Here is a 53,705-nt window from a genome sequence, read left to right as displayed (position 1 = left end):
GTAAATCCATTGCAGATTTATATAGAAATAGCGGCATACATCTGGGTTTTAGGCATAATAGCATTGCTTGTTTATAGCTTTGTATCTATTTTTATGTTAAAAAGACAGCTTAAAAGTGCACAATTAATAGAGCAGAATATCTACGAAGCTAAGAATTTGAAAACACCATTCGTTCTTGGGTTTATAAAACCAAAGATATATTTACCGGTTGGGCTTAACGCTACTGAAAGAAGCTATATTTTGCTACATGAACAGACCCATATCCACCGAAAAGACCACATTATTAAGGTGTTAGCTTTTCTAACATTGTCTGTACACTGGTTCAATCCCCTTGTATGGATTGCGTTTATGTTAATGAGTAAGGATATGGAACTATCTTGTGACGAAAGAGTTCTGAAACAGATGAATAATGAAGATATTAAAAAGACATATGCTAATTCGTTATTGTCGCTTGCTACCGGAAAACATATTATAAGCGGCAGTCCCCTTGCTTTTGGAGAGGGGAATGTAAGAGGGAGGATTAAAAACGTGTTGAACTATAAAAGACCAAGGTTTTGGGTAGTGTTTGCTTCGATCATTGTTCTAATAGTTTCTGGCATTACATTGATATCAAATCCAGCGGATAGTGAACAGGATTTATCGATGCTTAACATACAAAATCTTGTAAACATAACATACCAAAAGAATGAACTATTTGTTTCCCGTGCACCGGAAAGGGATGAAGGCTTTAATATCTCAGCACGGGCTATAGCGGAGTTTCTGGATGGTGTTAGATGGACTGAAAAGAAAATGGACTCACCACTGGAGCTTTCAGCTACTATACAAATAGAATGGAATGAGGATCAGGAACTACGGTTTTACGAATCAGAACCCCTTCTTGCGATGGTTCGCATGAATGAACAGTGGAGATATTACACAATAGGCCAAAACGACTATGAAACAATGCTTTCTATTATTGAAACCGCATCCAGTCCTTCGGGCACAACGGATGTGGCGTATCATACCGAGTATGATAGGGTAAGGATTGAGTTTTTATCCGACATGATGGGTTTTAAGTCAGCAAACCAGTTTGAAACAACCCATTCCCAAATAGTTGCATACATCGATTCAACCCTCAGAACCAGCCTAACACCTGTGCAGGAGGATGACTTAGAGAACAATCATACAAATCAGTATTCGATAAAATTGTCTAATGATATTGGCGGATATAGCTGCAAGCTTTACTACGATACCCTGTATAATAAAGCCTATATTGTAAAGATGGCGGACTTTATGAGTCAGGGACAGATTTTGCACGTTATATTGATTCATTTTTTTATATAGATGACGCCGATGTGGTGGCTCTGTTTCAGACGTATGGATGGACGCTGGATTACCAAATTAGCGCTATGAATAACAAACTTAACAACATCAATGTCTTAACTGGTTTTAATCCAAATGCATATTATTTTGCGTATAATAATGAGTTGTCAAAGGATGTAGGTTTGGATATGAGCGGATATTCCAATAGTGCCAACATTGACGTTAAAATTTATAGAATCCATGAGAGTATGCCTCAGGTGTTTTATCCAATACAGGATTCCAGAGGAATTGTTGTAAAGAAAGATGACAAAGTAATTGGCGCCTTCATTAGTGCTGGTCGTCATAGTGCTTTTAACGCTTGTAGTCTAAGAGGGAATAGTTTTGAAAAAGTGACAGGCAAAACAATTTACGGATGGCTTAATGGTATGGTCAGAGCGGATAATATCGAAGAAAGACTCTCCAAATTAGAGCCGGAACAGGTAATCCAGGAATATTTCACAGCACTGGATAATAAAGATGCAAAGTTAGCTGGATACTGTATTTCGAAAAAAGCTCTACTTGGGAATTTAACATTAAACATTCAGAACGAAGAATTATTTAACGAGGGGATTTGGTTACCGTTAACCGATAGTGGTATTGGAGCAAGATCAAGTCTTGAGAATCTAAAATCCACAAAACTATTGAATACCGAACTGATTGATGAACCCGATAAAAACACTAAAATCTTTAGAGTGACAGTGAATCTTCAATACAAAAAGGAGTTCACCATCGGTAGCGGAGAGCAGTTTTGGGATTGCCGTATGGTTTATGAGACTCCTCAGACGGGATGGAAAATAGAGGGCTTTGGACATTAGAGGTTATTGCTCTATGCAACAGTGTTAAGGATAATTTATAATCAAAGGTTTTCAAAATTTCGGTGGCAAGAACCGATTGCTGGAAACCTTATTTTTATCCTTCAAAAGTATCACTTTATCTGTGAATCGATTACTCATTAATTGTTGCATGAGAGGCATCAATTTCTCCATGGGCATATTCTTTCCACTGTCATACCAATGCTTAACTACCGATATGGTGGCACCAGTAAAAAACTCAAGGGCATAATCAAGCTCCAATTCATCAATCACATCACCTTTATTAAGCAAATCCTTCATAGATTCTTTCATCATGTCCTTAAATAAATTTTTCATCCTCACTGTAAACGCAGGATCTCCCTTTTCACTAAGTAGCACCGAAAAATACTCACTGTTCTTTTCATATATTGTTATTAAATCACCCATAAAATCTGGTGATGGTGACTGCACTTGGCCTGTAGGTGGAATATGCTCCATCCCAGGCATTACATCTTCTTCAATCTGATTCAGCACATCATATACATCAATAAAATATACATAAAAGGTTGACCGGTTAAATCCAGCTTTCATCGTAATATCTTTTACCGTAATTTTCTCAATCTTTTTCTCTTTGTATAGCTCCCAAAAAGCATCTTTAATAATCTGCTTGGTACGTTCTGTTGTTTCCGGTTGTTTTTTATTCATAATAATCCTTTCATTAATCCAACACATTCATGAACATTGTTGATTGAATGTCTAGGAACTCTCATTTATACTTTTATCATACAACAAATTGTCGGATTAATCAAACATCAAAAAATAACGAAGGAGACTATACCATGATTACTATTTTATGCGCAGGTTCAAGAGGAGATTTCCAACCATATATTGCACTAGCCCAGCAACTAATAAAACAGGGAAAAAACGTCAGAATAGCGGGACCTGATAACTTTAAAGGCTTCATTGAAGGCTACAACATTAACTTCTATCCAATAAACGTGAATATGGATGAGTTAGACATTGACCCCAAACTACTTGAAGATGCAGGCTCATCAGATAATCCACTAAAAATGCTGCTCACCTTTAACAAAATGAAACGCTATGGCCTATACACCAACACAGGCTACTACAAGGCATGTAAAGACAGTGAACTTATCATTTATCACCCAGGTTGTACCATCGGGTATTTTGCAGCGCAGCAACTTAACATACCAGCAGTCCTTGCTTCGCCATTCCCAATACACAGAACCAATGAATATCTATCTGTTGTGATGTACGGTAAATCAAAACCAAGCACCTTTAAGAAAAAATTAAGCTACAAGCTAATCCAAGGTATGTTATGGATGGCTGGAAAGAACTCAGTAAAGACATTCTGGAAAAAAGAATTCGGACAGTTACCTAAAAACTTTGGAGCTCCATATGAATTGCATAATAATCCAAAAAATCCAGCCATCATTTCATGTAGTAACCAAATTTTCAACCGACCATCTGACTGGAATCCTCATATACACCAAAAAGGATATTGGTTCGTAGAAGAAGCCCATGATTACACTCCGGATCAGACATTAGTCGATTTTCTTAATACAGGAGAAAAACCGATTTACATTGGATTTGGATCTATGTCCATGATAAAAAAACATAAGACCTTAAAAGAGACTATCATAGAGGGTATTAAAAAAAGTGGTAGGCGTGCTGTTATTCTAGGCTTCGGACATCCAGATAACTTACCGGACAATATTTACGCCTTAGATAGCGTTCCACATACATGGTTATTCAAACATGTATCAGCTGTATGTCACCACGGTGGAGCAGGAACCTCTGCTGCAGGCTTTAGCGCCGGAGTTCCAAGCATCATTGTACCTTTCTCCAATGACCAGTTTGCTTGGGCACACCGCTCCTATGATCTTGGCATCGGTGTTAAACCAATATATATCAATGACTTAAATTCAGATAACCTGAGCCAAACAATTATTGATGCACACGAACCAACACTCATTGCAAAAGCCAAATCTGTAGGTAGTGCCATCCAATTAGAAAACGGTGCAAAAGAATGCGCAGACATTATCGTCCACCTATTAGAAAACTAATATTTACCTATTTATACTTAACAAGGAGATTCCTAATGACGAAAACAGTAAAAAGCTCAAATAAATCATGGAAGAAAACTTTCTTTCAAATATATATTGGTCAAACTTTTTCACTATTAAGCTCAAGTGTTGTCCAGTTCTCTATAATCTGGTGGATTACCATAACAACTGGTTCACCGATAGCCATCACCATTGCAAGTGTTGTTGGCTTACTACCACAGGCGATTCTTGGATTGTTTGCTGGAGTATGGATTGACCGTTACAACCGAAAACTCATTATGATTACAGCAGATATTCTTGTTGCCACTTCAAGTTTAGCCTTATTTATTCTATTTATACTCGGTTACGAATCCATTATCATTGTGTATGTTACTCTGTTTTTAAGAGCTATTGGTGAAACGTTCCACAAGCCTGCATTACAAGCTATCATTCCAAGCTTAGTGCCTAAAGCAGAACTAACAAAAGCTGGGGGTATGGGACAGATGGTTAACTCTGCCACCAACATTCTTGGTCCCATGTTAGGTGCTCTTATTATGAGTATTACCACCCTACCTTTTGCCATGTTATTAGATGTTATTGGTGCATTCATGGCTGTGCTCACTTTAGCTGGTATATCTGTTCCTACAAGCAAATCAAAGTCAGAACACCCACCTATCCTCAAAGATATTAAAGAAGGGTTTCAAGCCTTTAGATCAAATAAGGTCCTAATACGCCTCGCACTGCCAATGCTTATTACAACCATTATATTTGTTCCTATCGGAACATTTTTTCCAATAATGGTTCAATCCTTTTTTAACGGAACCGCTTGGCATAACGGATTGGTTCAAACACTATTTGGAGTGGGTATGTTAATATCTGCTATGATTATTGGCATAACTGGTGGTTTAAAGAAACAATTTCTTATGATTGGTTTAAGCTCCTCCATCCTTGGTCTATGTGCCTTTATTATAGGCTTTTTAACAAGTAACTTATTTTTTGTGTTTTGTATTGTAATCTTTATCATTGGTTGTATGGGTATGGGCTTTAGCATCCCCTTCACGGCCTACGTACAAAAATCAATCGACGATAAGCACCTTGGTAAAGTACTTTCTCTCATCACAAGTGTTATGAGTTTTGCTGCTCCTGTAAGTATGTTTATCGCAGGTCCAGTATCTGAAATAATCGGTATTGATAATTGGATGAAAATTGCAGGGATCACCATGATTATCTGTGGCTTAATCAGCTACCTATTAGCAAAACCGTACGAAAAAAAGGAGACTACCCATGAAAAACAAGCCTATTAAACTTGTAATAATTACAATAGCATTACTCATCTCACCACTAATCATAGCTTCCATCTTTGGTGGACTTTATGTTCTGGTATTGTTGTTCATCGGACAATCCTTAAACGAAAGTTTCGAGTCATTGTTAACCCTCATAGAAATGGTAAAACCATATATTCATTTTTTGACTGTGATTCCAATTATAATATTATTTTTAGTCAAACTCCTTAGAAAAAAGCTCCTAAAACAGTGAGCTCTAAATATGCTGTATGCAAATATCAGGCTACTGAAGGGGAAGAAGGAGCAGTTGCACTGTACAGGGATCTTTCATGGAATATGGGTAAAAACATAAAAGCAGAAGAAATGGTTGCGATAGAACATTATGAAATGCTTTATATTGGACTTTATAGTTTGTACCGTGTTAAAATATTATTAAATATTCTACTGAAAGTCAGCCAGAAAAAAGTAATAAAGATGGAACACAGAGAACACAAGGGGACGGTTCCTGTGTGTTACACATACTGTCATTTCATTGGGGAATGTAGTGGTATTGATTAGGGCAACAATAAAGATGATGGTTCAAGGCACACAGATAAGGTGGATGATATGTCTTTCCAAAAGATGATGATACTGAAGAGTTACCCTTTTAGAAGAAGTGAGGTGCTATAGATGAATATAAATAATTTTGAGTCCCAAATAAACAAGACAATTTTAGAAGAGGATATGACTATTACATTGAAGGAAATATCGTTGAAACATATAATCAGGGAGATAATGAATATGTTTTTCAAGTTCAAGGAAGTGAAGATTACGAGGTTGTAGTAAATATAGATGACAATGGAGAAATATTGTATTCTGAGTGTGATTGTCCTTATGATTTTGGCCCTATATGCAAGCATCAAGTGGCAGCTTATTTTGAGCTATTTGTGATCTTGAATAGTAAGGATAGCGGAACAAGTGGGAAAAAAGATGTAGTAAAGCAGCCAGAGATAAAAGAAGTTTTAAACAATCTTTCTAAAGAAGAACTGATCAGAATAATAATAGACATAGCTAAAAAGGATATAACTTTAAAGAATAGCCTCATTGTTAAATATTCAAATGCTGATGATGGGCAGGAACTTGAAAAATGTAAAAAGCTTATAGATTCTATCGTGAGGAAATATACAGGTAGAGAAGGCTTTATTACATACAGACAAAACTCTGCTTTTGTCAGTGAGATGGAAGATTTATTAGATAAAGTAAGAGACACCGATGATATACTATTAGCTTTAGATATCGCATTTTTACTGCTGCAGGAGGCGGTTGAAGCTTTTCAATATGCAGATGATTCTAATGGAAATATAGGCTTTTTAGTAACAGAAACCATAGAACTGATAGGAGAAATTGTAACTGATAGTGCTGATCTATATATTGATTTAAGAGAAAAGATATTTAATAAGCTGGTGCTACAAAGCGATAACAAGGTTTTTGATGGATGGGAAGATTATAGAATTGATATCCTCAGACTATGTGCAGAATTTGCTGATGTAGAAGAGTTAAGGAATAAGCTAAGAATGAAAATAGAATATTCGGTGAATACAAACCTCGGTGATGAGTATAAAAGATACAGCAATGAAAGAATGCTCAAAATATTATTTGAGTTGATAGCAGAGTATGGAACTCAAGAAGAAGCTGAAGAATTTATAAAAGCTAATCTCAACTTTACATCTTTTAGAGAACTACTTATAGATAAATACATGAAAGATAAGAACTACCATAAAGTTATAGAATTAGCTCTTGCGGGGGAAAAGAAAGATAAACAATCTGCAGGATTAGTATCAAAATGGAAAAAAATAAGATATGAAGCCTATAAGGAACTTTGCCAAAAAGAAGAGCAGGAGAAATTAGGAAAAGAGCTTTTATTTGATGGAAATTTTGAATATTATAGGGAATTGAAAGAATTAGTAACCGGGCATAAGTTAGTATTTTATAATAACATAAAGCAAGAGCTGAAAAAGGATAAGGGTTGGCATGGTAGGAATATGTATCTTAAACTCATAGTAGAAGAAAATGATTTAGATGAGTTAATGGAGTTTGTAAGGGAAAACCCAAGAATCATAGAAGAATATGCTGGGATGCTAGAGAATAAGTTTAAGGACGAGGTTATTGAGATTTATAAAAAATACATTAAAGCAGCAGCAAATTCTTCATCTAATAGAAGGGCCTATCAAGGTGTATGCGGAATACTTAAGAGATTTAAAAAGATAGCCGGAAAGAAAAATCAGGAAGATGTAATTAATGAGCTAATTTGCTTATATAGAAAAAGACCAGCCTTTGTGGATGAATTGACAAAGTTAAATAAATAATATATAAGACTAGTTAAAGTGGGATCAGACTTTGGAAATTTTAATTGATAAGAATATGAGTTAGTTAGTATTTTGGATGCTATTAATATTTTACTAGCTGCACTTACTAAATGGAGATTGCTGCAGAGATTTTGAGTACGAGATACTATTAAGGGGTTAGAGATGGAAAAGGATGCAACGATTCTAATTGTAGATGATGAACTGAAAGTAATAAATGCCCAAAGGCGTATATTTGATAGAAATAAATATGAAGTGTTAAGCACAACAACACCGGAGAAGGCATTGGATATAATGGCCCATCATATAATAGACATTATTATTTGTGATCATAATATGCCTAATATGTCAGGAATTGATGTATTTAAAATTGCCAAGAAAAATACTCCTGATACCATTAGAATTTTAATAACCGGCTATACAGACACTAACATTGCCATTTCTGCAATAAATGAAGGCAGTATTTATTACTACTTTTCTAAACCATGGAAAAATCAAGAGGTCATTGAGGTAGTTGAAAAAGCCCTAGCAAGCAAACGAGAACAGGAAAAAAAAGCTTCACTATATGAAATTATAAATGACAGCAGAGATCATATCGTTGAGGTGTCTAACCGATTAAAATCCTTTGAACAAATCCTGGAGTCCCCCATGTCTGCTAAAAAAGAGGCATCAAAAGCCAAAGCTATTAGAAAATATCCGGTTCGAGACGATGAAAACATTATACTGATTGATCCTTCGGAGATCATTTATTTGATGGCAATGGAGGGAGATGTTTTTGTTATAACAGAAATGGGAAAATACAAAAGTACTGATTCATTAAACTCATGGGAAAATAATTTGGATAAAGATCATTTCTTTCGATGCCACAGAGGTTATATTGTAAATATCGAGAGGGTAGAAAAAATAGTGCCATGGTTTAACTCTGCTTATAACCTTAAGTTAAAGGAAGGAAAAGAAAGTATACCAGTCAGCAGAGGTGCTATGAAGAGGTTAAAAAAATTACTAAGGTTTTGATTGTGAATAGGGGTGAGTATGTATGCAAAGCCATAGATCTAATGAGGAGATGAAAACGTCAAAGTCTCACCTAAAATGGCCATTAAATTTAGAAAAACTACTGGATAAAAACCAATTGAAGACATTTTCTAAGCTATTTCAAAACACAAATGATTTTATCTTTTTCTCTATCATGGGGGATGAAGGTCTTCCTGGTTCAGTCATTGAAGTAAACGATACTACTTGTAGTAAGCTTGGCTATACACGGGAAGAATTTCTTGCACTTCCTCCTGAAAAATTAGGAAGTCATATGGATAACAGCAGTGCAGAAAAAGTAAAAAATCAATTGCTTCAAGAAGAGCCTGTATTCTTTGAAATGATTTTCTTTGCCAAATCTGGAATGCCAATACCCGTTGAAGTCAATGCAAGCATTTTTATATTAGAGGGACAAAACCTTGTATTATCTGTTGCAAGGGACATTACAGAGTGTAAAAAAATTGAAAAAAAGCTGATGGAAAATAACAAGGAATTAACGAAGGCGATGGACGAATTAAAACATACCCAACAGCAGCTTCTACAGCAAGAGAAGCTGGCGGCAATTGGACAGCTGGCTGCGGGGGTGGCCCATGAAGTTAATAATCCTTTAGGGTATATATACAGTAACTTTGAAACCTCAAGAAATTATTTTGATAGCTATAAGAAAGTCCTTGATGCCTATAGAAGCTGTATAAGTAGCTTTCATCATGCCCCAAGAGAAAAATTAAAAACAGAAATTGATCAAATTAAAAACTTGGAGGAAAAAATAGATCTGGACTTTATTGGTAGGGATCTTGAAGAGCTATTTGAGGATATTGAGGACGGATTAGAAAGAATTAGCGAAATTGTAATGAGTCTAAAAACTTTTTCAAGGGTTGATCAAAATACCCGACTAGAAGCATATAGCTTAAATGAAGGAATAAAAAATGTATTGCTGGTGGCTAGAAATGAAATCAAACATCATGCCCGGGTTGTAGAAGTTTTGAGTGATATTCCAGTAATCCAAGTATTAGGAAACCAAATTAACCAGGTATTGCTTAACGTGACTCTAAATGCCTTATACGCAATAAAAGAAAAAAAATCTGATGCTTTAGGTTTGATAACTGTCAGCAGTAGATGGTCAAAGGAATATATTATCTGCCAAATAGAAGATAATGGGATAGGCATAGAAGATGTATACAAAAATAGAATTTTTGATCCTTTTTTTACAACTAAACCCACAGGACAGGGGACTGGACTAGGGCTTAGTATTGCATATGATATTATTGTCAACAAGAATGGCGGTGAGATCATAGTTGATAGTACCCCTGGTGTGGGCACAAAATTTACCATTAAGCTACCGATTGAACCCATGAAGCGTAAGTTAGTAAAAAAATAATAACTTGGAGTCTGAGAGTGTTAGGTGATAAATAGTGAACAAAAATATACTATTTGTAGATGATGAAGAGCAGATATTGAAGTCATTAAGGAGAGTATTTAATAATAGCAAATACAATATTTTTACTGCAAATGGTGGAGAAGAAGCCTTAATTATATTAAACAGTGAAAAGATAGACTTGTTGGTAACTGATGTAATTATGTCGGGAATAAGCGGGTATCAACTCCTAGAAAAAGCAAAAGACCGTTTTCCTTCCACCATAAGGCTTGTGCTAAGTGGACACATGGATGAAGGTACCCTATTAAAAATAAAACGAAGTAGCTTGGCAAAGCTTTATCTTCTTAAGCCTTGGAAAAATCAAGAGCTGGTAAATACCATAGAGCAAATTTTCAAAGTAGAAGATTTACTAAAAAATAAAAAGCTTCTTGAGCTCATCAATAAAATAGATTGTCTACCTACACCAGAAAAAATATATGATAAGGTGAATAGCTTAATTAAGCAGGATGCTGATATGAAGGTAATTGCAGAGGTAATAGAAAGGGATCCTTCAATAGCTGCAAAAATACTTGAGATAGTAAACTCTTCCTTTTATGGAATACAAACAGGCTCCATCAAGCAGGCAATTATTTACTTGGGACTTACAAATGTACAAAACATCATTTTAAGCACCAGCACTTTTAAAGCCTTAGAGGGTATAAAAAATATGCAGTTTCATAGAGATATTAAGATGATTTGGACGCATTCGGCCATAACCAATAAAATTTTATCTTTTCTCTACAGTCGACTGCTACATAAAAAAATACCCGATACTTGTGCAGTGGCAGGTTTGCTTCATGATATCGGAAAGGTCATTTTACTCAATAACTTTACTGATGAGTATTTGAAAGTAACATCAGGTATTAAGAATAATCAAGATGCATTTTATTATTTTGAGGAAATGGAATTTTTAGAGCCTTCTCACCAGGAGATAGGCGGATTTTTATTAAACTGGTGGGAGCTTCCCCATCCCATAGTAGAATCTGCCTTGTTTCATCACAATCCATTTGATGAACTGGTAATAAATAAAGAATTGGTTTCCCTGGTACATATTGCAGATATTTACTCTTGGAGTATTATTTGCAAATGCCATCAAAAAGAAATAGATGAAAAGGTATTAAAGCTTTTTAATATTACTATGGAGAGCTGTGACCAATTAATAAAAGAGATTAAATTTGATACTTATAGATAAATGATCGCTTAAATTCTATTCATAGTTTTAAAACAACCATTCAGATTTTTTTTTTGCATTTTACGACAAAATACAACAAAAGACTACTAAAATGCAGTATATTTTATTCATAATAGTGTGGTATTAAAATCCTTATAGAGACAAAGAATTGTACAATTATGGGAGTGATAATAAATGGACAAACAAAGGACATATACCGTAACAGTCTACTTAGAAGAATGTATAGGGATGGAAAACATAAAAGCCTTTGAAGTTATCCATCATCTAAAAAAGATTGCTGATGTAATTGAGATTTTTCCTAAGGACATTTTGGAATACAGTCAAAGTGCAGAAGTGATTAGACAGGAAGGATTTAAATTAGAAATTACCACAGAATTCAATATTGAAGAAATACAGGCTTTTTTTTCAGAGTCAATGAATAAGGAAAGAAAGCTTAAGCTTTTAATTAAAAATAAAGCTATGAAGGAAGGAGGAAGTACCAATGACAGAAAGGCAATATGTGATATGCAAAATCAATGAAGAAGAATATGGAATTGGAATTGAGTATGTAAAAGAAATAGGCGAGTACCAAAACCCCACTAGACTACCAGATGCCCCTAATTTTGTAGAAGGTATCATCAATGTACGAGGTGTCATCACCCCATTGATTGTTCTTCGTAAGAAATTTAATAAACAAAACAAAGAGCTAGGTAAAAGTTGCCGCATTATCATCATTTATTTTAAAGGAAAACAACTGGGTTTAATTGTAGACGATGCATCTCAAGTATTAAGAATTAATGAGGAAGATGTAATGCCGCCACCGCATGTGGTTGAAGGCATGGAGAAGCAATATGTTTCAGGAATTGCAACTTTAAAGGAAAGGATGATCATACTTTTAGACCTTAAAGGAATTTTATCAATGTCCAAAGATAATACACAGACTCAGTCTGCTTAAGAGAATTAATTAAACTGGAGGGATTTAATGATGAAACTAACCATAGGCAAGAAATTATATTTTGGATTTTTTATACTTTTGATCTTAACCATAGCTGTGGGGGTAACAGGTCTAACGGATTTGAACAGCTTTAATGATTCGCTAGATACCATAACAGAAGGAGAAATTCCATCTATAGAGGCGGCAATGGAGATGCAACATATTATGGCAAAGAATTTTGGAGTAGTGCTAGAACACATCACTACTAATGATGATGCCAGGATGAGAAAAAAGGAAGATGAGTATAATTTGAACAAAGAAGAAATCGATTTGCTTTTAGCGAGCTACGCTTTCCATGGAGAAGAGGAACAGATGCTTTATGACACCGTTGTAGAAGATTTTAAAGAATATAGAAACATGATCCAAAGGGTTTTTGTACTAAGCAAAAATAACAAGAAAGACGAAGCCTCAGACGCTCTAATAGATGGAGGGCAATATACCAGAGCAGTTGAAAAAAGTTTGGATCAGCTGGTAGAGCACAATATAGCAACAAGCGATAATGCTAGTAAAAATGCCGATATATTATTTAAAGAGAGTACTATTAAAATATGGGCTGCTATAGCAATAGCTATCTTGCTGGGTATGACCATAGCACTTACAATAACCAGGAGTATCACTAAACCAATTAATTTAGTCTCTGATATTCTCCAAAAAATTGCTGAGGGAGATTTAACAGTGGATCAGGTAAAGGTGAAGAATAAAGATGAAGTAGGGATTCTTGCAGAGTCAACAAATAAAATGACAGAAAGCTTAAAAAGCATTTTAATGAATACCACAGAAGCCTCTAGAAAAATAAATACCCAAAGTAGAGATTTAAATGATGTAAGCTTAAGGGCACGACAAAGTAATGAACAAGTAGCCGCCACCATGCAGGAAATGGCAGCTGGTGCAGAAGAGCAAGCCAGCTCCTCCAGTCAAATTGCAGCTTCAATTGATAACTTAAATAGATTAATTGAAGGGGCAAACCAAGAGGGAAAAAGACTAAGTGAATCCTCAAGACTAGTTTTAGCATCAGCCCAAAGCGGGTTAGTTGAAATGAATAAATCGGTAAACCATATGGTAACTACCAATAGCATGGTTAATGAATCTGTAGACAAGCTTAAAAGATTAAATGAAGACTCTCAAAAGATCTCTAAATTGCTAGAAGTGATCAATAATATATCAGACCAAACCAATCTCCTTGCTCTTAATGCGGCAATAGAAGCAGCAAGGGCTGGGGAAGCCGGTCGGGGATTTGCAGTGGTAGCTGATGAGATAAGAAAGCTGGCAGAGCAGGTGGGAGTATCAGCCGTTGAAATATCGGATATTATCAGTAATGTTCAACACCAATCAAGTGCAGTAACATTATCTTTGGGAAATGCCTATACTGAAGTTGAAGAAGGTACCAACCAAATTAAAATTTCTGGAAAAACCTTTGAAAATATAAGCAAAGAAATCAGTGACATGATTGGAAAAATAGAAAAAGTATCAAACAATCTAAATGAAATAGCCGATGGTAGTAAAGAAATCAATGTTGGCATTGATCAGATTGCTTCTATATCACAAGAAAACTCAGCAGCCATAGAAGAGACAGCAGCTTCCACAGAAGAGCAAAATAAATCTATGGAAAATCTTTCTCTTAGTGCAGGTACACTATCTGGATTAGCTGAGGATCTTAGTACAATGGTGCAAAAGTTTAAGCTTTAAAAATAAACTTTAATCAACCCACTTCAGAGGTGGAGGCATAAATTGAGCCAATGGAAAACTTATAGACTTAGAATAGTTGCAGATGTAAGGAGTTTATTCTTATAAAATAAGAGTCTAGACGGAAATCTGGAATTGTCTGAATGAATGGTTAATAGGTATGGTTTTACATTTTTGCTGTAAAGAAGATAGAGACCGCTCCCAAAACATAGGGAGGTCCCTGTCCAGTATGTGCACGAAATTTCTGCTGACAGGCCAATACTGGGTCTGCTAGGTCAACCAGTAGCTAAGAGGAAGGTATAAACAATTGAGGAAATAAATACATAAGAATTGCTTGACAAAATGCAAAATATATATTACATTATAATGGAATATATATTTTGCATTTTTTTTTAAACTGGAGGGATTAGTATTGTAAGGAATAATATTAAATTAAGCCGTATGGATAAACAACTCACCCAAGAAGAGCTTGCTGAAAAAGTAGGGGTAACGAGGCAAACTATAGGGCTTTTGGAGAAGGAGAAATATAATCCTACCATAGCCTTAGGGCTTAAGTTATGCAAAGTTCTAAATAAGTCTCTTGATCAATTATTTTGGTTAGAGGAGGATGAAAATGAAAAATGATGAGAGAGTAAGTGCAGATGTTAAAATAGCCAAAAGCATTGGCTATACGATTTTTTGGTTTGGAATATTTGCAGTGCTATTGTATCGGTGGTTTATCTTGAATCAAACTCTTATGGATACCCTCGACTTCTTTTTAGTTTGGTTTATTGCATCATTAGCTCAATTTTTTGCATTAGCGATAAAAGGTATTCCCATGACGTACCCTGTTCCAATGAGCAAAAAAGATCAGAGGTACTTTGTTTACTTAGTTCCATTACTGACAGGTATTCTATCAGCAATTATTGTTTTTTTAAGAATAGGGATGGATATTAGAGGTATATTGGGGGGCTTTACTGTGAGTTCTTTTGGCACATTATTTCTATTTTTTCTATATAAGCTCATTCTACAATTGTGGGAAAAAAGAAATATGTAGAGTACCATCAATAAGAAAGAAAGTTCATAAAGTAATCCTGATAAAAAATAGAAATTAATGGAAGGAGCTGTGTTTATGTTAGAGGTGAATAATCTTGTAAAAAACTATGGAAAAAAGGAAGCGGTTAAAAATATTAGTTTTAAAATAAACCCGGGAGAGATATATGGTTTTTTAGGGCACAACGGAGCAGGTAAGACGACAACAATAAAAGCATGTACTGGACTTCTAAAGCCCACTTCAGGAGTTATTAAAATATGTGGTTATGATATTGTAAGTCAGCCACTAGAAGCCAAGAAAAATTTTGGCTATGTCCCAGAAAATCCATATTTATATGATAAGCTCACGGGTAGAGAATTTCTAAATGTGGTTTCAGATGTTTACATGAAAAGAAAAAGTAATGATACAGTAAGAAAGATTAATTCTTTACTAGATGAACTACAAATGACGAATGATGCTGATAAGCTAATGGGAACATATTCCCAGGGTATGCGAAGGAAGATTACTCTTTGTGCTGCGCTTCTACACAATCCTTCAGTTATTTTTCTTGATGAACCTACAAATGGTCTAGATGCTTCAAGTGCAAGAGCTGCCAAAGATTTGTTTAGAAAGTATGCTGATGAAGGTTCGGCAGTTTTATTCACAACTCATGTACTAGAAATTGCTGAAAAACTATGTGATAGAATTGGTATAATAGATCAGGGTGAATTGTTAGCAGAAGGTTCATTTGAGGAGCTGAAAGAAAAATATAAAGCCTTTGGGTCGACACTTGAGGATATTTTCTTGAATATAACTGACAGTAGGAAGGAGGGTTAAAGTAATATGAGTTATATTAAGTGGTTTATAAAATTGCGTTTTTTAGCATTGAAAAATACTTTGTGGAAAGATAAAAAAGCAATTATGAGAACACTATCAATCACTGCGGCAATAATATTGGGACAGATTTTATTAACTAATATACTTTACAAAAATATTTTTAGTAATATTGCCATTTCCCATGAACTGGTTAATGGAATGCTAATTGCATTCTTTTTTGTGGCTGTTATCTGGATATACCTAATATCATTTGTACAGAGTATCAGTACCTTTATTCGGAATTTCTATAAATCGCCTGATATGAATTACTTAATCACAATTCCCGTTCCATTAAATTATGTTTTTTTATTTAAGTTTTTTGAACACATAATTAGCAGTGTTAAATCTATGCTGTTTCTGTTTTTCCCTTTTCTTGCAGCATTAGGAATGTGGGTAAATGCCCCATTGATTTATTTTATTATGATCATACCTTTATATATTATTATCTCGATTATACCTTGTGCAATTGGTGTTATGGTTGCCATGGTAGGATCAAGAATTGTATCAGTAAAAGTATTCAACATCATAACATCAATTTTTACTTTTGCTATAAATGTATCTTTTGCGGTGGTTTTTACTCGAACACAGGATATATCCACTACTTATATACTTAAGCTTATTGATTTGTTAGAAAAACCATGGATGTCTGACATAATTCCTGTAACAGCCAGTGTAAGACTTTTTTATGCTATGGTTATTGGTGGGTGGAGTTCATATGCTGGGCTGTTTTTATTGATAACATCCATATTATTCATATTGATTGCATTTATGGTATCAAAGAAATTGTTTTTTGAAGGGTGGGCAAAAAATCAGTTTATTGAAACCCCAGATAGTAAGAAAAAAGTAATTGAATCTAGTAATTTCAAAGACTTAAAGATTAATGAAACAATCCAGTGGATTAAGATTGAGTGGAAGATGGCAATTAGAAATATTGAAATGCTTATGGCTTCGGCTTTTATGCTTATGTTCTATTTGTTCTCGATATTTATCTTTATCTATGGAGGTCTATTTTCGACGAATCCCTTAATAGGAATTTCTTTACTAATAACCATCGCATCTATATTTAATATTATTGCTGTCTCGATCCTGTTTATCCCAGCTGACATAACGAAGGATAAAAGTCTTTGGAAGAAACGTTACTGGCTTCTCAAGGTTATGCCTTTAGAAGGGGGAAAGGTATTTAACATACAGTGTAATATGTTTTTCATCCCTGCTTATATCATAAGTATTGTGGGTATTATTGCATATTCAGTAGTTAATGGCTTAAGCATACAATTGATATTACTATCAATCTTGGGCATGTTTTTTATACTTTATGGAAGTTCAGCAATATATATATCAGGTGAACTATTAGCATTAACTGATTTTTTTGAGAATAATGCTTTTATAGGGAACATCATTACTATAGTACTACCTGTACTTTATGGCATTTTATCTGCTGGAAGTATAGCTTTATTTCTAGCTAAAGATTTTGTGTCTGACATTATTATTCTATCGAATATTAGTGCTATCATCAACCTTCCTATAGTGATTATACTTTCAGTTACAACAGTAGTCGCAACATTTTTGTTATCAAGAACAGTCTTTATAAGGGTGTGGAAACAGTTGGAAATCTAAAGCAGAAGATATAAATCACCTATATGTACATGGGTTTAGATGTTGATCAATGCATTCGCATTATGCTTATATTAACGAGAATAAAAAGTCAAAGATTAGATGCTACAAGAGCAATAAGAAGTTAGCTATTATTAAGAAATGGGAGCAGAGATTTCTGCTCTTATTTTTTGCTATTGATTATTTAACGTTAATAGAAAAAAATAATTTCTATTCATGAAATAAATGCTTGACAAAGTAATTCTACAGGTGTAGAATGAATGTGTACTACGATTGTAGAAAGAGGTGATTAGATGAATTTAACAGATGCTGAATTAGTAATTATGAACTTGTTATGGGAAAAAGGAGAATTGAAAGCAAATCAAATTTCGGATTATATGATTTCTGAAAAAGATTGGAAAAAGAATACCACTTACACATTGATCAATCGATTGATTAAGAAACAGGCTATTGAAAGAAGTGATCCAGGATTTGTTTGTAAGCCTTTGATTGAAGTTGAAGAAGTAAGAATCAAAGAGACAAAATTACTATTAGAAAAGATATATCAAGGATCATTTAAATTACTCGTACAGAATTTCATTCAGAGCGAAGAAATAAGTAATGCAGAAATTAATGAAATTAAAAAAATGATTGAAGAGGTGAAACACAATGAATGATATATTTCTTAAAGTATTAGAGTTAAGTTTGCTAGGAAGTATATTGGCATCACTTGTGGTGGTGTTTCGTTTTGTAACAAATCATAAACTGAAAAAAGGTTTGTTTTATTTTCTTTGGATTATTGTTTTCTAAAGTTTGTCTTTCCTCTAGAAATAGATATGCCATTGAAAGTAGAGCTAATCAAATTCGAACAAGCTTCGACAGTAACCACGAATGATAAAGATAAAATCGTTTCTGAAGAGATTAAGTGTATCCCTACAGATGTCAGTAGTGATTCAAATGTCGATATGGAGGTCTCTGATGGAAAAACTTATACAAGAAATGACGAAATGATACTTGATAATGAATACATTCCTACGTACTCTGTTAATCAAATCAATAACGATGAGATAAAATTTGAATGGATAGATATTGGGACAGTCGTATGGTTAAGTGGATTGATATTACTGTTGAGTATTGTTGTATCATCATATCTAAGAACTTACTCAAAACTAAAACTAAAGCTAATAGGAAAAGAGAATACTCTTTATAGGTATCTCAATGATTCTAAATTGTCGATTTATCAAGGTAATGTCGAGGGACCTATGGTAATAGGTTTCATTAAGCCCAAAATCGTATTACCTGAGAAAAAAGCAATTGATGCTGAGATGATGGAATATGTTTTACTTCATGAAAAACAGCATATTAAGTTTTTTGATGGTACATTAAATGCTGCAGTTTTGCTGGTTGCTTTGGTTCATTGGTTTAACCCTTTAGTATGGCTATGCTATCACTATTTCAAACAAGATATGGAAGGCTTTTGTGATGAGAGAGTTATTTCTGAAATTGGAGTAGATAAGAAAGTCAATTATGCTGAAGTAATTGTCAGATTTGCAAATAAAGGCTATAAAGTTTGGCCTAACTATTCTCTGACATTTGGAGAAAAGAAAACCAAAAGACGCATTAGAAATGTATTGAACTTTGAACCTTGGAAAGTAAAGACCTTTATTGTGGCTATATGTGTTGTTGCAGCAACCATAATTGGATTCATGACACAAAGTGAGATTAGCAAATCAGACGATAAAAGTTTGCTCAGTTCTGACATTCAGAATGAAACGAATATACCAGTGAACAACCCTCAAGAAGAGAAAGTAGAGCTCGTGATGTCTGATCAATATGCATATGAATACTTTTCTGCACTAATGAGAGTGCATATGCCTGATGTAACATTCTCGTATTTACCTCTTCAAGAAATCGAAGATTCTTTTGAACTAGAAGAGGTCGCACCACTTCTTTTATCGGGCGATAGTAGTTTTGATGTATATGTGATCCCATTCAAGTCAGAGTTTGCAGTGAGTCTTTTAAGTAAGGGATATTATGTTGACCTTTCAACCTATCCTGAGATGAATGAGGTTTTTGATCACATGTTCCCTGCCTTAGTAGAAGGTAGTACATTCAACGATGAAGTCTTCGGTTTCCCTTTATCAGTTCAGACATATGGTAATCTTATGTACCCAAGACCGGATATGGAAAAAATCGGCTGGTCCCCCGAACGATTAAAAACTATCGATGACTTATTAGATTTTGACAAGGAATGGGGACAGTCTAATCAAGGCAAAGAATCAATTGCGATTCATAGAGATTTTGTGATGGATCAGATTGTTTTCCGTTACATTTATAATCATTATGATTACGACCGATATCATGTGGATTTAGATAATGTAGCGTTTTATGACGTTTTAGTCAGTGCAAAGAGATTGTATGAGTCACATATAATTCGTGATGATTACTCATATAGACATAATGATGGTTATGTATTACAAGGCGTTATGGGACCGTATAGTAGATATTCAGAATATTTCCCAATGCCTCAGGTCAAAGACCAAAATGATAAGAACCGTATGCGTGCAAATTGGTTTGTCATCAATCCAAATAGTGAAAATATTGATACAGCAGTTGAAATGTTACGCACACTGGCAGAGGTATATAAATTAAACGAGGTAAATGGGGATCTTTATCGTGACGCTGAGTATTATTTAAATTGCAGCCTGGATCTACAGAATATACAGAGCAAGGTCAAGAAATTACCATCAGAGTATTTAGAACGTGTAAATAAGTTATATCAACAACATCAAATCTTCCTTCCAATTCCTGGGGAATCTCAATTAAGGGAAATATTCACCGCATATCTTAATGGTGATTTAGAAATGGAAGAAGCTATTGCAGAAGCACAACAAATAATAGACATGGTGTCTAGAGAGCATAGAAAAGAAGCTGAATAGGGATGCAGTGAATAATGCTATTCTAGGCAAAGTGCTGTAATTTGACTTATTCAAATGAACAATCAATAACCTATAGTAAATGAGGAGGATAAAATGTCTAGAGGCTTTTGGTCAAGGATTATTACTGATTTAGATGAAAAAGGAACATTATTTAAAAAAAGAACTTCATCAATCTCAAATCTAAGTGTTATTGCAGGTGTTATTATTGTCATTGTATTCTTCATAGTATATATGTTTTTTATTTAATGCTCTATAAGTCTTCATTGTGGTAGTATTTCTACAACTACTGATATCACTACTAGAGCAATATAAACCTCGTTGTCTACATCATTATTTGAAAGAAAATATGAGATTGGTTTGTATAGGTCAATAGGATATAACAAAAGCAATATTACTAAAATACTAGGATTAGAGATGTTCTTTATTTCTTTCATAGTATATACAGTTAATAGAACAATTCTTAAGAATTCTATATTATCTAATGTTAATGATTTGTAAGAAAAATCAAAGACCTATTAAACAGTTATATTTACTAGGGTTATAGACGATATAATAGCCACTTGAGACGATTTGAGTTTTAAGTGGTTTTATTTTTTTTAAATAGTTGTGGGTGTTACGACGGCGAAAAGACGGCGTGGGCTTCTGTGACTACGTAACTCTCTGCCATCTCTTTTCTACATGTTTTTAAGCACTATGCAAACTTACATAATATTTGAAATTGTATGAAAATATCTTAATATCTTAAGACGTTTTTTTAAGGTATAATAGAATAAATAGGAATTTAGACCAGATTTAAGGGGCGATGGATATAAGAAAAACACTAGTAATCCAGTTAATAGCACTACCGTAGAGGACTCTAATATTGATTTAATTAAGGACATAAAGCAATATTTATTTGAACGACACAAAGGAACCGTCCCCTTGTGTTGCTTGCATGGGGAGTGACCATATTGTAGCTCTCCGTCAATAAAGGAGAGAATTATGACTTATAATGAAGTATTAAAAATCAGTGATCAATATTTAATTCCTGTGATATTAGAATTGTACGGGTTGGAAGGTTATGAAATCCTCCCTATTAAGGCACATGAAGGAGGAAGAAATCTTGCTTATACCTGTGAAAAAGAAGGTGCTGGTGCAAAAATTATCAGAATTTCCTTCTTGGATGACAGGAGTCGTGAGGACTTCCAAGGTGAAGTTGAATATATCCAGTATCTATTTGAACATGGTGCAAGTGTCTCGAATGTAGTCATTTCTCAGAAGGGAAATCTGCTAGAGGAGATAACCTATAATGATCAAGGCTTTTATGTCTGTGTATTTAACAAGGCCAGAGGGAAAATGCTTGCGGAAAATAATTATCGGTATCGGGAAGGTGTCTCTATTACCGAATACTTTTATAACTGCGGGAAAGTACTGGGGAAGATGCACCAACTGTCGAAGGGATATACTCCCCTTCATCGTCGATATAGTTTTTTTGATAAATACAATACTGCATATATCAATAAACTAATACCCAATACACTACCCCTTTTAAAGGAGAAACTTTTAGAGTTGCTTAAAACTTTAGAGGGATTGGACAGAAATCATGAAAGCTTTGGTATGGTACATTTTGATTATAGCGATGGAAATTACATGATTGATTTTGATACAGGACAAATCACAGTTTTTGATTTCGATAATTCCTGTTTCTGTTGGTATATGTATGACCTAGCAAATATATGGACACACGGGGTAGGCTGGATACAATTTGAACAGGATGCAGATAAACGCAAAAGGTTTATGAAGGATTACTTTGATGAGGTTCTGGGGGGTTACCAATCAGAGACAGAAATTGATCATTCTATGCTGGAAAAGCTTCCACTTTTTATCAAAGTAGTTATCATGGAAAACATCATAGATGCTTTCGAGGTAATGAGGAACAATGGTGAGGATTTAGAGTGTGATGAAGAACTGTCTTATCTCATTAAGTGTATGGAAGATGATATTCCATTTAAAGGATTTTTTCATGAAATTTACTCTGTCGAAGAACCCTTTGAGTATGAAGAAAGAAGCATTTAATCTAATATTATAGTTTTTGATACTTTTAATGCAAGGCACTCTACAATGTAATTTAGTAGAGTGCCTTTTTTAATTAATAACATATTATTTTGACTTTGCCCTTATTTGAACCAAACGGATTACATCTTCCAAAATTTCTGGTTCAGTAACATTTATCATCAGCCAGCGGCCTCCAGCAGAATTAGTTGTACATTGCAATAAACTCTGTGTGTATTTGCTAAAGGAATGCAACATCAGTTCGATTTCAAAACTTTCTTTGTTACCAATCACTACAAGGGCAATGAAAAACCCCTCCATCGGGTAGAGTCTACACAGAGACTTCCCGCTTTTTTCATATTTCACATTCCAACCAGGCTGCATGGAGCATCTGCTATAAGAAAATTTAGGCTGAATCTTATAGGTACCTTCCAAAAAGGAATTCAGTTCCTCCCATAGTTCACTACTCACATATTTGATGATACTGTCCATGCTGGGAGGGGTGCTTTCATTGTAGAGTAAATTCCAGTCCATATGAGTTCCACCTCCGAAAAAATGTTTATTCTCTTATTCCAAGACTTCTGGCAAAACCCATATTTCCATTGATGTTGTATCGGGGCTATGACTGGTATAGCGCTCTGCTGCAAAGGGCTTGACATGGAGTTTATGATTGGGAAGCCATGTTTCAAACAGGTATTTGTGGGCCTTATACACCGTATCCATTATAAGATGATGGAAATCCTCCCCTTCGAAAGAACAGACGATATATTCTCCTTTGGGTAGCTCCCAAAAAGAATAACCTTCCAGCGTTTTGTTTGACATAGCTTCTGCTCCCGCAAAATATCGATAATAGCCTTCCTTTGTTCCGGTATAAGCAACGCCCAGTTCATCGCCCTCCCCTTTTAATTCAGGTATAGTGGATTTCCTTTGGTGGAAAGTATCCCACAATTTTCCCAGTGTGTCTACGCCGGTTTCACCACCTCCCGGCATCCCATTAATGGGTTCTTCTACTGTAAGTCCTATGAAAAATTGAGAGGATGAAACTTGTCGTCGTGTGATCTCCAGTACAATCCCATCGGCAATCAATGGTACATTTTCATCGACTAAGGTGTAATTTAAAAGCAGTTGCGGTTTTACAAAGTTATTCAACCAAACTGGATTGGCCCGATACTCCTCCGGTGTCATTCCATAAGCATCCTTAAATGTTCGTGTTAGAGTTTCGTGGGAGGAAAATCCAGAATTCAAAGCGACATCCAGAATTCGTTTTCTTTTGTCTAGTAAATCAACTGATGCTTTTGCAAGACGGCGCAGTTTAACATACTCCATTACAGGCTTCTTAACCAATCGGGTAAATAGTCTCTGATAATAAAACTGCGATAGTGATGCAAGTTTAGCCAGGTTTTCAATTCTTATTTCCTCTGAAATATGTTCCTCAATATAGTCTACGGTTATTTGTATTTGTTCCCATGCGTGCATTCTTAGCACCTCCTTATAAAAAGAATAACATGTGAGTAAACAGTTTAGCTTGACGGTCAATGCCCTTTTTGGAGTTTATACCAATCAAAAAAATCCTTATAAATGATTATACCATTGGCGCAGGAGTTTTTCTTAAGTGGTCATATAAAATTTGGAAGTTTAGCGCAGTGTAACCTTACACCAAGGATTTACACTTCAAAATATCTGATTTAAATAACAAAAAAAGCCAATATCATTGTCTATTTATGATATAATATGGTAGTCATGCCAGTAAATAAAACTATACGTAGCATGTTCACCATCTTGGAATTTTATATATTCTCTTTGATTAACTGCCTTGAAAACATCATCACTGATAGTAATCAAGCCATCTTCATCAATAGAAGAATAATACTCAATTGATGGTGCATTTTCGTTAGAATTATTGCCTCTACTCTTTTCTTTACTTCCACATGCAGAAAAAAATATGGATAAAGCTACTATTAAAACGAGTAAAGTCATTTTGTTAAAAGTCACATGGGAATTTAAATATCCATAAGCCCGATATTGTGAACTTAAGCAAAACTTATATAGCCGGTTTTGAATGGGGGAAATATGCTGTATTCAAAATAAATGGTTCGGTTGAAACAGCTCAAAACACCTGGAGATATATCTACGGGACATGGCTGCCAAATTCCAATTATGAAAGGGAAGAGGGGCCGGACTTTGAGGTAACCGACGTATGCAAGTCGGTATACCCTGGGAACATGTCAATGGAAATATATATACCTATCAAATAAATCAAAAAAGGTGGAAGGAAAGATGAAGAATGATATATTGTTTGGGAAATTTCCTGTTTTAGAGTCTTCAAACTTAATATTAAAAGGAATTGAAAAAGAGGATGTAAAAGAAGTATTTTCGATCTATAATAATGACAAGGTATTTGAATTTTGTGGGATTTTACCAAAGCGCAATATTAATACAGTCGAAAACATGATTGGCCATTTTGAGAGAGACTACAATAAGAAGAGCAGGATTAAATGGGGTGTGTATTCAAAAAATGATAACAGCAGGCTGGTTGGAATTATTGAAGCAATGGATTTTAATCAAAAGGTTAATATGGTAACCATAGGATACTTCTTGGCGGAAGATCAATGGGGAAGGGGAATAGCATCTGAAGCTGTAAGGAGATTAATCACTTTTCTGTTTGAAGTGGCAGAAATTAATCGTATCCATGCCGAAGTTATGCCAGACAATGTTGCTTCGAAAAAGGTATTGCTAAAGAACGGATTCATCAAGGAAGGATTAGTAAGGCAAGCTAGATTGTGGTCAGGTAAAGGGCTAGTGGATTTAGAGATATATGGGATTCTCAGGGAAGATTATTATAAAGGTTAGTCGTGCTCATTTAAGGGATTCATTTAAGAAGTCATCCAGGATAGAGTATAGAAGAAAACCTCAATCCCTTTGCTAAGGGATTCACGGGGTTCTACTCCCTTAATTATACGCAATTTGGGTAAACAAAACAGTCAAGAGGTGAAATGTCATGGGAAAATACTCAAAAGAAGAATCATCAAAAGCATTACAAGTTGTATCATCTATTATTAGCAAATGTGAAAAGATACAGCCAAGAACACACAGAACACACAGGGACGGTTCCTGTGTGTCGTTGCCAATCACTATAAGAGCAATATTTTATGTCACCAATCCACCGTCGATGACAATGGGTGTACCATTAATATAGCTTGAGTCGTCGGAGGCTAAAAATACAGCAAGCTTCCCGATATCCTCAGGTTTACCAGTTCTTTGTAGAGGTATAGAATCAATCAACTGCTGAGTTTCCTCCGATGGATCCTCTAGTATATCCTTGGTCATACTGGTTTCTATCATACCAGGGCAAATTGCAATGGATCTAACACCATCCTTACCATAATTGGTAGCAGCGTCACCGGTTAGACCAATGATACCATGCTTAGATGCGGTATAGGCGGGGCTACCTAACCCTCCTCTAATACCTGCAACAGAAGCTATATTAATAATTACCCCCTTTTGGTTTTTAAGCATATTATCTAATACAAATTTTGTACCTAAAAACACTCCTTTAAGATTTACATTAATAATCTTTTCAAAGGTTTCTTCATCGGTTGTTTCATAATCCTGTCCATCAAAAATACCTGCATTATTAACCATTATGTCAATTCTTCCATAATATTCAAGGGCTTTATCAATGGCTTCTTTAAACTCCTTGGAGTTTGATACGTCGGCTTCTAAGGAAATACCTTCGCCCTTCATATCTTTAATTTTCATTAAGGTCTCATCACCATTTTCCCTAGTCCTATTAATAATTACAACCTTGGCACCTTCCTTAGCAAACTCCATAGCTATAGCACGTCCGTTTCCCGAGCCTGCCCCAGTAACAACAGCTACTTTGTCTCTAAGTTTCATAAATTTTCATCCTCCTTTTTAAACTATTTTATTAGGTTTTAAGAAAACCCATATAATCTCATTATTTAATTTATACCCTAAAAAATTAGTGAAGAATCAGCTCTTGTGAAATCGCTACCGAGAGGAAGCTATACGACACACAGGAACCGTCCCCTTGTGCTCTCTCGGAACCGTCCCCTTGTGCTCTCTGAAGGAATTTGAATCTAAAGAAGGGAAAAACTGTTATTTGTTGAATACTAAATCATGACAATAATCAGCACCACAAAGAGGAGGGAATCTATGCTAACTTTATATTTTTCTGGAACCGGAAACACTAAATATATAGCAGAATCCTTTTCAAAACTTATGAGAGCTCAACATTACTCAATAGAAGAAAGTGTTGATTTTGGCAATAAGATTTCTTCTGCTGAAACAGTTTGTTTTTGCTATCCGATATATGGTTCTTGCGTGCCATTGATTATGCGTGAATTTGTAACAAAGTATAAATATCATCTAAATGGCAAAAAAATTATTATACTTACCACTCAAAATCTCTTTTCTGGAGATGGAGCAAGGGTTTTCACTGAATTATTAAGGGATATAGATTATCGTGTTATTTATGCTGAACATTTTAATATGCCTAGTAATATATGCAATTTATTTTTCTATCCTATGTCCAATAAAGAAAAAATAGAGAAATATGTTATAAACGCAGATAAGAAAACCTATAAAATTTGTATTAACATAAAAAAAGGCATTATAAAAAGACGGGGGTTTAATGTTTTTTCAAGATACCTAGGTCTTATTGCACAAAGGGTTTATTTCTATAAAATTGAGGAAAAAGCAAAGAAAGACGTAAGAATAAATTCTGATTGTAATTCTTGTTTGTTATGTACTAGAATCTGTCCCATGAATAATCTAGAAACTAAAGACAATAAGGTGATTCAAAATGGCCAGTGCACCCTTTGTTATAGATGTGTAAATGCATGTCCAAGAAAGGCAATTACAGTTTTGCGGCATGAAAAAGTAAAAAAGCAGTATATCGGTATAAATGGCAATTAGATCCTACTACTGTACAAAAAGTGACAGTTATGATGACACCTTCGATTTGAATTAATATCCTTCAAATCGGAGGTGTTTTTTATGTCAAGACAATCAATAGAAAAGGTAGTAGCGGAATATGTCATGTTATTCTAAGGGGTATAAACAAACAAAATATTTAACGATGAAGAAAAAGCAAGATTGGGTAAATTAAAAGGGCCAGAATCAATATTACGATTAGCTTATTAAGCATCAACTTTTTTTAATTTTCATGATAATCTCACCTTCTGTATTTGTTAAAAGTCTTAGTAAAAACCTACCCCTTTAGAATAAGAATTAACATTCCTTTATACTCAAAACTGCTTTATTTGGAGTATACTTGCACATTAGAAGGAATTAAATTTTAGATTTTGTGGATAATAATCATGAAGCTTATTGAAAGCTTTTAAAGAAAAAACAGGAGGTGTTTCAATGAAAGTAAATAAGAGTATTGGATGTACAGTTAATGAATGTAAGTATCATGCAAAAAATGAATCATTCTGTAGCTTAGACCATATTAACGTAGTAAAGCATACAAACAGAGCTACAAATCCAGAAGCAACAGATTGCGGTAGCTTCGAAACAGAATAAAAATCAAACCTCCTTAAGGTCGAGTTTCTATAGATCTTAAGGAGGTTTCTCTTTGTAATAATATAAAACGACTTTATGAGGAGAAAAAAACCGCTTTAGTAAAATGTTATTATTGTATAAAATTTATTTTTTTACAAATCAAGTGGATACGTAAAAATAGCACAAAATATCAAGAATTTTATAGGAATTTCCTTATAATTATATACAATGATACAATATTTTTGATTAATCATAAGTAGAATTTACAAAAATAAAAGGATAAGAGAGGGTTTGAAAGTGATGAGAGTAAAGACTTTTTTAGTGATATTTTTGGTCCTTGCTTTAGGTGGGTGCAATAGTAATACTGTTACCAATAACTACATAGAGGATAAGAAGTTAGATGCTACAATTATTGTATCCTCTTTAAAAACTGGAGAAGAATTTATTATTAATAAAGAAAGATCCAATCAAAGATATTTACCTGCATCAGCATTTAAAATTCCAAACACATTGATAGTTTTACAAGAAGAAATCATTAAGGATGAAAATGATATTATCAGATGGGACGGTATAGACAAGGGTCTTTTCGAATGGAATCAAGACCAGAGCTTAAAAACAGCTTTACCTTCAAGTTGTGTATGGTTTTATCAGGAGCTAGCTAAAAAAGTTGGAATTGAAAAGTATTCAGAGTACTTAAATAAAATTAGTTACGGCAATAAAAAGGTGGGAGCAAGAGTTGATAGTTTTTGGCTTGAAGGCGATATTAGAATATCTGCAAAAGAACAGATCGATTTCTTGAAGAAAGTTTATCATAAAGAATATGATTTTGATGAGGATAATTATCAAATTCTAAATGATCTTATGATTGAGGAAAAAAATGCTGAATATATTCTAAGAGGGAAAACAGGATGGGCTCAGCGGGTAGATCCTCAGATTGGATGGTATGTTGGATATATAGAAACAGATAAAGATACTTGGTTTTTTGCATGTAATTTAGATATTCGACAAAACTCAGATGCTGGCTATAGAAAAGAATTAGTTTTTAAATATTTAAGAGAATTAAAGATTATTAAGGAACTCTAAGATAAAAGCTCAAGTGCTAGGGTATTATGTGATTGTAATTTATATTTCGAATACCATATTGATAATGAAAAAATCTTATGGTATTTTTATTTTTATACTGATAATATAAAACTATTATCAGATTAGTTTTGGGACTATGTAATCATAATAAGGGGTTCAAAATAATGAATTATTATAATAGAATTCAAAAATCAATTGATTTTATTGAAGAAAACTTATTGAAGGATATTACCTTATCTTTAGCAGCGAGCCAAGCCTATTGTTCATTATATCATTATCATAGGATTTTTCATTCAATGGTTGGATATACAGTAAAAGATTACATTAGAAAAAGAAGATTGTCTTGTGCTGCAGAAGAATTATTTAATTCAAATATCAAGGTTATTGACATTGCATTGAAATACCAATATAAAACACATGCATCTTTTACTCGAGCCTTTGTTGATGAAGTTGGCATTTCACCAAAAGAATATCGTAAGCATAAGAAAAAACCCTATAACTTTGATAGAGTGAACATATATAGCAATATTTATAAATCATTATTAAAGGAAAGTTTAGTTGGACCCCAAATAATAAGTAAAAGTGAATTTAATGTTATTGGTTTTGAGTTAAGGACAAGTAAGACTGATGAAATGGATTTTAAACGAATACCTATGTTTTGGAATAAGTTCTTTAACTCTAACCTTGGAAATAAAATACCTAATAAGATTTATCCAGATACTTATTTGGGATATAGTTGTGACTTTGATGAACAGGGTAATTACACATACTTAATTTGTAGTGAAGTAGAAGAATCTACTACACCACCAAGGGGATTGGTTAAAAAGATTATACCTGCTTCAAGATATGCAACTTTTAATGTAAAAGGTCCACTTCCTGAAAATCTGATAAGCACTTGGAGATATGTTTATAATACGTGGTTACCGAAATCCGGATTAGAGCTTATTGATAATACGGATTTTGAAGAACTAAATATGGAAAGAATAAACAAGGATATTCCCGAAGTAACTATTTACATTCCAATAAAGTAATGACACATGGTGAAACATGGCACAAGGAACACAACACAAGGGCAACACAAGGGGACGGTTCCTTTGTGTCGTTAGAACCTCTAGCTAAGGATAACCTTAACTAAAGGTTATTTTTATTCCTTGAACCTTAGAGATATACTATCCCATTCAAAAAATATATACTCCTTCAGACTACTATTTAGAAGATGTTTCTGTTTTAGGGTTATATCTAATTAAGAAGTATTATAAAGGACAAGTCTATTGTAGCAAGTGTGGTATAAGTTAACATTGCCTTTACATTGTTTTTATTATACCATATTAAGTAGCAGCATAATTTGTCGAATTTATAATTATAGTGTTGTCGAAGGATATATTGATAGTTGCATGAAAGCCAATGGGGAAAAGATGTACTTGAGTTAGTAATACATAAGAAATGGGGTACAAAATGACAAAGAAAAAATCTGTATTAATAGTAGTATTATTAGTATTATTAGTATTGGTAATTAGCTTCACAGGATGTACAAAGCTCCAAGCTTCACCACAGGAGGAACAACCTCCAAATCAACAAGAAAACACAGACACAGCTGATGAGGCTACTGAAGAAGAAGGAACTGAAGAAAAGGAAAACCAAGAAGAAGTAGATGAAAATGAAAATACTGGCGAAAAAACACCTGTCGAAAGCAGCAATAATGTTATAGGAAGCAAAGTTTATATTAGTATTGACAAGTTGAATGTCAGAGCCGAAGGCAATGGTCAAAGTAAAGTGATTGGAAGCTTAGTCAAGGGGAAAGAAGTCCAAGTTATTGAAGAGGTTACAAGGGAAGAAGCAACCTGGTATAAGATTGAGTTTAATAACTCGGAGTATAATAATGAAGGCTGGATTTTTTCCCAGCATACAGTTAGTGATATAAATGATCTTTTTTCATCACCCAAACTTTTTGATAATAAAGAGATGAATGATTATTTTACATCCCCTACCCTTTTTGATGACAATACAGTTGTTGCCTATTACGGTCACCCCAATTCGAAAATAATGGGAATTGTAGGACGTCATCCAAAGGAAGAGCTTATATCCCTAGTACAAAAGACTTCTGAAAAATATGATGCCATAAACGGAGATAAAAGTGTGATCCCAGCAATATACCTTGTCTACGGAACAGTCCAGCCTAAGGGCGAAATTGGTATCATGAACTTTGACCTAGTGATGTCATATATTGAAGAAGCCTATAATAATGGTGTGTTAATATACCTTGATCATCAAATGGGAAAAAATGCTCCCACTGATGCACTGAAAGAGCTCCTGCCCTTTTTGAAATATCCCAACGTCCATTTGGCTCTTGATCCAGAATGGCGTACTGATAAGCCAATGAAGGAGGTAGGTCATCTAACTGGTGGCGAAATTAATGAAGTTCAAAAAATTATGAGTGAGTATATGATTTCTAATGGAATCCAGGGTAAAAGGCAATTTGTTTTTCATCAGTTTGTGGATAAGATGATACATGATATTGAAGCAGTATCTAGCAATTATGATCCAGTGCTGCCGGTTCATAATACATCTGGGTGGGGTTCTCCCGAAGGAAAGATCGCTACCCATACCAGAAATTCTAAGGCAACAAATATACCCTATAAAGGCTTCAAGTTATGGTATTTCTATTCCAATGAGCCAGGGGTTCACTTTGATAATCCCCTAATGACTCCAGAAGAGGTTTTGAACCTCGACCCCAAACCAGGACTGATTATTTACCAATAACAAGTATGCTGATTGGTATGACATTTAACACACATAGAAATATATAGATACAGTTCTCTTGTCTGTACCCACCTCTAGTTTTTTGATATACCTAACTAGAGGTGTTTTTTATTATAGCCAAGGAAACCTATAGAAAAAGCAGCAATAGGTACCTCTGTGTCAATTACTCACTAGTGTAGTGAAAACACTATCGATGAAATGACTCCTACGTACGACACAGAGGAACCGTCCCCTTGTGTTCTGTGTTCTGTTCGACACAGAGGAACCGTCCCCTTGTGTTCTCGAGGAACCGTCCCCTTGTGTCTCTTGTGTTCTTGTGTTCTTGTGTTCTATCATTTACTTCTATATCCCTTTAATAGCTCACTTACTGAATTTTTCACCGATATATATAAATTATCTATAGAAGGCTCACATACTAAGGAGCCAATAAGACAAATGTTACTAACCCTTTGTCTTTCACTTATATCCTGATAAAAATTTGAAGTAAGATTATGGATCTTTAAGTGAGGGAATATATACCATTGCTTAGCGGTTATTAAATGTTTTACAGCGATTCTCGATCTTTGAAGATCCTCTGTTATTCCACTGATTAAATCCTTTTGGAGATTTCCATACGCATAGGCCACAAGTATGGTTCTATTGTTTTGCTTGTAAGTATGGAAAAACTGCATTTTGCCTATTTTACCTAAATTTCCTTTATAATAGGTTGTAACGATGTTTTTGTTGGTTACTTCATAGGCACATGTGATAAATGGATTTGTATCAATTTTCTTCATTAAATGATTATATAAATCATCTTTAATCACATCTCTTGGTAGCTTTGTAGTAATCAGTACCTTATCATAATGGTGAGAACCATAAATAGTTTCAACCTTTACTTTGTTACCGATAACTTCTACATTATGAACTTCTATAGAATATCTTATATCTGATATGTTTTGACTAAGCTTTTGGATGATCTGAGAGGTACCTTTATTTATGAATAAGAGCTTATCTCCCCGAATAAAAGAGTATATGATCTCTAGGGTAAAGACCTTAAATACATAATAAGCCTGAGTATTGGATATATCTCCAAAGCCATAAGATGAGAGGTAAGGGGCAATGACGTCACGAAAAATCTTTAGATCATGTTTTCTGAGAAATTGGCATAATGGTATTAATAAATCATTATGGATAAATCCGTAATTAACAGCATTAAGAGGCTCATCATACTTTTTTAAAATCCCTTCCAGCTTAACCAGTTCATTCATTAGTAAAGTAGCATCTTCCCTTGAAATGTGCTCTACATCATGAAAGTTTTCATCAACAAAGTTTCTATAGGTAAACCGTTCTGTATAGTCAACCTGCAATTCAATTAGCAACTCTTTAATATGCTTAGAGAAGGAGAATACTGTGCCCAGCTCAGCATACAGCTCTTTACTTGAAAATGTTCTGCAATGACCCCCTATATGTTCTTGCTTCTCATAAACTGTAACACCTATACCTTCCTTTTCCAGCAAATATGCTGCAAGCATTCCGCTAAATCCCGCTCCAATTATTGCAACTCTCATATAATCACCCTTAGTAGTGCCTATCTATGTATGCCCATAAAGGCAAGATAAGCTTAGTATTTGTTAATTTATTATGGTAGTCGATAGGAGTATAGATCTCCTTACCAAAGGTTGTCTTATGGCTTATATTGTATGCTCGAATGTGTTTTTGAAATTGAATCTTGAGGTTGCTGAAGGAAGCTCCTCCATGAATGAAGGGGAGTAGAAAGGACAGACAACCTTCTGTATATTGTTTTTTAATTTCATCGATCTTCCCTAAGGCATCACTTGATTGTAGAATATGGATTTTTATGTCATATCCATGATCCCGAAGGATTTCATCAATCCTTGAGTGGAAGCTGCTTCTAGTTTGTCTTATGATTCTTGAATCTTGAAAGAAGCATAAATATCTCAGGCTTAAGTTCAGGGTTTGGGCCACTGGTATAGCTACAGCAGTTAAAAGATTTTCAAAATTATTAAGGGATAAGTCATTATACAAACGTGAACAGGCGATTCTACTCTTAAAATCAAATAGGGTATATTCATAGATGTTCCCAATGCCTTCAAATTTTCCATAATCTATTATCCATGATATCCAGCATTCTCCACTCTTTAGCTCACTTAAAGGAGGAAGACTTTCGGTAATATTGTCCACCTTCTTTTTTGCAAATCTGATTCTGCTTTCCTTATTGGTTAGATTATTTCTTTTCATGACATTAAAAACTGCTGATTCACTTATATGATGACCCATTTCTTCCAAGAGGTATTTAATTGCTTTAGGGCCATACTGAGGATAGTTCTTGAAAAGGCCAAGCAAAGCATTTTCTATCTCAGCACTTGTTTTATTAATTGGTATATAATCTTTTTTAATATCGTCCAAACCTTCAATCCCTTGGGCTTTATATCTTTTTAACCAACGATAATAAATAGTCCTAGAAATGTTATATTTTTGGCAAGTGGCACTTACGCCGTTGATTTGTCCCTCTGATAGGATATTAAACTTAAGATTTTTGTTCATAGCAGTCACCATTTTTCTAAAATTACCTATTTTTATGGAAAAATAAGCTATATATATTTTATCATTCTAAGGAACTTCATTACAATAATCAAAAAAATAACAATGTACCAAAAATCAGAAGGAAATACTGACTATAAAGAAAAATTTTACTTTGGTTAACTGTTAACAATTCCCTCCATAAGAATGTCAACAATAATCATATTATTAGTGAGCTGCAAATATTCATGGATTGTAAACACATAGGTAAAGTAATTAATTCAAAAACTCCGACAAAATTCCTCATTGTTGAGTTGTTCTCCTCTTGTTATAATCTAGGTAAAATCAGGTGTTGGAGGTTTGGAAATGGATGAGTTAAAAGTATTCACAATCAAGAAAAATATCCAAGAAGATAATGCTAAAGTTGCAGAAATCACCAGGAGTCAACTAAGGAAACAGGGGACTTATCTTGTTAACATCATGTCATCCCCAGGCAGTGGGAAAACATCCACCATTGTGAGAACCATTAAAGCATTAAAGGATGAAATGAAAATCGGGGTTATGGAGGCAGATATCGATTCGGATGTAGATGCTAAAGCAGTTCAAGAGGCAGGAGCAAAAGCCATTCAATTGCATACAGGTGGGATGTGTCATTTAGATGCCACCATGACAAGGCAGGGGATTGAAGAATTAGGTGTGGAAGAATTAGATCTTGTTTTTTTAGAGAATATTGGAAACTTAATCTGTCCTGCAGGATATGATACGGGAGCCATGAAAAATGTAGCAATTTTAAGCGTTCCTGAAGGTGATGATAAACCTCTAAAATATCCTAAGATATTTGGAAAAGTAGATGTATTGATAGTCAATAAAATTGACGCTATAGAGCATTTCGATTTTAGGATGGACTTACTAGAAGAAAGAGTAAGAAGGCTAAATGAGGATATCATCATCTTCCCTATATCAGCTAAAACTGGAGAAGGCTTAGATGAATGGTTAAATTGGATTAGAAAAGAAGTAAGAAAGAGGGGATAGAGTCAATGGCCAAAAACCAAACAAAAACCAATTTCAACAAGTCAAAAAGATTCAATTTTGCTTTAACCTGGGGGGATGTGGATGGTAGAGAGTATAGGAAAGAAATTGTGGATCTTGCAAACAAAATCGGAAGAACCAAGGCAGGGTCAAGCAGAGAGGCGATCCCCTTTGGGCCTGAGTACTATGCCCTTGCCCCTATCCTTAATGATTATCAAGCAAAGATGGCAATGTATTTGGAGTTTCGCAAAAAGCTTAGTGCAGAGGATGTTGTAAAAGCTTCAGGGGAGCCCTACGAAAAGGTAAAAGAAGCATTGGATTATTTAGCTTGGGCTGGGGTTGCCTTCGTAAACACAGTAGATGGAGTAGATAGATATTGGCAAGATATCTTTGTGCCCGGACACTTGGAAATGATCAATAACAACAAAGAGCTAGTTGCTAAGCATCCTGAAGTAGCAGAGGCCTTCTATCACTTTGCAAGTAAAAGAGGCCCTATGGCTGTAGGGATTATGCCAATTGGTTCAGGACCTATGCGGGTATTGCCAATTGAAAGGTCCATTGATGGGAACTCTAGAAAAGCTTCCTATGAAGAACTGTCTAAACACCTAATGGAAGCAAAGGTATTCTCTGTATCCGATTGCTCCTGTAGAACCTCCAGAGAAGCGATGGGAGAGGGTTGTGGACACTTAAAAGAAGATATGTGTATTCAATTAGACCATGCTGCTGAGTATTACATCAAGACAGGGCGAGGAAGGGAAATCACAAGAGAAGAAGCCATTGAGATTATTAAAAGAGCAGAAGACAATGGTTTGATGCACTCTATTCCAAACTTAGATGAGCCAGGGCACACCCACGCTATTTGCAACTGTTGTGGTTGTGGTTGCTATGCTATGAGACTTGCCAATGAGTATGTCAACAATGATATTGTAAGATCCAATTATAAATCAGTGGTTGATGAATCCAAATGTGTGGCATGTGGTGAGTGTGTGGATGTTTGTCCTACCAATGCCTTAAGACTTGGACAAAAGCTATGCACTAAAGAAGCCATTGATGAAAGGATAATTAAAGAAACACCAAGGGATACAGAATGGATGGAAGACAAATGGAACAGTCATTACAGAATTAACAGAAGGAACACCTTAGACTCAGGAACAGCCCCTTGTATTACCAATTGTCCTGCCCACATTCCCGTTCAGGGATATATTAAGCTGGCCTCTCAGGGCAGATATACAGAGGCTCTAGAATTGATTAAGAAGCATAATCCCCTTCCAGCAGTTTGTGGACGTGTTTGCCCAAGATTATGTGAGGAAGACTGTACCCGGGGGGATGTTGATGATGCTGTAGCCATCGATGATATCAAGAAGTTTATCGCAGAGCAGGATTTAAATAAAGATCTTCGCTACTTACCTAAAAAAAGGCATGATTATAGTGATAAGAAAATTGCTGTTATTGGAGGGGGCCCCTCTGGGCTAACCTGTGCTTACGATTTGTCCATTGATGGATACGATGTTACTGTATTCGAAAGAGAGAAAAGGCTAGGTGGCATGCTGACCTTTGGCATTCCCTCCTACAGGCTGGAAAAGAATGTTATAGAGGCGGAGATTGCTGTACTAAGGGAAATGGGCATTAAGTTTGAAATCGGTGTTGAGGTTGGAAAAGCTGTATCAATCCAAGAGCTTAGAGATAGGGGTTTTAACGCTTTTTATATTGCCATAGGTGCGCAGTTAGGCAGAAAACTTGGGTTAGATGGGGAAGACTCCAACGAAGTGCTGAGTGGAGTAGATTTCCTTCGAAGAATCAACCTATCTCAACCAACTAATGTCCAAGGCAAGGTAGTTGTCATAGGGGGAGGTAACGTTGCCATGGATGTTGCCAGATCAGCTATAAGGCTAAATAGTGTTGAACAAACAGACATTTTCTGCTTAGAAGCAAGAGAGAATATGACTGCCCATCCTGAAGAAGTAGAAGAGGCCCTAGCGGAAGGTGTAAACATCCACAATTCCTGGGGGCCAACAAGAATTTTAACAGACAATGGTAAGGTCACTGGGGTTGAATTCAAAGGTTGTCTTTCTGTACTGGACTCAGATGGCAGATTCAATCCACAGTATGATGAATCAAATAAAAGGATTGTTGAATGTGACTACGTTATATTATCAATAGGTCAAACCTTCAATTATGGAAATCTGTTAGAAGGTGAAGATGTAATGCTAACCAACTGGAATACCATTGAAATTGATCCTGTCACCCTTCAGACTTCAAAAACCGATATTTTTGCCGGTGGCGATGTTACCAGTGGTCCAAGATTTGCTATTGATGCAATAGCAGCAGGTAAAGAGGCAGCTGTCTCCATACACAGATTTGTTCAAAAGGGTCAGTCATTGGTCTTCGGTAGAGATACTCATTCCTACAATCCTTTAGATAAAAATAACCTGGCTGAAATTCAAGGATATGATGGTACTGTAAGACAAAAAATTAATCCTGTAGATGGAAGGATCTCTAAAACGACTTTTAAAGACTTAAGAGGCATCTTCACAGAAGAACAGATAAAGAAGGAAACTGAAAGATGTCTAGGCTGTGGTGCCACTAAAATAGATGAATACCTATGTGTTGGATGTGGCGCATGTACATTAAGGTGTAAATTTGAAGCCATTAAGCTTGAAAGGGTTTATGATGTAAAGGGCTATAAAATTGAGGACTTGCCAAAGGCTGTCATCAAGAAGGCTCTGGCTAGAAAAGTTAAAATAATGGCAAAGAAAATGAATCCTTTTACCCAAACAAATAAAAGAAATTGAGGGAAAGAATCATGCATGAACTAGGTATCGTTTACGAAGTTGTTAGAATAGTGGATGGGTTTGTACAAGAAAATCAATTGACAAAGGTGGAGAAGATTGTATTAGAGGTTGGTCAGTTATCCCAAGCAATTCCCAGATTTTTGGAAGAATGCTATCCAGCAGCTGTTAGTGAAACCGCTTATGAAGACACAAAATTAGAAATCATTGTGCTACCCGCCAATGGAAAATGTAAGTCCTGTAATGAAGTCTACAATATTATTGAGCACAGAAGAATATGTCCCAAATGTCATAGAGATGAATATGCCTTAATCTCAGGAGAGGAATTTAATATTAAAGAAATTGTAGCAGGTTAACAAAATTACTACCTACTAAAAAAGCCATTAAAGGAGGAGATTTTGTAATGGGTTGGTTATTTGAGGGCGTAACAATAGAAAATTTTATAGTATTTATTTTGTTTGTAGCTGTATTGCTGGCACTGAACGAAGCTACAAGAAGATCAAAAGCTTTGTCCATAGCAGTGTACTGTGGACTGCCAGTAGTTTTAGGGGTATTGGTATACTTAGGAGTATTGGGCTCTCCTACAGGAAACACATGGTTTGGATGGGTTAAGGTAGTATCTGCATTAACAGGGGTTTATGGCTTTATGCTGATTAGATTCACCAAATTAGGAGAAAGAAGATTTGCTGCTATATTCCCTGTAACTATTTTAGCATTAAATATTGCAGAAGCGGTTTACAGAGAATTCGAGGTATTTGCAACCTATAAAGTGTTGGAGGTGGATCCAGGAGGAATTCTTATACTTGGTGGCCTCTGGAATATTATGAATGCAGTAGCAGGAATACTATGTATAGTAACCCTAACGGGATTTGCTGGTATCAAAGTATCAAGAGACAAAACAAGAGATATGATTTGGCCAGATATGACGTGGGGCTACATCATCGGCTATACATTATGGAATTTTACCTATGTATACAATTGTATTTCGACAAGGTCAATGTATGCTGGATTTGGTATTTTATTAGCTGCCCTCATAGCAGAATATTTTTTTAAACGAGGTGCGTGGCTTCAACACAGAGCTCAGATTTTATCCTTATACGCAATGTTCTCCCTATCCATTGATTTTCAGCAAAGTAACTATTTTCAAATACTACCTACCTATAACCAAAGTGGTCTGTTGACCATCAGTGCTATATCACTGATATTTAATGTAGGGGTATTTGCTTATATGGTGTATATCATGATAAGGGACAAAAGGAACCCACTAAAGGAAGAGATATATACCCATACCAGCTATTATAAGAAAAGCTTGAAAGCCAATAATCTATAAATTAATTTAAATCCATATATAGGATATGTTCCCCTAAATAATAGCTTTAGGGGATTTTTCTTTAGGACATAAGGACACAAGGGGACGGTTCCTCTGTGTTGTTTTCATCTCAAACTGAGGATAATCCTTACTAAAATAAGAGATGAAATCAAACATATACAAGTAATTGGCGTAAAAACGGGGTTGCGAAATACACCTAAGGGAGTCACCTATATAAGTGTAGATAATCTTCTCTTATATTCTTAATGGCTGCTTAAATTATTAACCTCTAGGCTCAAAGTGAATATAATGTATTGCAATTAGTATCTTATTGTTTAGAAGACATAGCAACATATTATACTGGAATGGAAACAGAAAAGCAATAAAGGTGGTGAGTTAAAGTTTATGATGAGATTAGATCCTGAGAAACTTTCTGTGGAATTTAGACCGGGTGTAACAACGACAGAACCAATACTGGGAAGAAAATATACATTGACACACTCAGATATAACAGCTGAGTTATTTCTGACTATAGGTCTACAATTCGCATATGACAAAATTACTAGTATGAGGGATGAGGTTTTGGCAGAGTGGAGAAATTCTAACATAGGTCTATTTCTTTATGTATATGTTTATGTAGGTAACTATGGTCCCATAATGAACTCTATACGTAATGCTATCTTTAGACGTGAACTACCATTGGCACTTGAAGCTATCGTCTATGGAGATAATGGATTTTTTATAGCACATCCACAATTAAATCATGCCCCCATATGGATATATTTTGATTCAACAGATCCAGCTTTTAACCAGTACGAATACTGGGGAACTCCTATGAACTATAAGTAGGTAAATAGTACAGATTCACTAATGATTTAATTGCCCTATCTACTCAGGTGGTTCTTATTTAGCTCATGAAAGAACTTTCATTGCTTGGATAAGAACTGACTTAGCATTATATGGAGCTGGAATTGGGATTATTACATTTTTAGATGAGGAAGGTCCCACGTGGTTTATAAGAACTATGGGTACGATTTTAGTCATTACAGCATTAACCAGTTATGCATATGCCTATTGGAGGTATAGCAATATCAGAATTAAACTGGAGGAAGAGGGTATGGATGTTACACCATTCTGGCTTTTAATCATGCTGACCATCGTAATAGTTGAATTAACATTAGTTAGCTCTGTTTTAATCTTACGAATTCCCTCCAAAAAAATAAGACCCGATCTGAAAAATTGGTTGTTCAGACCGGGTTTATTTGTTAATTAGATAGGTTTATAATGAATATTTTACAATAATATTGGAGTCCAGTACTCTGAAGGTGAAGGATTCTGTTATGAAAAGCTTTACCTTTTTAGAATCATGGCTTTCATATCCAATACTAAAGTCTTGTCCGATGGTGAATTCTAAGTCTTCATGGTCGTAGGGGATTAACAATGCATCTTTTACAATGGGTGAATAAAGGATGGGTGAGCCTAAAAGAGCCTCAATGGTTTTCTTTAAGGGATATCCATTCACAACCATGTTGATTAAGTTCCAGCCTTTATCACCAACAATTAAAGTGTAAGGACCATTAGAATATGCATGCTGTAAAATTAACATTCCCTTAGACAAAGCTTCCATAATACTGTTGGCATCCCTCCCTAAAAGAATATTGTGGCTAGTGGCTTCAATCAATCCTTGGATTTGCCCCTGTTGATATCCATTGTACACAGCGTTTTCTTCAAACATGGCAATTTTATGGGCGGCTTCTTCTAAAGGCTCTAAGTCGATGTCCTTTGCTCCACGAATAACATTATCCATTTCCCAGCGGTCCAGTTCAAAAGAAATTCGGGTCTCTATAAGGGGCTGGACACTATACAAACCACTGCATACTCCTCCCTCTTCTTCTTCAATTAAATCAAGTCTTCCCTTAGGTAGTGCACTATAATCCCAGCCCTTTGGCCCATTTACTTTAATTACTTTTCTAGCAGATAAATGACTTTTTAATACATCTGCTGCTCTAGAATCAATTTCCTCCCAAGCTTCTTGGGAAAGGGGCGCTAAATCTCTTTTCAAAATTTCCATAATTTCTTCCTCCCATCCTACTATTTTAAGCTTCCGATTTCTAATTTACCGGTTATTTTCTTTGGGGGAGATATGTGTTCTTCTTCTCCTCCATGCTGTCCAACTATTGGACCCTCTTGAAACAACGTATTTTTCAACTCTTCGTCCCAACCAGACATATTTCTTCTCAACCATTCCAATGTCATACAGGCATGTTCAATTTCTTCATCTCGGTTATGGGCCATTATTGCCTTTAAGGTCTCATCTTGAGTGACTGCCACCCTTTGGTTATACCAGTCTACCGCTTCAAGCTCTTCTTTAAGGCTGGTTATTGCCCTTGAAATGTTTTTGGTTTTTTCGTCCAGTTGTTCTACTGGTTCATGGTAATTTGACATATACGATACCTCCTTATAAATATATCCACAATAATATTTACCCAATATAGCATAAAAAAATAGTTTTTTTTCAAATTTTTATATATAAATGATCTATTATTGAAATTCTAAACTCCAGCTGTAATTGGAACTCCCCCAGACATTTGTAGCAAAACGTATATGTGGGAGACCTAGTAAATAAAGTTTACCTTATTGATAGAAGGGTATCAAAAATAATAAATGTAAAGGAGGAGGAGATTTAATGAAAATATTGGTTCTGTTCTATTCGTCCTATGGTCATGTCAAAAGAATGGCTGATGCGGTAGTTGAAGGTGTAAAGCAGGTGGAAGGTGCTGAAGTAATTCTAAGAAGAATACCCGAAACTCTTCCTGAAACTGTTTTAGAGAAGATGGGAGCCCTTGAAATGCAAAAATCTTTTAAGGATATTCCAGTGGTAGAGCTTAGTGATCTCGAAAATGCAGATGCTATCATTTTTGGAACTCCAACAAGATTTGGAAATATGACTGGTCAAATGAAACAGTTTTTAGACTCAACAGGTGGTTTATGGGCAAAGGGTGCTTTAATTGGAAAGGTAGCCAGCGTATTTACGAGTACTGGTACACAGCATGGAGGTCAAGAATCAACAATATTAAGTACACATATACCCCTTTTACATCACGGAATGATCATTGTAGGCTTACCTTATAGCTTCCAAGGTCAATCTCGAATTGATGAAATAACCGGTTGCTCTCCATATGGAGCTTCTACCATTGCAGGAGGAGAGGGTGAAAGATTACCCAGTACAAATGAGTTAGAAGGTGCAAAGTTCTTAGGAAATCATGTAGCAACCATTACCTCAAAATTAACAAGATAAGATTATATTTGTCTGAGAGCTTCTTTCTATTGAAGGAAGCTTTTTTATATGACTGTAAGAAAGGTATTTTTATTAATAAGATTGAGAATTTAATTTTAGATGTATATATAATAATCGGTAAAAAAAGTAACCATATTATCTTGACATAACCACTATTGCGTGGTACTATATAGTAGTAGTAAGTAATACTAATTACCAGTAATACTAGATAGTGAAGAGGTGATTTATGGAAAATATTACAGAAATGCTTAAAGGCGTCCTGGAGGGGTGTGTTTTAGAAATTATAAGCCGTGAAGAAACATACGGCTACGATATTACAAGGAAATTGAATTCTCTCGGTTTTACAGATGTTGTAGATGGAACTGTATATACTATTTTAGTTCGCCTAGAGAAAAACAAACTTGTGGATACGATAAAGAAACCCTCGGATATGGGGCCACCGCGAAAGTTTTTCACCCTTAACGATACAGGTTTTGTAGAACTAAGGAAGTTCTGGGAAAGATGGGAGTTTGTATCATCAAAAATTAATGAGTTGAAGGAGCAAAAATAATGAATTTATGGGAAAAGATTACTGGAAGGGACATGACTAAAGAACTTAAGGATTTCGAATCGCGAGCTAAAAAGCTACCGTCTGATTATCAAGGGGCATGGGAAGAAATTAACGCTAATATTTGGGAGTACTCAGATTTCACAGGTCGGAACCTCATGCCAATTCTTGATGGTATCCTTGGTCTATTGGAAGAAGCGGTTGCGGAAGGGCAAAGTGTCCAAGAGGCTTTAGGTGATGATGTCAAAGGGTTCTGTTTAGCGCTGGCAGGCGAAGAAGGGTCAAAATCTTCTCGCGACAAATGGAGAGAGGAGCTCAACAATAATATTGCTAAAAAACTAGGTAGATTGGAGGATGAACATGAGAATACAAGAGATCATCGAAGGTAAAAAAGAGTGGCGAGCCCATGTGGCCCGGGTCAAAGCCCTCCCGAAGGATTATCAAATTGTATATAATGAGCTTCAAAAATATCTCTATAAGGTGGGGCCTGTTGAGTTATCCAACGGGATCGGTTTGCTCTCGGGAATTATAGATCTTTTTGAAGAGGGGGCGGCTTTTGGGAAAGGGGTGCTGCAAGTGACAGGCAGTGATGTAGCGGCTTTCTGCGACGATTTAATCAAAGATTCAAAAACTTATGCTGACATTTATCAAGAATCTGTTAACAAAGATGTTAACAAGGCCATTAAAAAGGTTACGGATAAAAGGAAATAATTAATGTTTCCAAATAATAACAACCGTCAACAAAGTAAGGTAAGGGGGTTGCAAAGTGTGTAAATACGAGTGGATATTATGCCCAGTCTGTGGCAACAAAACACGGGTCAAAATAGGTGCAGATACGGTACTTAAGAACTTTCCACTATTTTGTCCTAAGTGTAAACAGGAAAGAATAATCAATGTACAACAATTGAATATATCAGTTATTAAAGAGCCAGACGCCATGACGCAGAGCCGATAAATTGTGAATGAGATCACAGTTGTCGGCTCTTTTTTTATGATAACTACTCAAGCTCTATCACAAGGATTAGATAAAGGATTGAGAGGTTTACTATATTCCAGAGGAGGAAAAGAAAATGAATAAGGATATCATTCAGATTAAAGGATTAAAGAAGGACTACAAAAACGTAGAAGTACTCAAAGGTGTAGACTTAGAAGTAGAGAAGGGAAGTATCTTTGCATTACTAGGTTCTAATGGAGCAGGAAAAACAACAATAATTAGAATCATGGCTACTTTACTAAAGGCAGATGCTGGAAGTGTTGTGATTAATGGTTTTGATATTGAAGAAAATCCATCGAGGATTAGAGGTTCAATCAGTCTAACTGGTCAGTTTGCTGCCATTGATGAGATTTTGACCGGGCGGGAAAATCTTCAAATGATGGCAAAATTAAGGCATCTTAAAAATCCCAATACAGTAGCAGAGGAGTTAATTAATCGATTTGGCATGTCAGAGGCTGCAGGACGTAGAGTAGGTACTTATTCCGGAGGTATGAAAAGGAGAATTGATATAGCAATGAGCCTTGTGGGTAATCCAAAGATTATTTTCTTAGATGAGCCAACCACTGGCCTTGACCCGGAAGCACGTTTAGAAGTTTGGGAAATTATTAAAGAATTAAAGGCTGCAGGAAGGACCGTATTCTTAACTACTCAATACTTAGAAGAAGCAGAACAACTTGCAGATAAAATTGCTATTCTTCATGGAGGGAAAATCATTGCCTTAAATACATTAGAGGGATTGAAAAAACTATTCCCACCTACAAAAGTAGAGTATGTAGAAAAACAACCGACATTGGAAGAAATATTCTTAACAATCATTGGGAAAAAGGGGGAGAGATAAATGGAATCAACAAATAAATATTTCTTCAAAGATATGAGTGTTATGTTTGGGCGTTCTATGCGTCATGTCTTCAGAAGTATGGATACAATTATTACAGTTAGTATTACACCAATAACAATTATGTTCTTATTCGTTTATGTATTTGGTGGTGCAATCGAAACAGGTGCAGAAAACTATATTGATTATCTATTACCGGGTATATTCTTAATGACCATTGGCAGTGGTATTGCCTATGTAGCTTACCGCTTATTTATAGATAAAGCCCGTGGCATCTTTGAACGTTTTCACTCTATGCCAATTGCTCGTTCTACAGTATTATGGGGTCACGTCTTAACCTCATTAATTTCAAATGGAATTTCTGTAATAGTAATTATACTTGTTGCATTATTAATGGGCTTCCGTTCTTCAGCAGGAATCTTAGGGTGGTTAGCTGTATTTGGAATTCTAGGGATTTTTACGCTTGCTTTAACATGGGTTGCTGTAATTGCCGGTCTTGTTGCAAAAACACCTGATGGTGCAGGTGCATTCGCTTAGCCGATTATCTTCTTACCCTTTATCAGTTCTGCCTTTGTACCAACAGATACGATGCCTTCAGCAGTAGGTGCTTTTGCGAAAAATCAACCTGTAACTCCTATAGTTGAAGCTATTCGTGACTTATTAGCAAACCAGCCAGTAGGAAATGAGATTTGGTCCGCTTTGGCATGGTGTATGGCAATAATAGTTATTGCATATATCATTGCAATGAGGATCTACAAAAAACTATAATCAACAAAAATCCTTTAGATTAAATTCTAAGGGGTTTTTAATTTGCTAAGTATTGACAAAAAAGAGGTAATATCATAATATATTACCATTCTTAAACAATTACATAATTTGCAAATGATAGGAAATAAAAAGGTATAAAATTATCAGAAAACAAGGAGAGAGGTTATATGGAATCAATTCTATTAATCTATAAATCAAAGACGGGGTTTACAAAAAAATATGTAGACTGGATCACCGAAGCTATTACTTGTCGTGTAATACCACTGGATGAAATGAATAATGCTGATATGAATACTTATGATATTATTATTTATGGTGCTGGTATCCACGCTGGTCGTATCCAAGGACTGAAGGAATTTAAAATGAAAGTATTAAGTTTAGTTAGCAAAAAGATCGTTGTTTTTGTAACAGGGGGAGCGCCTTATAGTGAGGAGATTTTTACAAATATTAAAATGAATAATTATTCGCCAGATGAGCTAAATCGTTTCAAATTATTCTATTTTCAAAGTGGATTGAATTATGAAAAAATGGGATTATCTGATAAAGCTATGATGAAAATTTATCATAAGATTTTGGAATTGAAAAAAAATAGATCTGATATAGAAGATGGAACCAATAAGGCGATATCTGGCTCCTATGATCATTCTAGTAGAGAATATATAGAGCCTTTGATTACCTATTTAAAACAGTTACTTATTAAATCATAGAGAATCTATGCTCCCCATATATTTGAAGAAAACAGTATGCTTTTTGGTTTCTTCATCCTTTTCCCTTTTGGAAATGAAGTTGTACAAGTAAATCCCCCTAGCCATCATAATGGAATGGTTATAGAAATGGATTTTGATTTTTCTATATATTAAGTTATAGTATTTATATTGAGATCATAAAAAGGGTATTGAAGGAGAGATATAAATGAAGACTTTATTTGATTTAAGAGGAGAAAAGGATGATGAAGTAGTTGAGGCGATTCAAAATCTTTATGATGAACACCTAAAGGTTGTTAGATTCGGAGAGGAATCTATAGCTGCATGTATTGGTTGTTGGAGCTGTTGGCTAAAGACCCCTGGTAGATGTGTAATGAAGGACCAAATGGCAGAAATTTATCCTGACTATGTAAACAGTGACACCGTGATTTTACTAATGGATACAGCTCAAGGATTTATTAACCATCAAGCTAAAGCCTTTTTAGACAGGACAATCCCCCACTACCACCCGTATATAGAATTGGTAGATGGCGAATGTCATCATGTTGCTAGATACCATCGATACCCTAATATGGTATTCTACTATGATACTGTAGGTTTAACCAATGAAGAAGAACAGGTTATTGAGGATTATTTGTTTCGTACCGCCTACCACTTTAAATCTAATGCCTATCGAATCATAAAGGATGGTGGTGTTAAAATACGCCAACTGAAATCAAGGAAGGCTAAAAATCAGACAGTGACCTTTGGGTCAATTGAACCTATGGATAAACTGGTAATTTATAACGGTTCCCCAAGAAGGAATAGCAGCAATTCTGCCCTTATTCTAAAGAAGGTTGTTGAAGCCCTTGGCGATAGGGTTGAGATTCGTGATTTAAAGGAAATAGATCAATGGCAGGAGTGGGCTGATGCTTTTTTAATTGATAAGCATGTAATGTTATTCATGCCGCTATATGTACATGCAATGCCTTCCCATGTAATGGGATTTATGGAGAAGCTTCAAGCCTCAAAAGGGAGTATAAGCTTTTTTGTCCAATCGGGCTTTCCTGAAAGTAGCCAATCTCATTTTCTTGAGGCATATCTTCAGCAATTGGCCCTCAGGCTAGAAAGAACCTATGTTGGTACAGCTATTAAGGGTGGGACAGAAGGTTTACAGATGCGGCCCCCTAAGAGCCAGGAGAAATTTATGGAGCCAATGGTAAAGGTAATTGAGGAGTTGGTTTATCAAGGGTGCTTCAACCCAACAAGTATCGGGAAATTGGCAGCACCAATCCGATTTGGAGTTGGTGTGAAAATTATGTTCAAGCTACTGGGTAAAGGAATCATAAACTTTTTTTGGGATAGACAGCTTAAAGCAAATGATGCATATGAAAAGAGATTTGATGGTCCCTACCTATTTTAACCAGTGGGAATAATAGCATCCTTAGAAAAGAGAATTCCAATTGTTGATGGTGATATGGAAGCTTTCTTTGCATAATAAAAAGTACCAGATAGAGTGATTAGAGAGATAGCAACTTAAAATAGGGGGTCTCATCTTAGATTATTTTTTCTAATTTGAGGCCCCTTTTTGATTTATTTTATACCATTAATTCCTTTGACAAGAAGGCAAGGAAATCGGCCCATTCATCTATTAACTTAGATATAGGTTTACCCAAACCATGACCAGCATCCTTCTCAATCCGAAGGAGTATTGGAGAGTCACCTTTAGATTTTTCCTTCAAAGTTGCAGCAAATTTTTTAGCATGGGCAGGAACAACTCTGTCATCGGTGTCGGCTGTAGCTATTAGTATTGGAGGAAAGTTTTCACCTTCTTGAACATTGTGAAGAGGAGAATAGGCATACATAAACTTAAAGTGATCCGCATTTGCTTCGGCATTTCCGTATTCACCTATCCAGTAGCGGCCGATGGTAAACCGATGGTATCTTAGCATATCTATTACAGGAACATTGCAAATAACTGCTCCATATAGATCTGGCCTTTGCACCATACAGGTAGCTACAAGAAGTCCTCCATTACTGCGACCCATAATAGATAATTTAGATCTTTTAGTGTAGTTGTTTTCGATTAGAAACTCTGCTGCAGAGATAAAATCATCAAAAACATTTTGCTTTTTATCAAGCATTCCTCCTTGATGCCACTCTTCTCCGTATTCATTTCCACCCCTAAGATTTGCTACTGCAAATATCCCTCCATCCTCTAATAGAGGTAGGATTGCCGGATTAAAGGAGGGAGTTAAGCTGATCTTGAATCCACCATATCCAAATAGCAACGTTTGATTATTTCCATCTAATTCTATACCCCTTTTGTGGGTTAAGAACATTGGTACCCTTGTTCCATCCTTTGAGTTGAAAAATACTTGGGTTGTTTGATACTGTGACGAATCGAAATCCATGTGGGGTTTTGAAACAAGATAAAGCTGTCGATTATTAAAATCAAATCTATAAATACTTGTAGGAAAGAGATAAGATGTAATTCCCAAAGACATCTCGGTGCTTTCGCCATCACCCTTAATTTCGGTTATGGAACCTATGATTGGTAAATCGATATTATACAAAAAGGAACCATCTAAATTGAAAACCTTAACTTGGTGCAGAGCATTGTATAGATACACAACTACAAAGCTGTTGTTTATCCATTGAATAGAATCAATTGTATCATTGGACTGAGGAATGATTTTCTTCCAATTATTTCTATCAGGGTTATGAATATCTATGGCTATTACCCTGCCTCTGGGGGCATCAAGGTCCGTTTTAAAATAAAAAATAGGGCCTTTGTTATGGATAAAAGTAAACTGAGCTTCCTCTTCATCAATTAGCCTAATAAAATCATCATTGCTATCAATAGCTCTGTAATAGAATCTGTTATTAGAAGAAGTGCCATTTCTAGCATGTATAAGAATGTATTCTCCATCCTCCGTTACAGAGGGAGAATGGCTGAGCTCTTTATGAATTCTATCTTGATAAACAATGGGGTCCATTTCCTGAGGAGTACCTACTTTGTGGAAGTATATACTGTTGTAATAGCTTTCTTCACCTGGATCTACTGTCCCAGTCTCTGGAAAACGGCTGTAATAAAAGCCTGAGTCATTGGGAGCCCATGCTATGTTTGTGAACTTACACCATTTAATCAAATCCTTTAATTCTTTATTTGTGTTGATATCCTTAAGCCTTATTTGTTGCCAATCACTACCACTTTTGGACGTTGCATAGGCAAGAAGGTTACCCTCCTTGCTAATGGAGTAGTTAGTTAGGGCGATAGTACCATCATCACTAAAGGTATTTGGGTCTATCAAAACCATTGGTTTTTCATCATGGGTTTGCATATAGAGTATTTCTTGGTTTTGAAGACCATCATTTTTAAGAAAGAAAGTACGATTTTTAACCTTCTGGGGAGTAAAATATTTCGAGTAGTTCCATAGCTTAGTTAATCGATTTCGATACTTATCTCTAGATGGGATCCTATTAAAGTATTCATGGCTTAATTGATTTTGATAGTCGCTCCAAGCCCTTGTTTCCAATGAGTCTGCATCTTCAAGCCATCGATATGGGTCCGAAACCTTAACACCATGATAATCTTCAACGATAGAATCCTTTTTAGTTACAAACATTTTAAACACCTCCAAGTCATAAAAAAAGATTTCAGCCTTAAAAAGCATGTTGATATTATGATGATATTTCTACAAAAATTCTGTAAAACCTTTTAGAATTACGAAATAAATTTTTTAAAGAGTATAAGAGTTAAGATTTTTCAGACACAGGAGAATGAAAGCATGAAGCCTTACGGTATTTTTAGTCGCCACAGAAAGGGTTTCAATGCTAAACTTGACATAACAAAGGATTTATATTACGATTTGGACGTAAGAGTTATAGTAGAGTTTTTATATACATTGAAGTGTCTATCCAATATTGTCGTGGAGGTTAATATGAAGAAATTACTATCGGTTAAGGGGTTTAAATTGAAGAAAGAATATTCATTAGAAATTCTAAAAAATGTAGGGGTTTTACTGATTATTTGTAGTGTTTCTTGGTTAATCATATATATTATGGGGCATTTCATTACACTACACCCTAATGCCTATAGAGATATTACTAAGAGTATTCTTATAGTTTACGGAATCTTTCTTATAGCCAGTGGTTTTTATACCATAATTGTCAAGAAAATGTCATTCAAAAAAGGTTTTCAAAAATTCTCTGTTTGGTGGGAAGATGAAACACCTATAGAAGGTATTTGTGAGGCTTTCACTATTGTGACTGTAATCAATAGTCTCATGATGATAATGGGCTATGATACACCTAAAGAAGGAGTTTTTGCTTATATTCATATGATGACCCGGCTTCTAATCATTGCGTTTATTGTTAGCATCTGGATGTGGAAGGATGTTTTACAATGGATAAAAAAAGCAGAGATTAAAAGTAATTTTAGAGACTTTTTTCAGAAAAAACCTAAGAATCTCTACACATGGGCTTCCCAATTATTTACCTTCATAACGGCCGTATATTGTATATTGATGATTCTTCTTTACAGAGCCATTAATCCTAAAGGTGGTGTGTTTTTTTATTGGTCACTATTAGGAATTCTGGCAATGGTAATAATCTATCTCTTCCTGCTTCGATATAAAAGGAAGTCGATATAAATGCGTAAATATAAAATCTCTCTTATTTTAAGGTTGGAGGCTTGATAGATGAGGAAAAACACTAGAAAAACTAAATTGTTAAGATGGATTGGTATAATTATTGTTTTAGTGGGATTTTGTACTTGGCAAAACAATAGTATAGTTGTCTCAAATTATATATATCATAATTCAAAGATCCCTTCTAACTTCAACAATTATAAAATTGTACATATATCTGATTTACATAATAAAATCTTCGGAGAAGAGCAATCTAAACTACTGAAAGAAATTGAAAACCTATCTCCGGATATGATTATTGTTACTGGAGATTTGATAGATAGACGTAAATTTCATCTGGAGACAGCAATGGATTTTATTAAGGGTGCAGTGGAAATTGCCCCCACTTTTTACGTATCAGGAAATCATGAAGCATGGTTGGGTCAGTATGATAAAATTAAGCAGCAGTTAAAAGAATCGGGAGTTTATATCATGGATGATACTGCCTATGATCTTACAAAAGGAAGGAGCACTATTCAACTTCTGGGACTCTCAGACCCAGATTTCTATACAGAGAGCTACCAGGAGGGTACGAATACCAGTAATTTAGAGGAGCAGCTGAAGAAATTACCTGACAGTAATAAATTTACCCTTTTACTTTCCCATCGACCTGAACTATTCGATTTGTATTGGGAACATAATATCGACTTGATTTTTACAGGACACGCCCATGGCGGCCAGATTAGATTGCCATTTATAGGTGGATTGGTTGCACCAGATCAGGGCCTATTTCCGAAATACACAAAGGGTAGATATCATAAAGGGTCATCCACAATGTATGTAAGCAGGGGCTTAGGAAATAGTATTATACCTGTCAGAATCTTTAATCGTCCTGAAATTGTGACAGTGACGTTGAAAAACACTGAATGAAGGAGTTTGTTGAATGATATTAGAGGAATTGTGTAAAATTATACGGTGAAGTAATAGATCTAACAAGAATGTATTAATTATCCACCTAAGGTAACAGGATTTTAATAAAATACATAAAGGAGAGATTTGATGAGTGTGGTATATCTTATTAAAAATTCAGATTCAAACTATGAAGAATTAGGTAAAGATGCTTTAAAACTATTAAGAAAAATTGTATCAGAAACTGGACATAAATTTGAAAAGGAAGTGCCAATAAAGGTTCACTTTGGCGAAAAAGGGAACACTACCTTCATTCCAGCTGCCTGTTATGATGAAACCATAGAATATCTAAAGGAAAATGGAGTGTCTCCATCATATATCGAAACCAATGTATTATATAGGGGTGCAAGAACCACTTCTGAAAGTCATATTGAAACAGCACAAAACCACGGCTTTACCCAGATTCCTATTATTATAGCTGATGGGGAAATTGGAACAGAATATGATGAAATAGAAATTAATAAAGAATACATAACAAAATGCAAAATCGGTAAGGAATTTAAAAATTATTCACAATTCATCGTTATGAGTCACTTTAAAGGACATATTCAAGCGGGATTTGGAGGGGCTCTTAAGCAGTTGGCCATGGGCTTTGCAGCACGAGGAGGAAAGCTAGAACAGCATTCAGGAATATCCCCTGTTGTAAATGCCGAAATATGTAGTGCTTGTGGCCTCTGTGTAGGCAAATGTGACTTCGATGCCATATATAGAACGGATACTGCTGTCATTGATGAGAGTAAGTGTATTGGCTGTGCGGGATGTATTGCTGTGTGTCCTCATGGTGCAATCAGAAACACATGGGGAGGTTCTCACTTTTTAGAGAAGCTTTCTGAATATGCCTATGGAGCAGCACAAGATAAAGATATCATATACATAACCTTTCTTCATAATATTACTAAAGATTGTGATTGTATGGGTAAATCCATGAAGCCAATTACAGATAACATCGGTATTCTAGCTGGAAAGGATCCTGTAGCTTTAGATGCTGCATGTTTAGATTTAGTACAGGAAAACAGCAGAGATAAGCTTTTTGAAAATGGAAGATTATCGCTAGAGCATGCTGAAAAAATAGGATTAGGTACAACGAAGTATCAGTTATTCCAAATAAAATAATATGTAGAATTATAATAAAAATCTCTCTAAATTACGGAGAGATTTTTTATTTAATAGTAAAGTTCTCTTTTTTCCTATTAAATGGGGGATTTTAAGGGGCCCCTCCCCCTTATAAAAATAAGGAGAGGTGAGTTGTGTCACGAAAAAGTGACACTATGCTACGAACGGCGTCGAGACGGTGAGACGACCGAAAACGAAGTGTCCTAGAGAACGCATGGGTTCTCTGGAAAACAAAAGCATTTTAACCATAGAAAATTAACGCATGAAATGCTTTTGTTCTGTT

General features: G+C 35.2%; 57 protein-coding genes. 47 read left to right on the top strand and 10 right to left on the bottom strand.

Translation table 11 applies throughout. The features are described from left to right. A partial coding sequence (locus F8153_RS16480; RefSeq protein WP_243136997.1) for a M56 family metallopeptidase occupies window positions 1-1,323 on the top strand: 1,323 nt, incomplete at its 5' end. 11 nt (window positions 1,324-1,334) lie between these two features. Next, entirely contained in the window at window positions 1,335-2,156 is an 822-nt protein-coding gene (locus F8153_RS16475) for a DUF4829 domain-containing protein (protein WP_330577803.1), read from the top strand. A 51-nt stretch (window positions 2,157-2,207) separates the two neighbouring features. Here the strand turns inward: F8153_RS16475 and F8153_RS14480 are convergent, their stop codons facing one another. Then, a complete protein-coding gene (locus tag F8153_RS14480; protein WP_192929838.1) occupies window positions 2,208-2,837 on the bottom strand; it encodes a TetR/AcrR family transcriptional regulator in 630 nt (209 codons plus the stop codon). Between the two features lie 134 nt (window positions 2,838-2,971). Here F8153_RS14480 and F8153_RS14475 point away from each other — a divergent pair, with 134 nt between their 5' ends. The 19 genes from F8153_RS14475 to F8153_RS14385 all read left to right on the top strand — a co-directional run bounded on the left by F8153_RS14475 (window position 2,972) and on the right by F8153_RS14385 (window position 22,589). Further along, the gene (locus tag F8153_RS14475; protein WP_151867073.1) at window positions 2,972-4,219 is read left to right on the top strand and encodes a glycosyltransferase; all 1,248 of its coding nucleotides are present in this window, start codon (window positions 2,972-2,974) and stop codon (window positions 4,217-4,219) included. Between the two features lie 35 nt (window positions 4,220-4,254). Further along, entirely contained in the window at window positions 4,255-5,502 is a 1,248-nt protein-coding gene (locus F8153_RS14470; protein WP_192929837.1) for an MFS transporter, read from the top strand. A gap of 228 nt (window positions 5,503-5,730) precedes the next feature. Continuing rightward, window positions 5,731-6,039, top strand: a complete 309-nt coding sequence (locus tag F8153_RS14465) for a hypothetical protein (protein ID WP_151867071.1) — start codon at window positions 5,731-5,733, stop codon at window positions 6,037-6,039. Between the two features lie 374 nt (window positions 6,040-6,413). Continuing rightward, a complete protein-coding gene (locus tag F8153_RS14460) occupies window positions 6,414-7,826 on the top strand; it encodes a hypothetical protein (protein WP_243136995.1) in 1,413 nt (470 codons plus the stop codon). Window positions 7,827-7,988: 162 nt separating this feature from the next. After that, the gene (locus F8153_RS16470; protein WP_243136994.1) at window positions 7,989-8,837 is read left to right on the top strand and encodes a response regulator transcription factor; all 849 of its coding nucleotides are present in this window, start codon (window positions 7,989-7,991) and stop codon (window positions 8,835-8,837) included. A 22-nt stretch (window positions 8,838-8,859) separates the two neighbouring features. Then, window positions 8,860-10,230 carry a PAS domain-containing sensor histidine kinase gene (locus F8153_RS14445; RefSeq protein ID WP_151867070.1) on the top strand — a complete coding sequence of 457 codons (1,371 nt, stop codon included), beginning with the start codon at window positions 8,860-8,862 and terminating at the stop codon, window positions 10,228-10,230. Between the two features lie 34 nt (window positions 10,231-10,264). Next, a complete protein-coding gene (locus tag F8153_RS14440; protein WP_151867069.1) occupies window positions 10,265-11,458 on the top strand; it encodes a response regulator in 1,194 nt (397 codons plus the stop codon). A 174-nt stretch (window positions 11,459-11,632) separates the two neighbouring features. After that, window positions 11,633-11,977 (top strand): hypothetical protein, encoded by a 345-nt coding sequence (locus tag F8153_RS14435; protein ID WP_151867068.1) that lies wholly within the window; start codon window positions 11,633-11,635, stop codon window positions 11,975-11,977. Beyond that, window positions 11,940-12,392: a chemotaxis protein CheW gene (locus tag F8153_RS14430; protein ID WP_151867067.1), complete on the top strand. Its 453-nt coding sequence runs from the start codon at window positions 11,940-11,942 to the stop codon at window positions 12,390-12,392. The genes F8153_RS14435 and F8153_RS14430 overlap by 38 nt, the downstream gene beginning before the upstream one ends. Before the next feature lie 27 nt (window positions 12,393-12,419). Continuing rightward, window positions 12,420-14,117, top strand: a complete 1,698-nt coding sequence (locus F8153_RS14425; RefSeq protein WP_151867066.1) for a methyl-accepting chemotaxis protein — start codon at window positions 12,420-12,422, stop codon at window positions 14,115-14,117. 402 nt (window positions 14,118-14,519) lie between these two features. Beyond that, on the top strand, window positions 14,520-14,738 hold the full coding sequence (locus F8153_RS14420; protein WP_330577804.1) for a helix-turn-helix transcriptional regulator: 219 nt from the start codon (window positions 14,520-14,522) through the stop codon (window positions 14,736-14,738). Beyond that, a complete protein-coding gene (locus F8153_RS14415; protein ID WP_151867064.1) occupies window positions 14,728-15,150 on the top strand; it encodes a hypothetical protein in 423 nt (140 codons plus the stop codon). Before F8153_RS14420 ends, F8153_RS14415 begins: the two co-directional genes overlap by 11 nt. Before the next feature lie 75 nt (window positions 15,151-15,225). Continuing rightward, the gene (locus tag F8153_RS14410; protein WP_151867063.1) at window positions 15,226-15,963 is read left to right on the top strand and encodes an ABC transporter ATP-binding protein; all 738 of its coding nucleotides are present in this window, start codon (window positions 15,226-15,228) and stop codon (window positions 15,961-15,963) included. 6 nt (window positions 15,964-15,969) lie between these two features. Beyond that, the gene (locus F8153_RS14405) at window positions 15,970-17,619 is read left to right on the top strand and encodes a putative ABC transporter permease subunit (protein WP_151867062.1); all 1,650 of its coding nucleotides are present in this window, start codon (window positions 15,970-15,972) and stop codon (window positions 17,617-17,619) included. Window positions 17,620-17,909: 290 nt separating this feature from the next. Next, window positions 17,910-18,272 (top strand): BlaI/MecI/CopY family transcriptional regulator, encoded by a 363-nt coding sequence (locus tag F8153_RS14400; protein ID WP_151867061.1) that lies wholly within the window; start codon window positions 17,910-17,912, stop codon window positions 18,270-18,272. Window positions 18,273-18,431: 159 nt separating this feature from the next. Continuing rightward, window positions 18,432-20,534, top strand: a complete 2,103-nt coding sequence (locus F8153_RS14395; protein WP_151867060.1) for a M56 family metallopeptidase — start codon at window positions 18,432-18,434, stop codon at window positions 20,532-20,534. A gap of 93 nt (window positions 20,535-20,627) precedes the next feature. After that, window positions 20,628-20,780 (top strand): hypothetical protein, encoded by a 153-nt coding sequence (locus F8153_RS16245; RefSeq protein ID WP_192929836.1) that lies wholly within the window; start codon window positions 20,628-20,630, stop codon window positions 20,778-20,780. Window positions 20,781-20,891: 111 nt separating this feature from the next. Next, window positions 20,892-21,032, top strand: coding sequence for a hypothetical protein (locus F8153_RS16770; protein ID WP_408608763.1), 141 nt, complete (start codon window positions 20,892-20,894; stop codon window positions 21,030-21,032). Window positions 21,033-21,515: 483 nt separating this feature from the next. Next, window positions 21,516-22,589, top strand: a complete 1,074-nt coding sequence (locus F8153_RS14385; protein WP_192929835.1) for a phosphotransferase enzyme family protein — start codon at window positions 21,516-21,518, stop codon at window positions 22,587-22,589. A gap of 84 nt (window positions 22,590-22,673) precedes the next feature. Here the strand turns inward: F8153_RS14385 and F8153_RS14380 are convergent, their stop codons facing one another. The 3 genes from F8153_RS14380 to F8153_RS14370 all read right to left on the bottom strand — a co-directional run bounded on the left by F8153_RS14380 (window position 22,674) and on the right by F8153_RS14370 (window position 24,542). After that, on the bottom strand, window positions 22,674-23,099 hold the full coding sequence (locus F8153_RS14380; protein ID WP_151867058.1) for a DUF3788 domain-containing protein: 426 nt from the start codon (window positions 23,097-23,099) through the stop codon (window positions 22,674-22,676). A gap of 33 nt (window positions 23,100-23,132) precedes the next feature. Beyond that, window positions 23,133-24,041: an AraC family transcriptional regulator gene (locus F8153_RS14375; RefSeq protein ID WP_151867057.1), complete on the bottom strand. Its 909-nt coding sequence runs from the start codon at window positions 24,039-24,041 to the stop codon at window positions 23,133-23,135. Window positions 24,042-24,284: 243 nt separating this feature from the next. Next, window positions 24,285-24,542, bottom strand: a complete 258-nt coding sequence (locus F8153_RS14370; protein ID WP_151867056.1) for a hypothetical protein — start codon at window positions 24,540-24,542, stop codon at window positions 24,285-24,287. A gap of 47 nt (window positions 24,543-24,589) precedes the next feature. Between F8153_RS14370 and F8153_RS14365 the strand changes: the two genes are divergently transcribed. Beyond that, window positions 24,590-24,820 (top strand): GyrI-like domain-containing protein, encoded by a 231-nt coding sequence (locus tag F8153_RS14365; RefSeq protein ID WP_207707739.1) that lies wholly within the window; start codon window positions 24,590-24,592, stop codon window positions 24,818-24,820. Between the two features lie 22 nt (window positions 24,821-24,842). After that, window positions 24,843-25,415 carry a GNAT family N-acetyltransferase gene (locus tag F8153_RS14360; RefSeq protein ID WP_151867054.1) on the top strand — a complete coding sequence of 191 codons (573 nt, stop codon included), beginning with the start codon at window positions 24,843-24,845 and terminating at the stop codon, window positions 25,413-25,415. Window positions 25,416-25,712: 297 nt separating this feature from the next. Here the strand turns inward: F8153_RS14360 and F8153_RS14350 are convergent, their stop codons facing one another. Continuing rightward, complete coding sequence (locus F8153_RS14350) at window positions 25,713-26,462, bottom strand: SDR family NAD(P)-dependent oxidoreductase (RefSeq protein ID WP_151867052.1); 750 nt, start codon at window positions 26,460-26,462, stop codon at window positions 25,713-25,715. A gap of 279 nt (window positions 26,463-26,741) precedes the next feature. Here F8153_RS14350 and F8153_RS14345 point away from each other — a divergent pair, with 279 nt between their 5' ends. The 5 genes from F8153_RS14345 to F8153_RS14325 all read left to right on the top strand — a co-directional run bounded on the left by F8153_RS14345 (window position 26,742) and on the right by F8153_RS14325 (window position 31,934). Continuing rightward, window positions 26,742-27,503, top strand: coding sequence for an EFR1 family ferrodoxin (locus F8153_RS14345; RefSeq protein WP_151867051.1), 762 nt, complete (start codon window positions 26,742-26,744; stop codon window positions 27,501-27,503). Window positions 27,504-27,953: 450 nt separating this feature from the next. Beyond that, on the top strand, window positions 27,954-28,112 hold the full coding sequence (locus F8153_RS14340) for a DUF1540 domain-containing protein (RefSeq protein ID WP_151867050.1): 159 nt from the start codon (window positions 27,954-27,956) through the stop codon (window positions 28,110-28,112). A 279-nt stretch (window positions 28,113-28,391) separates the two neighbouring features. Continuing rightward, the gene (gene blaOXA / locus F8153_RS14335) at window positions 28,392-29,174 is read left to right on the top strand and encodes a class D beta-lactamase (protein ID WP_243136999.1); all 783 of its coding nucleotides are present in this window, start codon (window positions 28,392-28,394) and stop codon (window positions 29,172-29,174) included. 164 nt (window positions 29,175-29,338) lie between these two features. Further along, window positions 29,339-30,205, top strand: coding sequence for an AraC family transcriptional regulator (locus tag F8153_RS14330; protein WP_151867048.1), 867 nt, complete (start codon window positions 29,339-29,341; stop codon window positions 30,203-30,205). A 424-nt stretch (window positions 30,206-30,629) separates the two neighbouring features. Next, window positions 30,630-31,934 carry an SH3 domain-containing protein gene (locus tag F8153_RS14325; RefSeq protein ID WP_192929834.1) on the top strand — a complete coding sequence of 435 codons (1,305 nt, stop codon included), beginning with the start codon at window positions 30,630-30,632 and terminating at the stop codon, window positions 31,932-31,934. 332 nt (window positions 31,935-32,266) lie between these two features. On the opposite strand, the gene F8153_RS14320 is transcribed toward F8153_RS14325, so the two are convergent. After that, window positions 32,267-33,484 carry an FAD-dependent oxidoreductase gene (locus tag F8153_RS14320; protein ID WP_151867046.1) on the bottom strand — a complete coding sequence of 406 codons (1,218 nt, stop codon included), beginning with the start codon at window positions 33,482-33,484 and terminating at the stop codon, window positions 32,267-32,269. A gap of 10 nt (window positions 33,485-33,494) precedes the next feature. Beyond that, a complete protein-coding gene (locus F8153_RS14315) occupies window positions 33,495-34,481 on the bottom strand; it encodes a helix-turn-helix domain-containing protein (RefSeq protein WP_192929833.1) in 987 nt (328 codons plus the stop codon). A gap of 342 nt (window positions 34,482-34,823) precedes the next feature. Here F8153_RS14315 and hypB point away from each other — a divergent pair, with 342 nt between their 5' ends. The 6 genes from hypB (at window position 34,824) to F8153_RS14285 (ending at window position 40,857) form a co-directional block, all read left to right on the top strand. Further along, entirely contained in the window at window positions 34,824-35,489 is a 666-nt protein-coding gene (gene hypB, locus F8153_RS14310; protein WP_151867044.1) for a hydrogenase nickel incorporation protein HypB, read from the top strand. A 5-nt stretch (window positions 35,490-35,494) separates the two neighbouring features. Continuing rightward, a complete protein-coding gene (locus tag F8153_RS14305) occupies window positions 35,495-38,278 on the top strand; it encodes an FAD-dependent oxidoreductase (protein WP_151867043.1) in 2,784 nt (927 codons plus the stop codon). A gap of 11 nt (window positions 38,279-38,289) precedes the next feature. Then, entirely contained in the window at window positions 38,290-38,631 is a 342-nt protein-coding gene (locus tag F8153_RS14300; RefSeq protein WP_151867042.1) for a hydrogenase maturation nickel metallochaperone HypA/HybF, read from the top strand. Between the two features lie 47 nt (window positions 38,632-38,678). Continuing rightward, on the top strand, window positions 38,679-39,605 hold the full coding sequence (locus F8153_RS14295; protein WP_151867041.1) for a DUF5692 family protein: 927 nt from the start codon (window positions 38,679-38,681) through the stop codon (window positions 39,603-39,605). Between the two features lie 384 nt (window positions 39,606-39,989). After that, a complete protein-coding gene (locus F8153_RS14290) occupies window positions 39,990-40,433 on the top strand; it encodes a staygreen family protein (RefSeq protein ID WP_151867040.1) in 444 nt (147 codons plus the stop codon). A 37-nt stretch (window positions 40,434-40,470) separates the two neighbouring features. Next, window positions 40,471-40,857: a YidH family protein gene (locus F8153_RS14285; RefSeq protein ID WP_151867039.1), complete on the top strand. Its 387-nt coding sequence runs from the start codon at window positions 40,471-40,473 to the stop codon at window positions 40,855-40,857. A gap of 6 nt (window positions 40,858-40,863) precedes the next feature. Here F8153_RS14285 and F8153_RS14280 read toward each other — a convergent pair whose 3' ends face one another. Both F8153_RS14280 and F8153_RS14275 read right to left on the bottom strand, forming a co-directional pair. Continuing rightward, window positions 40,864-41,655: a family 1 encapsulin nanocompartment shell protein gene (locus F8153_RS14280; RefSeq protein WP_192929832.1), complete on the bottom strand. Its 792-nt coding sequence runs from the start codon at window positions 41,653-41,655 to the stop codon at window positions 40,864-40,866. A 20-nt stretch (window positions 41,656-41,675) separates the two neighbouring features. Next, window positions 41,676-42,029, bottom strand: coding sequence for an encapsulin-associated ferritin-like protein (locus F8153_RS14275; RefSeq protein ID WP_151867038.1), 354 nt, complete (start codon window positions 42,027-42,029; stop codon window positions 41,676-41,678). 241 nt (window positions 42,030-42,270) lie between these two features. On the opposite strand from F8153_RS14275, the gene wrbA reads away from it, so the two are divergent. From wrbA to F8153_RS14230, 10 genes are all read left to right on the top strand, one after another. Continuing rightward, window positions 42,271-42,882 (top strand): NAD(P)H:quinone oxidoreductase, encoded by a 612-nt coding sequence (gene wrbA / locus F8153_RS14270; RefSeq protein ID WP_151867037.1) that lies wholly within the window; start codon window positions 42,271-42,273, stop codon window positions 42,880-42,882. 226 nt (window positions 42,883-43,108) lie between these two features. Continuing rightward, window positions 43,109-43,432 carry a PadR family transcriptional regulator gene (locus tag F8153_RS14265; RefSeq protein WP_151867036.1) on the top strand — a complete coding sequence of 108 codons (324 nt, stop codon included), beginning with the start codon at window positions 43,109-43,111 and terminating at the stop codon, window positions 43,430-43,432. Then, window positions 43,432-43,818 carry a DUF1048 domain-containing protein gene (locus tag F8153_RS14260; RefSeq protein WP_151867035.1) on the top strand — a complete coding sequence of 129 codons (387 nt, stop codon included), beginning with the start codon at window positions 43,432-43,434 and terminating at the stop codon, window positions 43,816-43,818. Before F8153_RS14265 ends, F8153_RS14260 begins: the two co-directional genes overlap by 1 nt. After that, complete coding sequence (locus tag F8153_RS14255; protein WP_151867034.1) at window positions 43,790-44,140, top strand: DUF1048 domain-containing protein; 351 nt, start codon at window positions 43,790-43,792, stop codon at window positions 44,138-44,140. Before F8153_RS14260 ends, F8153_RS14255 begins: the two co-directional genes overlap by 29 nt. 55 nt (window positions 44,141-44,195) lie before the next feature. Further along, entirely contained in the window at window positions 44,196-44,384 is a 189-nt protein-coding gene (locus F8153_RS14250; protein WP_151867033.1) for a cysteine-rich KTR domain-containing protein, read from the top strand. 115 nt (window positions 44,385-44,499) lie between these two features. Continuing rightward, on the top strand, window positions 44,500-45,261 hold the full coding sequence (locus F8153_RS14245; RefSeq protein WP_151867032.1) for an ABC transporter ATP-binding protein: 762 nt from the start codon (window positions 44,500-44,502) through the stop codon (window positions 45,259-45,261). Continuing rightward, entirely contained in the window at window positions 45,262-45,795 is a 534-nt protein-coding gene (locus tag F8153_RS14240; RefSeq protein ID WP_330577802.1) for an ABC transporter permease, read from the top strand. 51 nt (window positions 45,796-45,846) lie between these two features. Further along, a complete protein-coding gene (locus F8153_RS16675) occupies window positions 45,847-46,026 on the top strand; it encodes a hypothetical protein (protein ID WP_330577801.1) in 180 nt (59 codons plus the stop codon). Between the two features lie 167 nt (window positions 46,027-46,193). After that, the gene (locus tag F8153_RS14235; RefSeq protein ID WP_151867031.1) at window positions 46,194-46,733 is read left to right on the top strand and encodes a flavodoxin domain-containing protein; all 540 of its coding nucleotides are present in this window, start codon (window positions 46,194-46,196) and stop codon (window positions 46,731-46,733) included. 205 nt (window positions 46,734-46,938) lie between these two features. Continuing rightward, window positions 46,939-48,132 carry a flavodoxin family protein gene (locus F8153_RS14230; RefSeq protein WP_151867030.1) on the top strand — a complete coding sequence of 398 codons (1,194 nt, stop codon included), beginning with the start codon at window positions 46,939-46,941 and terminating at the stop codon, window positions 48,130-48,132. Window positions 48,133-48,307: 175 nt separating this feature from the next. Here the strand turns inward: F8153_RS14230 and F8153_RS14225 are convergent, their stop codons facing one another. Then, window positions 48,308-50,338, bottom strand: a complete 2,031-nt coding sequence (locus tag F8153_RS14225; protein ID WP_151867029.1) for a prolyl oligopeptidase family serine peptidase — start codon at window positions 50,336-50,338, stop codon at window positions 48,308-48,310. 162 nt (window positions 50,339-50,500) lie between these two features. On the opposite strand from F8153_RS14225, the gene F8153_RS14220 reads away from it, so the two are divergent. The 3 genes from F8153_RS14220 (at window position 50,501) to F8153_RS14210 (ending at window position 53,422) form a co-directional block, all read left to right on the top strand. After that, complete coding sequence (locus F8153_RS14220) at window positions 50,501-51,364, top strand: hypothetical protein (RefSeq protein ID WP_151867028.1); 864 nt, start codon at window positions 50,501-50,503, stop codon at window positions 51,362-51,364. A gap of 48 nt (window positions 51,365-51,412) precedes the next feature. Further along, window positions 51,413-52,270 carry a metallophosphoesterase gene (locus tag F8153_RS14215; RefSeq protein ID WP_151867027.1) on the top strand — a complete coding sequence of 286 codons (858 nt, stop codon included), beginning with the start codon at window positions 51,413-51,415 and terminating at the stop codon, window positions 52,268-52,270. Window positions 52,271-52,399: 129 nt separating this feature from the next. After that, window positions 52,400-53,422, top strand: coding sequence for a DUF362 domain-containing protein (locus tag F8153_RS14210; protein ID WP_151867026.1), 1,023 nt, complete (start codon window positions 52,400-52,402; stop codon window positions 53,420-53,422). The last annotated feature ends 283 nt before the right edge of the window (window positions 53,423-53,705 follow it).

Source organism: Alkaliphilus serpentinus, from assembly GCF_009017255.1.
GTDB lineage: Bacteria > Bacillota > Clostridia > Peptostreptococcales > Natronincolaceae > Alkaliphilus_D > Alkaliphilus_D serpentinus.
This window is presented reverse-complemented; position numbering and strand designations above follow the sequence as displayed.

Bases quoted from the DNA above. Each gene is read 5' to 3' on its own strand.
- F8153_RS14340 (WP_151867050.1), top strand. From the start codon at position 27,954: ATGAAAGTAAATAAGAGTATTGGATGTACAGTTAATGAATGTAAGTAT.
- F8153_RS14325 (WP_192929834.1), top strand. From the start codon at position 30,630: ATGACAAAGAAAAAATCTGTATTAATAGTAGTATTATTAGTATTATTA.
- blaOXA (WP_243136999.1), top strand. From the start codon at position 28,392: ATGAGAGTAAAGACTTTTTTAGTGATATTTTTGGTCCTTGCTTTAGGT.
- wrbA (WP_151867037.1), top strand. From the start codon at position 42,271: ATGAAAATATTGGTTCTGTTCTATTCGTCCTATGGTCATGTCAAAAGA.
- F8153_RS14315 (WP_192929833.1), bottom strand. From the start codon at position 34,481: ATGAACAAAAATCTTAAGTTTAATATCCTATCAGAGGGACAAATCAAC.
- F8153_RS14385 (WP_192929835.1), top strand. From the start codon at position 21,516: ATGACTTATAATGAAGTATTAAAAATCAGTGATCAATATTTAATTCCT.
- F8153_RS16470 (WP_243136994.1), top strand. From the start codon at position 7,989: ATGGAAAAGGATGCAACGATTCTAATTGTAGATGATGAACTGAAAGTA.
- hypB (WP_151867044.1), top strand. From the start codon at position 34,824: ATGGATGAGTTAAAAGTATTCACAATCAAGAAAAATATCCAAGAAGAT.
- F8153_RS14430 (WP_151867067.1), top strand. From the start codon at position 11,940: ATGACAGAAAGGCAATATGTGATATGCAAAATCAATGAAGAAGAATAT.
- F8153_RS14470 (WP_192929837.1), top strand. From the start codon at position 4,255: ATGACGAAAACAGTAAAAAGCTCAAATAAATCATGGAAGAAAACTTTC.
- F8153_RS14230 (WP_151867030.1), top strand. From the start codon at position 46,939: ATGAAGACTTTATTTGATTTAAGAGGAGAAAAGGATGATGAAGTAGTT.
- F8153_RS14220 (WP_151867028.1), top strand. From the start codon at position 50,501: ATGAAGCCTTACGGTATTTTTAGTCGCCACAGAAAGGGTTTCAATGCT.
- F8153_RS14345 (WP_151867051.1), top strand. From the start codon at position 26,742: ATGCTAACTTTATATTTTTCTGGAACCGGAAACACTAAATATATAGCA.
- F8153_RS14330 (WP_151867048.1), top strand. From the start codon at position 29,339: ATGAATTATTATAATAGAATTCAAAAATCAATTGATTTTATTGAAGAA.
- F8153_RS14235 (WP_151867031.1), top strand. From the start codon at position 46,194: ATGGAATCAATTCTATTAATCTATAAATCAAAGACGGGGTTTACAAAA.
- F8153_RS14445 (WP_151867070.1), top strand. From the start codon at position 8,860: ATGCAAAGCCATAGATCTAATGAGGAGATGAAAACGTCAAAGTCTCAC.
- F8153_RS14395 (WP_151867060.1), top strand. From the start codon at position 18,432: ATGCCATTGAAAGTAGAGCTAATCAAATTCGAACAAGCTTCGACAGTA.
- F8153_RS14295 (WP_151867041.1), top strand. From the start codon at position 38,679: ATGGGTTGGTTATTTGAGGGCGTAACAATAGAAAATTTTATAGTATTT.
- F8153_RS14350 (WP_151867052.1), bottom strand. From the start codon at position 26,462: ATGAAACTTAGAGACAAAGTAGCTGTTGTTACTGGGGCAGGCTCGGGA.
- F8153_RS14240 (WP_330577802.1), top strand. From the start codon at position 45,262: ATGGAATCAACAAATAAATATTTCTTCAAAGATATGAGTGTTATGTTT.
- F8153_RS14380 (WP_151867058.1), bottom strand. From the start codon at position 23,099: ATGGACTGGAATTTACTCTACAATGAAAGCACCCCTCCCAGCATGGAC.
- F8153_RS14480 (WP_192929838.1), bottom strand. From the start codon at position 2,837: ATGAATAAAAAACAACCGGAAACAACAGAACGTACCAAGCAGATTATT.
- F8153_RS14405 (WP_151867062.1), top strand. From the start codon at position 15,970: ATGAGTTATATTAAGTGGTTTATAAAATTGCGTTTTTTAGCATTGAAA.
- F8153_RS14435 (WP_151867068.1), top strand. From the start codon at position 11,633: ATGGACAAACAAAGGACATATACCGTAACAGTCTACTTAGAAGAATGT.
- F8153_RS14400 (WP_151867061.1), top strand. From the start codon at position 17,910: ATGAATTTAACAGATGCTGAATTAGTAATTATGAACTTGTTATGGGAA.
- F8153_RS14210 (WP_151867026.1), top strand. From the start codon at position 52,400: ATGAGTGTGGTATATCTTATTAAAAATTCAGATTCAAACTATGAAGAA.
- F8153_RS14265 (WP_151867036.1), top strand. From the start codon at position 43,109: ATGGAAAATATTACAGAAATGCTTAAAGGCGTCCTGGAGGGGTGTGTT.
- F8153_RS14305 (WP_151867043.1), top strand. From the start codon at position 35,495: ATGGCCAAAAACCAAACAAAAACCAATTTCAACAAGTCAAAAAGATTC.
- F8153_RS14410 (WP_151867063.1), top strand. From the start codon at position 15,226: ATGTTAGAGGTGAATAATCTTGTAAAAAACTATGGAAAAAAGGAAGCG.
- F8153_RS14300 (WP_151867042.1), top strand. From the start codon at position 38,290: ATGCATGAACTAGGTATCGTTTACGAAGTTGTTAGAATAGTGGATGGG.
- F8153_RS14290 (WP_151867040.1), top strand. From the start codon at position 39,990: ATGATGAGATTAGATCCTGAGAAACTTTCTGTGGAATTTAGACCGGGT.
- F8153_RS14260 (WP_151867035.1), top strand. From the start codon at position 43,432: ATGAATTTATGGGAAAAGATTACTGGAAGGGACATGACTAAAGAACTT.
- F8153_RS14425 (WP_151867066.1), top strand. From the start codon at position 12,420: ATGATGAAACTAACCATAGGCAAGAAATTATATTTTGGATTTTTTATA.
- F8153_RS14320 (WP_151867046.1), bottom strand. From the start codon at position 33,484: ATGAGAGTTGCAATAATTGGAGCGGGATTTAGCGGAATGCTTGCAGCA.
- F8153_RS14370 (WP_151867056.1), bottom strand. From the start codon at position 24,542: ATGACTTTACTCGTTTTAATAGTAGCTTTATCCATATTTTTTTCTGCA.
- F8153_RS16245 (WP_192929836.1), top strand. From the start codon at position 20,628: ATGTCTAGAGGCTTTTGGTCAAGGATTATTACTGATTTAGATGAAAAA.
- F8153_RS14375 (WP_151867057.1), bottom strand. From the start codon at position 24,041: ATGCACGCATGGGAACAAATACAAATAACCGTAGACTATATTGAGGAA.
- F8153_RS14215 (WP_151867027.1), top strand. From the start codon at position 51,413: ATGAGGAAAAACACTAGAAAAACTAAATTGTTAAGATGGATTGGTATA.
- F8153_RS14280 (WP_192929832.1), bottom strand. From the start codon at position 41,655: ATGGAAATTTTGAAAAGAGATTTAGCGCCCCTTTCCCAAGAAGCTTGG.
- F8153_RS14475 (WP_151867073.1), top strand. From the start codon at position 2,972: ATGATTACTATTTTATGCGCAGGTTCAAGAGGAGATTTCCAACCATAT.
- F8153_RS14225 (WP_151867029.1), bottom strand. From the start codon at position 50,338: ATGTTTGTAACTAAAAAGGATTCTATCGTTGAAGATTATCATGGTGTT.
- F8153_RS14275 (WP_151867038.1), bottom strand. From the start codon at position 42,029: ATGTCAAATTACCATGAACCAGTAGAACAACTGGACGAAAAAACCAAA.
- F8153_RS14245 (WP_151867032.1), top strand. From the start codon at position 44,500: ATGAATAAGGATATCATTCAGATTAAAGGATTAAAGAAGGACTACAAA.
- F8153_RS14415 (WP_151867064.1), top strand. From the start codon at position 14,728: ATGAAAAATGATGAGAGAGTAAGTGCAGATGTTAAAATAGCCAAAAGC.
- F8153_RS16675 (WP_330577801.1), top strand. From the start codon at position 45,847: ATGCCTTCAGCAGTAGGTGCTTTTGCGAAAAATCAACCTGTAACTCCT.
- F8153_RS14255 (WP_151867034.1), top strand. From the start codon at position 43,790: ATGAGAATACAAGAGATCATCGAAGGTAAAAAAGAGTGGCGAGCCCAT.
- F8153_RS14360 (WP_151867054.1), top strand. From the start codon at position 24,843: ATGAAGAATGATATATTGTTTGGGAAATTTCCTGTTTTAGAGTCTTCA.